Here is a 57,671-nt window from a genome sequence, read left to right on the forward strand (position 1 = left end):
TCCAATTAAAAGGGTTATGAAATCCTGCGAATTAGGGAGCATTCGAGAGATATTCGTATTAAACTGAGGGAGTTAAAAAAGAAAAAAACGCTTAATACGTATTTGAAAAAAAAGTCGACAAAAAAAGAAGCTCCATATGGAGTCTTCATTTTGGTTGCCTAGAGTGATGGCGGTTTTAACAGATAGACGTTTTGAAATTGTTTCAAAGTATTATATGTAACTTAATTGATAATGATAATTCCAAATAGTGGTAAATACCACTGTGTATTGTACAAAATTACTGTTGTTTGTATTGTGGTTCCTCGGCTTGAATTTCTTGAAGGCGTGGTTCAAGGCTATCTAGAACTGTTTGTGTTTGTTGTGCTGCTTGTTGATAAAGTTGCTTTGCGTTTTGGTTGTCAGTTGCTAAAGCAAAGGTTTCGAAGCTTGCCTGAGCACTTTTTAAACTTGCTAAAGCTGTTTGAACGTCTTTTCCAACTGTCATTGTTTGAATCCTTCTTTCGTATGAATTTGAAATACGAAAGTATTATGTGGAATTTTAAATTAACTTATGTAATGGACTTGTTAATAAACATAAATAAAAAAGCGCCTGAATGACGCTTCGGTAGAAAATAGCGGTGTAAATGTTTAATTTAACTTTGGGGGATATTGCATATTATGAAGGGTTGTCTTTAAATGCAATGGACAAACGGCGGAGTTCTTTTAAATAAATATTTTAATGAACAATACGGACATATTGTGAAGAAATGTACTTAAGCAACGGGTGCGATGCTTTAAGAGGCGTCGTCTTTTTGTTGTTCCACTAACGGACAGGTTAATGCTAGAAGGATAATTAATTTTGGCTTGGGAAATTTAATAGGTGCTAATCCAAACCTAAATAATCTTATTAGTATATATTATATTGGGAAAAGACATTTCACTCCTTTGGAAGGCACAATTATTGGTGCAAGAGTTGAGGATCAGGGCTGTCATTATGGCAGCCCTTTCTTATTCGACTAACGGGGCAGGATAGTTGAAAAGCGGTGTTTAACTTGTTTCAGCAATCGGTCCAGATTGATGAGTAACGCTTAGCAAGATGAATGGATATTCATGGTAAGGTAAATGAGGTTTGTGAAGAAATTGCTCAATCGAAGGTTTCGTTTGAAAATAAGAATGTTTGTAATTTGCTTTACCTCAAAAAAAGTTCATAAAAAGACACCTCCTACCGAGCCGATAAGAGGTGTTTTATAAAGTCACAAATTAAGAGTTTTGGTTATTATTTTGCTGGGATTGTTGGTTTTGACGACTTACCTCTTGTGCATTTGTTTCGCTAGCAAATTCTGTTCCGAATTGACCAGCTCCAGCTTGTCCACCTTGAGCATTTTGTTGTCTAACCTGTTGGGCGTTAGTTCCAGCTTGAGTTTTGTTTGGTTGTTGATTGTTAGTCATAATAAATCACCTCCACGACAATAATGTGTCCTGAACATAATTTTATTATCCAAAAAAGTTTTAAATTGCTTTACAGCATTTTTCACTTCACTATGAGTGGCTTTAGCAAAATAACTGAGGAACTATTTTTGAAGCTTACTCTTGTTTTTCAATATTCCGCAATCTGGCGCTTTTCTTTAATAAGATGGCGCTTTGTATATAGCAACACATTTAAGGGATTGGAGTTTATTAATGTGTAAAAAAAGATTGTGAAGGATTCTACTTAAACTAAAGGGTGCAAGAGTTTAATAAGGGGTAGCTGCGGCTACCCTTTTCCTGTTCCACTAACGGTGCAGGTTTGTTGAATAAAAAAAGAAAATACTATGTAGAAAAGGTTCCCATAATCAGGGCCTCTTTTGAAAATGCATTAATGAAATTAAATTAAATGAAGAACAGAGCAACTGACATATGTGGTGACAGTGCTGCGAATTGAGATTACTCAGATCTGGGAGACGCCTCCGTCGACAGGGAACTCAGCTCCAGTGGTGTAGGTGGCGTCGAATGCTAGGAATACTACGGCTTTAGCTACCTCGACCGGATCGCCGTAACGCAACATCGGATTCTCCTGGGTCATCTGTGTCTTGATCTGTTCGGCAGCTTCCTTCGGCATTGACCTCTCCAAGATACCTGTGTCAATAGGGCCAGGACTGATTGCGTTGACGCGAATATTTCGAGATAATAACTCTCGTGCCAGACTGCGGGTCATGGAGCGTAACGCCGCTTTACTGGCTGCGTACGTACTGATCATAGGGGTACCCAACACGTTGGAGACTGAGGTGGTAAGTACTACACCGCTTCCTGCGCTCAGTATCGGAGCGAGTTTTTGTACGGTGAAGTACGGTCCTTTGGCATTGATTGTAAATACCTCGTCGTAAGCTTCTTCGGTCACTGACTCGAAGGGAGCAAAGCGCCCCGAGACACCAGCGTTAACGAACAGGGCATCTATTGTTCCAAACTCAGCCTTCACCCGTTCGGCCAACGCGGCGATATCCTTCGACGATGCGGCATCGCTCAAGACTGCGATTGCGTTGTTGCCGAGTTGTTCACTAGCAGAGTCGAGCGTCGTCTGAGTACGCCCTGTGATCAGAACGCGTGCTCCTTCATCCACCAGCAGTTTTGCCGTCGACAGGCCGAATCCGCTACTACCTCCCGTAATCACAATTTTCTTTCCAGAGAATTTCCCATTTCCGAATTGCTCCATATTAATCGTCCTCCCACTGTATAATCCCCAATTGAATGATTGTAAGATTCCCTAAAACTTTGGGGTTTTCTTAATAAATGATTTCTGATAAGGATTTAAACAATTTAGTAACTTTTCACAGTTGATGATTACTTAATTAAGTTTTTCGTTGCATGGTACATTTTCTCGACGTATTCGTCGATTTCATCCCGTGACATACGTAAGCGATTCACAGAGGTACCATAACCGATTTCGTTTTTACCCTCTTCTAATTCTTTGAAAATACCATCTGCGAATGCATCTAATGGTTCTCCAGGCAGACCTGCACCGTTTAAAAAATCTGTATTCACCGCTGGCGGAGCAACTTCAATGACTTCTATTGATGTGTCAGAAAGTTGGTGTCTGAGACTCATTGTAAAGGAATGAAGCGCTGCTTTCGTTGCTGAATAGATAGGTGCAATTACAAATGGAGTAAAAGCTAACCCAGATGTCACATTAATAATAGTTGCCTCTTCTTTAGTTGCAAAAAATGGAGCGAATAACATAGAGAGTTGGAACGGTGCTTCTAGATTTGTTGAGATTTCTTTACTGAAATAACCCCAATCGTTCTTTGAATCAGCCTTTAACACGTTAAAACTTCGTTGGATTCCTGCGTTGTTAATTAAAACATTCACATCCGGATAGTTGGATGTTACCCAGTCAAACAATGCTACACGTTCAGATTCAATAGTCAAATCACTTATACGAGTAATTAGGTTTGGGAGTTTTTCTTTCGCGTTTTGGAGTACCTTTTCACGTCGTCCACAGACAATGACTGTATTCCCAGCCTTTATAAAACGTTCCGCGAAAGCCAATCCTATTCCAGTGCTTCCGCCTGTTATCAATATTGTATTTCCTGAAAGTTTCATTATAGTTCCTCTTTTCCCTTTTTTACTATTTCCTTCAGTACTCACCCTGTTTTCTTTCCTGAATTTGTTTTGTATAGCGTTCAATTTTGAAGTCAATTCCTTTTAGGGATTCTGTCATTAATGAAATTTCATTTAGCACGTTTTGTTTGTGTTGCATCATCATTTCAAGTCTTTTTTCAACGGTAGTGTCACCTTCAATAACCCAGTCCATATATTGCTTAATACTGCTAATCGGCATATTCGTGTTTTTTAAACACAGCACTATTTCAAAGAGCGCCATTTGATAATCTGAAAATAACCGCCTGCCTGCTTCATCTCGCTGGATAAATGGTAGCAAGCCTTTTTTTTCATAATAACGTAACGTTGATTGTGGTAAATTGAATTTGGCTGCGGCTTCGCTAATTGAACAGTAATTCATCTGGAGACCTCCAAAATCTTCATCTTTCGTCGACAGGACTATCATACGACTTAAACCGAGGTTTAAGTCAATAAAAAAACTGAAAAAATTTATTCAAAAATTCCTAGAAAACATAACAAAGATTGTGAAAAGGTGTACTTAAAACCTAGAACCTCTAAATAAAAAAAGACCCCTGGAACCAAGTGATAAATCCGAGGGCACATCTGATCAAGTCAAGCTTCCGCAAGGGCAGAGAGGATTTCCTGCGTTGTGCGAGTGCGCCCAATGCGTGGAAAAATATAATTTTTCACGTGATCGTGCTCCGCTTGAGAAAACCCGGTCATTGCATCGATAGCAAAAATCTGCTGATACCCGTGCATAAACGCCTCCCGAGTCGTATCCACACCAATCCCGGTGGCGATGCCGCATAAGACGATAGTGTCGATTCCTCGGCGGCGCAGTTGCAGGTCGAGCTCCGTTCCGTAAAAAGCTCCCCATTGTTTCTTGGTGATGACGTGATCCGTTTCGGCTACTTTCAATTCCGGGACAATTTGATCCCATTCTTCTGGCAAATATAGTGGTGGGGCAGGTGAATCCAGCTTCGGCTTCGGGATATCCTTCATATCTTTGCTCGATACTCGGATTAGTGCAACCATCGAGCCGTGCTCACGGAAGGCATCTGCCAAGGCGGCTCCGTTAGAAACAACCTGCTCGGCGGAATAAGGGGCATATTGGCTGCCTAGCCATTTTTGCAAATCAATGACAACCAACGCTGTTTTTTGCAAATCCAACAATTTTTCCATTTTCATATTTCTCCTCGTTGTCTATATTTGACCTTTAGTTATAAATAATAAACACAAGGTCATTTATTTTATAGAGTACAAGCATATTCTTGTCGAATTTACGGAGCTCCCCATACAACAGGATCCCAAGTTCCAACCGCTAAGACACCAGTTTAGAGGGCGGCTCATCCGATGGCATAGAGACTGCTTGCTGGAAGTGTACGGCGAAGAAATCTATCCGTATCTGTGGGATATGGTTTCCATCTATCGAGCGATTTTGAAGGAGTATCTATTTTGGCTTGTTTATGAGGAAAAATCGTTATCGCTCGAGGAAACGGCAAATTTCATTTTGGACAAACTCAATGTGCTCTCTAAGCATATGAGGGATTCCAATCGAAAGCCTCTTCTGAAACAAGCTTCTTTCGATAGGTATTTAAGCTGGGGGCTCGAGGACCGCCAAATAGAGAAGGAACAAATCCTTACTGAGCTGTTTCTGAAGATGGATTTGGTCCTTGAGACTCTTCCGTCCAGTGCCAAATATCGTTCGGAGCTAAAAGAAATTTGCCATTTTATCCAGACGGAGGTTAGAAAGGCGGAACCAAATCTCCCTTTGGTACAAGCTTCGCTATACTATTTGGAAAGGGAGAAGGAGTTTAAAAGTTTGGTCGTCCAGTTGAGGAATATTGTTCATTCGGGATTTTAGGTTTTTCCCGCTTTTCGGTCTACCTAAAGGGGCAATACCAACAGTTTTAAGGAATACGAGTAGTGTTAAATAATACAATTTTGAACTGGTGGTTCTTCAACTGATATGAACGAAACTGTCAACCCACCACACCCAAAATGTTTTTATTTGGTGTTTTATTCAGCATGAATAGAGTTATTCCTTGTTCAACTTATAGAACAACAATCCTTTCAGATTTAGCTTGTCAAGGACGTACTTTCCCTTGATAAGCTAAATCCGAAATGGATACAATGCAAAAAGTTGAACTGGAAAACCTTAAAAACTTGGCACGAAGGCAAAAACGCTGACGATGGTATACAAACTGATATTCGTGGGTTGGGTACCACATTTCACTCCATCCGTCACGGAGCTGCCTCGGACTAACGGCGCACGTTCAGTCATGGACCTAGTGCATAGTTGAAGATGAGGGTTCTCCTTCACGGGGATTTGCCTTCGAGCCAAATCTTCAATTTCAAATTACAAAGTTAAGACTTCATACTAAAAACTTCATTTATTTCTCACTTTCAATATAGTTAAGCAACATTCAATTTACTAACTTGTTTATCCTCAATAAAACAAGCCCGCCTAGACCATTTGGATACTAGCTTCATTAACCCCAGCCATTTAGGCTGGGGCATTTTTATTAAAGTCGTTTTTACTTCACTATGTGGGTCTATTGTGTAATATTTCTTATTAAAGTAACGGGTGATTTAACACAATAAGGAATAAAATTTAAAAGCCTAAAATATGCAAGTTTTTATACACTACTTGCGTATTTTGGCTCTTTTTACATTCATAAAAGATACTGCCGTTTATAGCATTTTTTAATTGCCTAATACATTTATATGGTCATAACTATGCCTAAATATTTGTCCTTTCTGCTTTAAATTTCGGAAAAACACATCAATATGAACCCCTTTATAGTCGTGGATGTTTTCATATGCCAACGATTATAATTGAACTGATAGTTCTTATAACTGAAACTTTATTTTAAGAAAATCGTCATAAATAAAAACGCCCAAAAAAAGCGAGTGGATACCTAATGAAAACTAGAAGTAAGCTGGTTCGAATGTGGAAAGTGCTATCGATGGCCTTTGTGATTTTCCTGCAAATCTATTGGTATAAGATTGGCCGCAAACCGAAAGCGGAGTGGGAAAAACTTTGGGGGAAAATAGGGGAACGATTTCGCATAACACTGTTTGAATTAGAAGGCTTGCTCATCAAAATTGGCCAGCTACTAAGCACCCGTGCCGATTTGCTGCCACAACCCTTCATTCGGCAAATTGAAGATCTGACAGATAAAGTACCTCCATCTGAATGGAATGACATTCAGAAAATACTTGAAACCGAATGGGGAAGGTCGCTTCAGCAACATTTCCAAACCATTGAAAAAACAGCCATTGCCTCCGCATCAATTGGAGAAGTATATCAGGGAGTACTAAAAGATGGAACAAAGGTGGCGATTAAAATAAAGCGCCCCCATATCGATTCAATTGTCCAAACAGATTTCCGGATTTTAAGTATCATTATTTGGTTTGCCGCTCACCTGGTACCCATTCCAAAAACGTTTATTAATTTTAAAGTTCTCTTTCAGGAACTCAAACAAGTGATTAAACGAGAACTTGATTATGCAAAAGAACTTAATACCATCCTTTATTTTAGTGAGCGGTATAAGGATATGGATATTGTCCAAATACCGTCTGTGTATGCTGAACTTAGTACCCCCAATGTCCTGGTGATGGAATGGGTGGAAGGAATACGGCTGACAGATTCAGATGCGATAAATCAATTACCTGTAAGCCGGGAGGAGTTGGCACAAAGGCTAATGAAAGTTTTTCTTCCACAATGGCTGGAGCCAGGGACGTTCCATGCAGACCCGCATCCAGGAAATGTGCTGTTATCTAAGGAAGGAAAAATCATTTTACTGGACTTTGGAATGATTGGGGAGATCACCAAAAAAGATGCCACCTATTTTCGAGGGTTAATTGAAAGCTTTCTTTCAAAAAATTTTCCGAAAGCGGTGGATTGCTTATTTCATCTAGGCTTTTTGCTTCCGGAGGCGGATTCCAGAACAATTGAACGGTTATTAGCTGAATTCATGTCGTTCCAAACCGCTCAATTAAAAGAAATGGACCTGATGGCTTTAAAATTAGAAATGAATGATATGATTCAAGCCCTGCCCATTCAAGTTCCAACCAGGTTTGTCTTTTTAGGCCGGTCTTTCGTAACGATTGAAGGGATTATCCGCAATCTAGCTCCTGAGGCGGAACTCATGGATTTAGGAAAACCTGTATTCATCAAGTGGTTAACGAAACAGGGAAACAAATGGTCATTTATCTGGCAATGGCTTCAATCCCAGCCTATCTTTAAGCTGGCTCATTCTGTCAGCGTTTTTTTAAGTACACCACAAAAATTAGAAGAGTTAAAGGAAGTCGAACAAAGGAGACAGTTCCAATTTACCATCTATGAAAATACGAAAAATAGGTTGTTTGCTGGTATATTACTGGGAGTTATAGGGATTGCCGGAGGATGCTATGTATCTAACGCTCTTATTCTTAACTTGTCCATCGGAGTAACCGCAGTCACGGTATTTGGGTATTTGATCAACAGCTATAAACAGAAAAAATGGATGAAGTTTATGCATGAGAAACGGAGAAAATAGATAAATACACCATCAGACATCGCTCGTCCAAAACCAATAAATTCGATCTTTATTAAGCAATTGCTATTGTATTACTTGCAGTAAAAACTTTTGCAATCTTTTCTTCATTGAGCTTTTTCCACCCAACAGAATGGATGCTTATGAGTTAAAAAAGGCTCATAGGGGACGTTTTCCATGCAGATATCAGATGATTAGAGAATCGTTCCTTCATTGAATCAACGATTTTGAGGATGTCAAAAATCTAGAAAAACAAAATTTAATGTGGAAGCAGTATTAGTCCCTATTCATCAAACTATTACTGCACGCGGCCTAGTAATAGGGGCATATTCAAAAGCAATTGATTAGCTTTCAATATAGTTTTCTGGGATTTGAAGGTAATCATCTCACCTGTGCGCTCATAGCAAAGGACCTGTTGAATGACAATAAAGATTTTAATTACAATAAAGTTTTTTAAAAACGCCAATTAGGCAATTCCACAATCGGGCGCAATTCGGAAGCATGAATTGTCCTCTTTCTTTATGTTAAGGACCATTTAATGAAATAAAAAACTCAAGCATGATTGAATATTCATGTTGACATCAGTATGGAGTTTGAAGGTATCTTCTTAAACTATAGGATGCAGGATAGTTACAAAGAGGGAAATTATTAATAACCCTCGAATACTATAAATATCTTTTAAAAATAACTTCGAGTCAGTGAGGAGCTTCTATTATGGCAGAAATAATCAAAATTAGAGGTACTGTGTTCATCGGCGGTATGCTTTATCTACCAGCAATTCAAGATTCTGCAGGCATGATTTACGAATATCAGGGGGATGCAAGGGAATTCACTCCGTATGCGGTAAACACTGGGCGTTGCCGTGTAGAGCAGGAGGTCGTTATTGACTTCATTAAGCAACGAATTACATCTTTCTCCGATACGGGTATTACTGTCCTCAAAATGACAACCCCAGACGGCTTAGTCGAGTACAAACAAGGAAAAGCGTCTACAGTCGGTATTCGAGTTGAAGACGAAGTGTGGAGCGAGGAAACGGTATCATTAACTATGCGAGCGAGTGCAAACAATCCGCTTCGTCCTGATGAGCCGACGGTAGACTACTCTCTGCAGATAAACGCTCATAAGGATGGCTCCGTGAAAGTGAAGGGAAGTCATGATGGGTTTCCGTGTTACGAGTTCTATAAACAATTGGATTTTGGGGATTTTCAACTCCTGCACGCCCATGACTTTCGAAAGACGGGCGATACGCCAGCGGCAATGGCTGGAGATATGGAGTATCATTTTGAAGCATGAGAATCAGTGAATTTCGCCTTCAAGTTGGTCGTATAAAAAGTGCAGGTCATTCAATTAGCTAACGGGTGCTTAGTTTAAGAAGATTGACTATCATAACGGTGGTGCTTTTCTTAAATAAGAAAAGCCCTCTCTGGAGAGAAGGGCTTTTAACAAGGTCTAATAAAGATGCAATAGATTTTCTTGTTCAACTAAAGACTGCTTCGCCTAATTTACAATACCTGTTTCTATCTCTGTATTGGTCGTTTTTTAACAACTTTATCTTTAAAACATGTTTTTCTCAGCTGAATCAACAGTGTGTTTCAGCAACATGGCAATGGTAACAGGGCCTACACCACCGGGCACAGGTGTTATCGCACCTGCAGCCTGATAACAACTCTCATAATCTATATCTCCAATATTTCCTTTGTTATATCCCGCATCTAGGACAACGGAGCCCTCCTTTATCCAACTTCCTTGAATAAATTGGGGCTTACCAACGGCAGCAACCACAATATCTGCTTGTTTTAAAATATCAGGTAAATTAGCCGTTTTAGAATGACAAGTTGTAACCGTAGCATTTTCGTTAAGAAGCAACGCAGAAACAGGCTTACCTAGGATTGGGCTTCTACCAACAACAACGGCATGTTTACCTTCGATTGAAATCTTGTAATATTTTATAATTTCCATAATGGCTGCTGGAGTACATGATGGATAATTTCCAAATCCCAATGCAGTCTGACCGTACCCAGCACTTGTAACACCATCTACATCTTTGCGAATATCGATTGCTTCGAAAGCCATTCGTTCATCAATTTGCGGTGGAACTGGATGTTGTAAAAGGATACCATGTACAGTTGGATCTTCGTTTAATTCTCTAATTGTTTCTAATAATTCGTTTGTCGTTGTTTCTTCAGGCAAATGTACACGAATAGAATTTATACCTAATTTCTTACAAGCATTCCCCTTCATTCTTACGTATGTTTCTGAGGAAGGATTATTACCAACTAAAATCGTGGCAAGGCATGGTGTGACCCCATTGTTTTTTAATGATTCAATTCGTCCTTTTAATTGATCCTTTATATTTTGAGCTACAACATTTCCATCCAAAATGATTTTCTCCATATTTTTCGCCTCCAGGAATGATAATAAAAAAGAGATAAGGACAATATCCTTATCTCTAAAAGGATATTCCTTATCTCTGCCCAGACGACCCGACAATACCAATCACAGCTTCCTTGTGGTCTTTTCCACAGATGTCGTCAGTTACTGTGACTGTTTCATTTATAACAAAAAGATAACATATAAAAGAAAAATGTCAAGATGGCCAAGGGGAGGGTGGTGCTTTCAATTAATAAAAAAATATCTGGAATGAATCGATAAAATCCTATGTAGTTGTGTAATAAGAATAGAGGGAAGGTCAAAGTAATAATTTTTTGATTTAGAATGTTTAGCGTCTAATAATAACCTATTATAATCGTTCAGTAGTTTGTCTAGTTCTTGGCTGCAATAGATCGTTTCTTCATTTTGAAGTCCTTTTGTCATTCCTAAATTAATCATTTCGGCCTTTTTCTCATTTATTGCTGCTTCAAAGTGTTCCAGTCTCATTGCAGATATCACCTCGTGAATTTCAGTAAACTTTTAGTAAAATAATCTAATCTTAATTGAGATGAATTATAGCATTCTTTACCGAATATGGAATAGATTCGATAAAACAAGATAAAAGGAGACAAAAATAGACGAAGAGTGTAGGTTTTCGACACGTGCCATGGGGACGGTTCTTCTGGTTTTAACTAACCACATCAGAAACCATGAGAACCGTATCTGTTGCGTTAAAGCGAACATATGTTCTATAATAGAGCAAGAGGTGATATTATGGAGTTCCTTCTGGATGTTAACTTAACGATCGATGGTTCAGGTGTTTCTTCTAGTGGATATTTTTATGCACGGAATAAAAGCGAAATTCCAAAGGTAGCCTATCAATTCATACAAGACAAAAAATGGGAAAGCGGATTTCGTAAAACAGTCATTAAAAAAGTGATTGTGAACGGGTCAGAAGATATCACTCAGGTAGTAAAAGAAATAGAAAGCCGGCCAATTCCTACATTGGATGATATCTATTGGTAAAAGACAATCATGTAGATCTATGGGAGGATCCAAGGGGACGGTTCTCCCGGTCGTAACCAGCCATGGTCACGATTCCATAAAAGTAAGCAATCGGCTTTTTAAAGAGTGTGTTTTGTTTTATTACTTGGGTAATCGATTAAATGTTATTGAACGTAAGATCAAGGTTACTAAAATAGATATCTAACCAAGAAAGATGCAAATTTAACGAACATAAAGAAATCCGTCATCATATTTTAAATAATCTAATTTAATTTAAAGGGTGGTCATTAATGCCCGCATTTACTGGTAATGTGACAATAAATAGTATAGGAGGGCAAGGGATCGTCGAGTTTGGGGATACACTTTTTATTTCTCCTAAATTTGCAACCAAAACTAACGCCGGTGCAGCTTCTGGTAATACGGGGGGACAAATCTTTATATGTAGTGGAATTAGTCCAATTAATGTTGCACAAACAAATTTAGTGGACCAACCTATAGTTAAAGATAACTAAAGAATTAAGAAAATGTGGATAAAACTGTGGTACAAGGATATTTATTGAAATAGTAAAAAAGTAGAATGTATAACCAGAAAAACGAAACCTTTTTAATTTTCAATCGTATATAATGTTTAGAAACTAAATAATTAATAGTTTTATTGGAGGAGCCTGTCACCAGGGGATAATTATGTCCTGGTGACAGGCTTTTTGTGTATTTTTTACCTTTCTACAAAAGATAATCATTGGAGGTGGTATTCATATGTTAATACTTCAATTAGCAATTATTTTAATCGCAGCAAAAATAGCCGGGAGCTTAAGTGTGAGATTGGGGCAACCCTCAGTTCTTGGCAAACTCCTCATAGGAATTGTGCTCGGACCTTCAGTTTTAGGACTTATTCACGAGACTGAAACTTTAACGGAATTTAGTCAAATAGGTGTTATATTGCTTATGTTTATTGCTGGACTTGAAACAGATATTGATGAATTTAAAAGAACGGGAAAGGCATCAACATTTGTCGGTTTTGGCGGTATTATTGTTCCATTATTCCTGGGTTATTTTGCTGGATTGATGATAAATCTTACATCTATACAATCAATGTTCTTAGGTTTATTGCTATCTGCTACAAGTGTCAGTATCTCTGTTCAAGCACTTAAAGAAATGAACAAATTACAGACCCGTGAAGGTACTACTATTTTAGGTGCTGCTGTAATAGATGATGTCGTTGTTATTATCGCTTTGGCATTCCTTATGAGTTTTGCTGGTGGCGATGTTAATTTAACAATGGTTGTATTGATGAAGGCATTATTCTTTGCAGGAGCAATTCTTGTAGGTTGGAAAGTAGTTCCTTGGTTCTTGAATAAATTTTCTTCATTAAAAGTAACAGAAACCGTCATTTCATCTGCATTAATTACTTGTTTTGTTTTTGCTTATCTGGCAGAATACACAGGAGTTGCTGCAATAATCGGGGCATATATAGCGGGCGTGGCAATAAGTGTAACAAATTTTAAACACGAGGTAACTGAGAAAGTTGAGACCATTAGTTATTCGATATTTGTTCCTGTATTCTTTACATCCATTGGTGTTACTGCCCAATTTTCTGGTATCAGTGAAAATTTAGGAATAATTGTATCTTTAAGTATATTAGCGATACTAACAAAATTAATTGGAGCTTCAATTGGAGCAAAATTATCTGGGTTTAATTGGAATAGCTCTTTAGGGATTGGTTCTGCAATGGTATCTAGGGGAGAAGTAGCACTCATTATTGCTGCAATTGGCTTAGAAAATGGTTTGTTAACTCAAGATATGTTTGCGGTTATTATCGTTGTGGTATTAATTACAACAATTGTTACTCCACCAATGATGAAGTGGTTCTTCAAATCAAAGCAGGCAACTACACAAGTTAATTAGACGATAATCGATACGGTAGCAAAAATTGCTGCCGTCTTTTATTGCATATGAATAATGTCTTTCAATTCAAACACCTTTTTTGTTAATCTTTTTTATTAGGACCTATTAAGCTAAAGGGCTGATTACTGGAAGGTTTGGTCAATTGAATATAAAAAATCAACGGTTAGAATACTTACCAAAAATAAATATTAACTTAATATTCAAAATATTAAATCTCGATAGGGTTAAAGTAAGATAAAAATAAAAAGGACAATCATGTAAAATGACCGTTCTTTTACTTATTTTAACTGCAGTAATAGTAATAAAAAATCGGAATTTCTTTTTTAAGTTAGAATATCACGAAAAATGATATAGTTTTGATATTGATCCTTAAATTGTAACTTTAACAAAGGTGACTAAAAGAAATTCGGAATTTAGTTGAATGATTTTCGAATGTTAAAATCAAAATAAATAGGGATTAGGTGCTTAAACACAGACCAATGGTACTTTTTTGCGTTATATAGGACGCACAATAACACGAGAATATGCGATAATATCAAGTGTTTTCTACTTCGGTAGAAAGCTCTTTTTTTCTTTATTAATACGTTTATCAGGCTAATGGTCATTATTGGACGTTTGAAGATTTAGGGCTTTTATCTTTGTATTTCTTTTTTATAAGAGCCACAAACAAAAGAAAAAGCGGAAGCATGATTTCCATAAAGGGAAAATAAAAAGAACCAGCCGTAGTAAAGAATTGCCCCATCTGTTGAAAATTTGGAGCTACCCATATACTGAATATAACTTGAAGAAATCCAATTGGAAGTACTAACGATTTGTAATCAGACACATTCAACCAATGAGCTACCCCAAGTACAAGCGCGTAATAAATAAGCGAAAACTTAATAAACATACCAGTAATCCAAACTGCTATGACAATCGATTCAACATGCTCGAAAAAATGAGCAAGGCTGATATACCTAAAAACATTCATTACTGGATATACCAAATCCGTGGTAGTCCCGCCAAATACAAAAATGGTAGTCAAATTTGTAATCACCATGGTCAGTGTGATAGCCATTACTGAAAACATCCCCCATTTTCCTCCCTTTTCTTCCTTCAAAAAGGGCAGCAAAAAAGACATGTAAATAAAATCACCAAACCACTCAATTGGAAAAAAAGCACCTTTTAAAGAGGGTTTAATCCCATTTCCCATGACAGGAAGCATGTTACGTGGTTCCATATCAGGAAGAACCATCAACCCCATCAGCAGAAGAGGAAGCATGAACAATGGAAGAAAAACCAGTCCTGCGCGGGCAATCACTTCCACTCCTCCTTTTACAGCAAATGCACTAACTAGTGCCATACCAACAATCACCAATATGATTGGGGTTTTTGGAAGGACGGAGGTGATGATGAACTCGGCATACTCACGTATAACGAAACCGTTGTTATGAAGAAAAAAAAACAAGTAGTAAATCCCGAGTGTTTTCCCAATTAAACGCCCCAAAATATTCTCACTGTACTGAATAATATTCTTTCCGGGAAAATGCTTGTGCAATTGAAGAAAAACAAGGACTATCAGTAAGCCAATAGGACAGGCCCATATCGGGGCTATCCAAAGATCCTGCTTTGCATATGTTGCTGTAATAGAAGGAACTGTAAGAATTGCTGTAGCTAGGATGCCAGGATACATTATCACGCCCATCTGAAAAGCAGAAATTTTCCCTTTTTCAATCATTTTCTTTTCTCCTTTTTTCTATCACTTTTTACCACACTACACTTTTCCTTTGTTATTCTCATAAAAAACATGTAGAAAATCTCTTACATCGATAATATTCTTTATATGTTATGGATTAGTAGGAGCAGGATGTCTTTTTTTTCCTCATCTTTTTCTGGATGATTGCGATCAGAAGGAGCAACATCGGAATGAATGTCATTATAGTTGGTATATAAAAAGGGGAGATTGTCCTTAAAAACTGGCCCAATTCTTGCCCATTGGGAGTTGCCCAAATACAAACTAGACTTACAAGAAAACCAATCGGAAACACAATCGGCCGGTAGTCGGAAAGATTTAACCATTGTGCTGTTCCCAGAACAAGTACATAATAGAACACCGAAATTTTGATGAACGCCCCCATCACCCAAATAATGACCACGACTGCCTCAAGATGTTCAAAAAAACTAGCAACACTAATGTATCGGAAAGCAAAAAGCACTGGGAAGGCATAACTTGTTACTGATTCACCATACAAGAGAAGGCAAACGATATTGGTAATAACTAGATGTAACATAATAACAATCACTGAGATTATTCCCCATTTTCCCCCTTTTTCACGATCCGTTAAAAAGGGAAGAAACATTGAGATAAGGGAGACTTCGCTAAACCAACCTTGCGGAATTACAGCACCCAGGATTGAGGGCATCATACCATGCACCATGATTGGAACGATATTCTCTAGTTTTAAGTCAGGAATCAGTAAAATAAACAGTAACGGCGGAGCCATAAATATTGGAACAAACACTTGAGCAGCTCTTCCCAACACTTCCAAACCACTGAGTACTGTAAAAGCACAGACCAAAATCATCCCCCCCATGATTACGCTCATCGGGGTTCTCGGCAAAAAAGCAGCAATAATGAAATCCGCATACTCCCTGGTTATAATGCCACTTGAATGCAATAAAAAGAACAGATAGATAAGCCCAATGATTTTTCCTGGAATCCGTCCGATAATATCCCCACTGTACTGAATAATCGATTTTGCTGGATAGTGCTTATGCAATTGATACACGATAAACAAACTAAAAAATCCAACGAGTGAACCCACAATTGGCGAAATCCACATATCACGACCCGCGACCCTGGTGGTAACGGATGGAACCACAAGAACAGCAGTTGCTGTGACTGTGGGTACTATCATAAGAGCCATTTGAAAGGCAGAAATTTTTCCTTTCTCAATCATGCTGTTTTCTCCTTTTTAACATCCCATGATCTTACTATTTCTCAATCAACTTACCAAGCGGTTTAAAAAGTTTTTCAATCATCTGTGTAGGCCCTGGCATGTCTGGAAAGAACACAAGGAGGGTGGCAAGCAACCATCCCATCGCCGTTAAGGTTACAAAGGCCGCTTTTTCCTTTTTTTGATTTTGCTTCATTTTTGGCCATTCATATAATATGAGTAGTACCACACCTACTGTTATTGCAAACACAATCCATATCATTTCTTTTCTACCTCATTTTCTGGAACACCCGCTGGTGTTGTAGTCAAACCAGGTCGGCGTATATGCGTTTTAATGGCTATTTTTACTTCTACCTGCGGAAGGACCTTATCCCAATGATCTTTGACTTTCTCCCATTCTTTTGGGTATTTACGGTGAAACGCATCTGCAAAACCAAACGCATCTACATTCATCCCGTTCTTTACTTGTTTAAGGGATAGGTTCAATCGTTGTTTGATGTCCTTCTCTAACTCCTTTTGTATCCTCTTTGTAATGTCAGTGCTCATAATGTCTAAATGGCTTCCATTTTGCACAATCGTTCCTTCAGATGTGATTTTTGCTAAGATTTTCCATTTTCCATTCTTGATTGTAGGGATGAGCTTTGTCTTTTCACGTATGGGATCTAACGATATCGTTTCTCCTTTTTTGGGGTTTACCGTTACCGCAGTTACTTCGACTTCATTTCGTAACCACAGCAGTCCTCTAGTTGCTTTAATATCAATTTGACCGACCATTTTATCTTTCTTGAAAATAGCCGTCCCGATTATATTAGCAATCGTTTCTTGTTTGTTTTCAGTCATTGTCGGTAATTTGTTAATCAATGGCAGGAGAGCCGCACCTGTATCACCTTTTAACATCTGTTCAAAATCTTTCACGGTAATTCTCATACCAATATGCATCTCAGAAAGCTTTCGAAGCGCTTGTCCCACAAATAGCTCTAAAGGTGGCTGTAATTCAAGAATATTGGCTGCTTTGCCTACACTAACAAACAAATCGGCACGTTCTCGAGGTTCTGGGTGGCGAAGCCAAAAGTCAATTTGCTTATGTACGCCTCCTGCTTTAGCAAGCTTTGTCCCGATTATATAAACTTTACAATGTCCCCAAAAGATTTTACGCGGAAATTCTGTCTGGAGCTTTGACGCGGCATCAGCCATATTTTCTCCAATCGCTGATCTTACCAAGACGGTGGGGCCGCCTCCGCCTCCGCCTGCCCCCGCTCCCTGCTGCCCGCCGCTCACAGCCCGAGGAATCAAAATTTGAATGGTTAGCTTGATGTTTTCCCCTTTTTCTTTGTCAATGGCAGCCCCCAATACCAGTGCCGTGTCATTCACTTCCCTTCTGTCCCAGCAACCGGTAAGCAGGAAACTAGCCGAAAACAAGAGAAGAACGAGGAATAATTTTTTTATGCTTTGAGACAAAAAGTGGTTCATCTTTACACACATCCTTCTCGTTTTTTCTTCACACTACGATTCGTCTCCTTTTCCCGGATTCGGTTTTTGCCCGGGAGCTTGTCGAGATGGATTGTATTCACCAGTTAAATGGGGGCGTTTATTCATCCCCCACCATGGCGCTCGAATCAAGGTATCTTTCAATTCATTCTTCTTCATAGGAGCGATTGGTGAAAGGTATGGTTCCCCAAACGAACGCAACCCGCATAAATGGACGACGATTATTATCACCCCAAGTATTATTCCAAGCAACCCCAGCGAACCGGCAAGCAACATAATAGGAAAACGGAGCATCCGTAACGCAATCCCTTGTGTATAGTGCGGAACCATAAAGGACGAAACGCCTGTAATCGCAACAAAGATAACCATCGGAGCGGAAACTAATCCGGCTTGAACGGCAGCTTGACCGACGATTAAAGCGCCAACAATACTAACAGCAGCCCCGACCTGTTTCGGAAGCCGAACCCCTGCTTCACGCAGCGCTTCAAATGTTATCTCCATCATTAATGCTTCCACAAGTGCCGGAAAGGGGACAGTTTCCCGTGAAGAAAACATACTAATCAGCAAGGCTGTCGGCACCATCTCCTGATGGTAGGTTAGAACCGCAACATATAGAGATGGCAAAAGAAGAGACATCAACATAAACACAAAACGCAACAAGCGGATAGCTGAGCTGATCAGGAAACGCTGATAATAGTCCTCTGGCGACTGCAGTAAGGAAAAAAAGTTAATCGGAGCAATTAAGACAAAGGGAGTACCGTCTACTAAAATCACCACACGCCCCTCCAGGAGATTAGCAGCGGCTACATCCGGTCTCTCTGTATTGATAAGCTGAGGAAAAGGTGAATAGGGATTGTCTTCAATCAGTTCCTCGATATAGCCACTTTCCAATACACTGTCTATGTCGATGCGCTGTAACCGGTTTTCGACTTCCTCAATGAGGGTTTGATCTGCAAGTCCTTTCATGTACGCAATTACAACATGAGTATCCGTATAGCGCCCAATCTTCATCGATTTCATTTTGAGGTCAGGGCTTTTGATTTTACGTCTGAGTAGGGAGGTATTGACGTGCAATGCTTCAACAAAACCTTCCCGTGGCCCCCGCACGACACTCTCTGCCTGTGGTTCTTCAATCGATCGTTTTTCCCATTTGCACAACCCCAAGGCAAGTCCGACCATTTCTTGTTCTACTAAAAGAACGGGAAACCCGACAGAGATATACTCTATGCACTCTGTAAACGTTTTGACTTCTTTCATTTTTGAAATATGTATCTTTTTCTCTATCAATTCACGTGGAAGAACCCTGCCTTCTGTTTCTGCCGCAAGTGGAGCGAGTACATTATCATCAACCTCTTCAAGATTAGATAAGCCCTCAATAAATATAAGAACGGCTCTTGTTTGTCCACCAATCAAAAATGTCCGAAAGACTACATCCATGCAATCCTGATACATGGAGTGAAAGACCTGCAAGTTTTCATCCAGATCGGAAGAAAGCAAACCTTTTTGCCCGTTAAACTGTTGTTGTGTATTGAGTTGTATTTGCTCATGGAACCTTTTTCGATTTTTTCGAAACAACATGGACGCGCCTTCCTTTTGTTCAAGGTTGTATGGAAAATCGTGGTGAAACTTATTTTTATTTTGCGATATATCTAGTGAATCTATCCTGTTTAATTGGAAATTTATTCAACCATTTCAATATAACGTTTATTTATGTTTCTTTAGTACATGTGGAAAACATATGTATCTATAAACCACTCAGCCTCATTTATTTTGTCTAAAGGTAGAGGTCTAGCTATTTCAGGTAGGGTTTGTGATTTGTATAAAAAACATTATTTAGTAAAAAATACAAACGTGAAAATTTCCTATTTTTGAATATCTAAAGGGGAAATAATATGGAAAGCGAGAACCGGCAACGATTGCGCAAAATTTTAAAAAAGATATTTCGTATTTATGGAGTACTATATTTCGTTAGAGGAATAGAATTCTTAGCATATTTACATTGGGATACATACTGGTATGGCTTAAAACTTATGCTATTCGGCTTACTTTATTGGAATCAAGATAAACTATGGTCTCTAGTTGAACAAGAGGGGTATCAAGACAATAAATAATAAGGGGAAGAGGAAAAATAAACATAAGACAATTGGAAAATAAAGGGGAATAAATAGATAATGATCGAAAAAGGGAAAATCTCAGCTCTTCAGATGGGTATGATACTATATATTATCGTATTAGCCACATCTATTTTGTCTCTTCCAGCAGTTGCAGGAAAAGACGCAAAACAAGATCTTTGGCTATCACCGATATGGGCGTCGATTATTGGTTTTTTAGTGGTGTTTATTCTCTTGAAACTGAATACTTATTATCCTAAGCAAAATATCGTTCAGTATAGCGAACATATAATTGGAAAGTTTGCTAGCAAGATCCTTGGTTTTCTTTTTTTGTTTTTCCATCTGTTTTTGAATGGGATTGTCTTACGTGAGTATGCTGAGTTTATTGCAAACTTCCTTCCCAAGACTCCACTACTAGTGGTAATAGCTAGTCTGGTTTTAGTCTGTGCGTCTGTTGCATATGGAGGACTAGAAGTGTTAGCACGTGTGACACAAACTTTTTTTCCATTATTTATTTTTCCCCTCCTGATAATGGGGGTTCTTCTTTTACCCGATATGAAAGTCCAAAATATGCTTCCAATTATGGGCAATGGTATTTTACCTTCTTTACAAGGTGCGATTCCAATTCAATCATGGCTGGGTGACTTTATATATATTAGTTTTTTTCTTCCATTTTTGAAAAATCCAGAAAAGGGACGGAAATGGGGCTTAATTTCTCTTGTAACAGTTGTACTAACGATGGTGTTTACAAATTTAATTACGATTTTTATACTGGATGGTATTATTCAAGAAGAGCTATATCCAGTAATGAATGTTGCTAGGTATATCAGTCTCGGCCAATTTTTTGAGCATCTTGAATCAATTGTAATGGCTATATGGGTTACAGGAATATTTATAAAAATTTCAGCCATTTATTATGTGCTCGTACTTGGGGCAGCTCAGTGCCTAAACGTAAAAGATTATAAGCCATTTGTCTTCCCATTTGGTTTTCTACAAATAATATTTGGTTTTTGGGTAGCAACTAGTTATCAGCAACTAGTTTCTTTTTTATCTAAAAGTGGAATTTTTTACTTTTTTTCTTTTGAAGTTGTAATCCCTCTTTTTCTTTTTCTTATTGCATTTATAAAAAACATAAAAATAAAAAGAACGAATCCTGCCAATATCCAATAACAATCATTATGCTAAATTAGCAACTATACGAAGAACCGAGAAGTACTTAGAAACCAAAATAAATAATGAATAGGGAAGAATTTTAAGAGTAAAAGAAATGATCGCTGCGGCGGTCATTTCTTTTGTTTTACTAACGAGGCAGGGGAGTAGAAAAAGAAAATAGTAAAACACAAGTAATTTTATGTACCTAGCGCTTTATTAGCTTATTTACTTTTTGGTTAATTTTATAAACATAAAGGAAGAGTATTGAAGTATAAATGGTGGTGAGTATTCCAGCTCCAACAGCCATAAAAAAGATGGTAGCAAGTTTTTTCTGGGTAGCTCCCTTAATCAAAATTTTCACCTTATTTATTACCAAACTTTGGATGCTTATGTATGTTAAGGGAAATATTGTTCGATTATTGCTTGTTATAATTTGTTATAATCAAATATATCTAATCATAATATTCTGGGTGTTTTAGGAATTTACTCCATTTAGAAAAGGAAGAATTGATCATGGTAGAAATAAGAACCCCCATTCAAGTTGGAGAAGCAGTTGAAAAAGTTATGAAACTTGCTCGTTTTGGAGAAGTGGAAGAAGTAAAGCTTGAGCAAGCTTTTGGACGGTACTTAAGCGAAGATTTAATAGCCGACCATGATGTCCCTCATTTTGATCGTTCTGGCTATGATGGTTTTGCGATTTGTTCAAAAGATTCACAAACAGCAAGCTGTCACGATCCTGTTGTTTTTGAGGTCATTGAAGAAATCGGTGCTGGTCATGTTGTAACGAAAGAAGTGAAACCGTTTCAAGCAGTCCGTATTATGACAGGTGCACAAATGCCAGATCTCTGTGATACTGTTGTCTTACTTGAGGTAACAAAGGAATTTGAGATTGACGGAAAAAAATACATGTCCATAGAACGGTCTTTTCAACCCGGTGACAATGTATCATTTAAAGGTGAAGATGTAAAAAAAGGAAATGTATTAGTACCGAAAGGCACCTATATTAACCCTGGTGTTCAAGCGTTACTTGCGACATTTGGTTATCATCAAGTTAAAGTTGTAAAAAAACCACGTATTGGCATTTATGCAACAGGAACTGAACTTTTAGATGTTCATGAGGAACTTGAACCTGGGAAAATTCGGAATAGTAATGCCCATATGGTGCATGCACAAATTGAACGTGTTGGTGCTATTCCTTATTCCTTTGGAAAGTTAGCCGACAATTTCGAAGACTGCTATAAAGCTATTTCAAATGCAATCGACCAAGTAGATATATTGATCACAACAGGCGGTGTATCGGTTGGTGACTTCGATTATTTACCTGCCATTTATGAAAAGCTTGGTGCACGTGTAGTATTCAACAAAATTGCTATGCGGCCAGGAAGTGTCACGACCGTTGCTGAATTGAACGGTAAATTATTGTTTGGTCTTTCTGGGAATCCTTCAGCTTGTTATGTTGGCTTTGAACTTTTTGTAAGACCCATAATTAAAACATTATTTGGCTCAAAAACGCCTCATTTAAAAAAAGCAAGAGCCATTTTACAAGCTGATGTTACAACTTCAAATTCATTTGCTCGTTTTGTTCGAAGTTATCTATCTTTTGGCGATATGGGGTTACAAGTCGTTCCAAGTGGATTTGATAAATCAAGTATGGTTTCAACCCTAGCAACAGCAAATGTTTTAATGGTGCTGCCAGGTGGGCCGACAGGTTTCAAAGCGGGTTCCGCAGTTGATGTACTGCTTCTTGAAGATGTTGAAGGCAGCGAGTGGCCGTGGTAAAGAGCTAGAGTAGTTTACAAGTAGTTGGAGAAGAAAAATGTGAGGGAAATTTATTATTACCTTGAACAAAATAAAACCACACAACATAATCTAACATTAGGTGGTACACCATAAAAAGACCATGGCTCCAGAGCACACGGTCTTAAATACAACTTTAGAAGTGTTTGAGTAATCCATCCTCGTCGGCGAAAACAGGATGGATTATTCTTTTTGTTTTTTGCAATTCAATGAAGTTCACCCACTTTTCTTTTTCTTATTAGGTAAATTGTACCGTCTTAATGTGCTCTAAGTTCCGAATCACGATTTCACTTTCAGCCGTGATAAGCGTTATTTTGTTATTCCCAATCTTATGAAGTAAGCCAACTTTTTCATTGTTGTCTCCACCATCTATAACCACTAGCTGATTTTCAAACTTTTTCAATTGTTCATCAAAAGATCTGGATAATGGAGCTGATTTAGTCATAGTGTCCTGTTTTTCGCTCTTTAAGGAATATGGAGTCGTTTTTGGTGGACATGGAATGAGCCATTTCACATGATTCATCGATATAAACAGGGTTTTGTAAACAGGGGACTGAAGGACAAAATAGTCATTCATAATGCTCGTTACATAGCCATAAATGGATTTATTCGCTGACACATAAACCTGGACAAACATCCCTTTCGCATAGGTTAATGCTTTTCGAAAAGAAATCACATCCGTGTCAATTGGTTTTTCTGAAAGAGGTTCATTAGAGGTATATTCTTCATCTAAAATCGTTTCTTTTAACCTTTGAACATGGGTAAAGGGGATATAAAGAAACGAATGGTTTTTAGCATCGTACACGACAATGATGTCCAATCCGCTATCCAGCAGTGTTCCCTTGTGAAATTTCCCACCTGAAAGTTCCACCTCAATATCTTTTCCAATTAAATCAACCAAATCAATTAGCATCTTAAATCTCCTTTTCTTTAAATTATTTTATCGTTGAAGTACGCCGCCAAAAAGCGTTGAAACCCAATAATATAAAACGACTAATGTGAATAACACAGTAGGAGGAATCACAACGATTGTTACTTTTACGTACTCTAACCAACTAATCATGACTTTTCCTTTTCTAAGAATGTGCATCCACATCAACGTGGCCAATGTTCCCATAGGAAGGAGTAACGATCCCATATCGCTGCCAATTACGTTTGCCAGATAGGCAATTTTCAATTCAAGTAAACTTAGATTCATATGAGTTAATGTGAGTGTTCCGATCATCAGAGCGGGGTGATTATTAAAAATATTGGAGAGAACGGATAGTAGCACACCCATCACGATACTTGAATGCAACAGACTTCCGGAAACAATTGGTTCAATGAATCCAATCAACCAGTCCGTTAAACCAATGTTATTGAGACCGTATATGATGGTATACATACAAAAGGCGAACACGATGATGTACCACGGCGTTTTTTTCAGCATATCGGCAGGGGATATTTTTAAATATGCCCATCTCCAGCCTAAGAGGATAAGTGAACCAATGACAGCCATTAGAGGTACAGGAATATTCACAAACGAAGCGACAAAGAGACTTACACGGACAGCAAATACGAACAATAGAACATTTCTCATAAATCTTGAACGATCTTTTTCTGATTTATGCTGAATGGTTTGCTTCAGTGGATGATAAGATTTAAGCGACAAGCCATCTAGATTCGTTGGAATGGTTTTGGGTAAGACTTTGTAAAATCTGAGAAACAAAAGTCCGACCAGCAGGAGCAGCCCTAGCGTTGCGGGTACGAACATCATCGCCGTATGCAAGTACAGACTCATATGGACGATTTTTAAGGCGATTAGGTTTACGATATTGCTAACCCCTATGGGAGCACTCGAAGCGGTAGCGATCAATCCGCCTGATAGCAAATAGGGAATTTTTTGTTTGTTTTTTAAGCCCATGTTATTTAACAACATGACTAGGATAGGGGTTGTGATTAAGATACTTCCATCGTTATTGAAAAAGAGTGTCATAAGAAAGCATAAAAGATTCACATACCAGAATAAGCGAATCCCCGACCCCTTTGCCTTGGCAGCGAGTTTTTCCGCCACCCAATTAAAGAAACCAAAGCTTTCTAATACGATTGCCATGACAATCGTTGCCATAATCGTAATGGCGGCACCACTGATGGTGTCTGCAATGATACCAAGGTCAGTTAATGTAACACTTCCACTTAGCACGACAATAATCGCACCGATTGCTGCAGGAATAGCTTCATTAATGCCTCTTGGTCTCCAAAGAATAAATCCGAGGGTAACCACAAAAGTGATAATGGTTATCCAAACGGTTAAATGAACCATATAAATCTCCTTTCTTTAAGCTGGTAATTCAGGATGTTTCCTGATACGACATTACCTCCATTTGCCCTGATTCCGCTTATGTCCCTCCCTTCCATCTATCCCTCTTGTGTAGTTGTGCTATATCTATATGTATCACGATAGAGACAGGCTTTGGGTTTGTACCCGTTTTTCAATAAAATCAACTAGAGTCTAAATAATATTTGAATAGTGATTACATCTTTCAAGATAGAAAGGATGTTTGAAAGAAGAGTTAATCCTTAGTGAGAATATAAAGGTTAGTACAAATAGCAAAAAAAAAGCGAAGCCAAAGTAAGCTCCGCAAAATACTATATAAACTTATTTAAACAACCACTTTTGGTTTTATGAGAATGGTCTATATTCCAGTTAAATTATGAAGGAGTTTGTGGAGAATTTCACTTAAAGTTTCGGCACGAATTTTTAGAAAAGAACCTCAAAAAGGAACCCTTTAGAAATGTTAGAAGCCTTCTTTTAGTATGTCTCGTATATAATTTTTCCTGTCTGTGAGGTATCGTAATCTCCTAATGAGTTTACTTCTGACTGAAATTGCCGAGAAGAAAGAATCGCTTTTACAGAACTTATTAGTCCTTCGGTTTTAGGGGTTTTTAATATAATCAGGTCATACCGTTCTGTAATTAATGGAACAAAATCGATCCCAACTATTTTAGCCGCTTTTTCAATTCCGACTCCAACATCTGCTATTCCAGTAGAGACCGCTGAAGCAACACTTAAGTGGTTGGTTTCTTCATGTTCATACCCCTTAATGCTTCTAAAGGGAATCTTGTTGATTCTAAGCTGTTCATCAAGAAGAATCCTTGCTCCTGACCCCTTCTCTCTGTTAATGATTTTCACATCATTTCGGTTTAAATCAGCCCAAGAGGTGATGTTTATTGGGTTTCCTTTTTTTACGTATATACCAGCTTTTCTTGAAAGAAGATTGATCAAAATAAAAGGATTACTCACCATAATTTTTTTTACGTACGGCAGGTTATACTCGCCTGTATCCCCATCAAACAAATGCAAGCTAACGATGTCACCTTCTCCATGATACATAGAGATAAGGCTATTTAGACTTCCAGTAAAAGATCTCAATGATTTAAAGGATGAATTTTTCTCAATGTGTTTCCCTAGAATATCTAAAACGATGTCTTGTCCACTAATGACAATGTTTAGTGAATCCTTTGTTCCATTTTTGTGGAGATCCATAACAGGGGGTGTAGGAGAAGGATCCTGATTCGTTTTATGACTTTTTATATAATTATCCAAGTCTTTTGCATCAATTCTCATCTGTCTTCCTACACGAAATACTGGCAGCTCACCTTTTTTTACAAGGTCATAAAGGGTTAATTTCGATACTTTTAAAAGCTGTGAAACCTCTTCAATGGTATAGGAAAGCTCCTTTGACATATATATCCCTCCATCTTTTATTTTAACTTACTTCATTGAATAAAAGTAAATTCTCTATAAAAAAATGGCAAAATGTGATATTTATTCTATTCATTTTAAATATATCTAATTATAATGAGTTATATGTAGTTATAATTAGTTTGAAAGGGAGAGTATGATGAAAAAATTAAACCTTTTATTTTTCACAATGATGCTATTTTTATTAGCCTTATCTGGATGTGCAACAAAAGAAGAAACGAAAAAACCAGAAGAACAGAAACAAGCAGCTTCTGAAAAGAAAGTGGAATTGACGGTTTCGGCTGCAGCAAGTTTGCAGGATGCCTTAACGGATATTAAAGCAGATTTTGAAAAAGAACATCCTAATGTAACGTTAAACTTTAACTTCGGAGCTTCTGGGGCACTTCAGCAGCAAATTTCTCAGGGAGCACCTGTCGATCTGTTCTTTTCTGCTGCTGAGGACAAATTTCAAAAATTAGTACAAGATGGCCTTATTGAAGAGAAAAACGGAACAGATTTAGTAGGTAACGATCTTGTCTTGGTAGTACCAAAGGATTCAAATAAAGGAATTAAAACCTTCGAAGACCTTGGAAAAGCTGATAAGGTAGCACTTGGTACTCCCGAGTCTGTTCCAGCGGGACAATATGGTAAGCAGACCCTGGATAAGTTAAATGTTTGGAAAGCAATTGAAGGAAAAGTGGTATTTGGAAAAGATGTTCGACAAGTGCTTACTTATGTCGAGACGAACAATGTTGACGCAGGTATTGTATATAAGACAGATGCATTAACTTCTCAAAAGGTTGAAATTGTTGCTACTGCAAAGGAAGACGCACACGATCCGATTATCTATCCAGTAGGCGTGATCAAAAGTAGTACCCATACAAAAGAAGCCAAACTATTCTACGATTATCTTCAAAATGACCAATCAATGAAGACGTTAGAAAAGTATGGATTTAAAAAGTTAAAATAGTGAAAAATGGCAACCAGCTTTTGGTCACCTGTCGAACTATCCATTGAGATTGCATCTGTTTCAGTAATATGGGTATTTATTTTAGGCTTGTTTTTTGGAAAGGTATTCGCTCATAAGAAATTTAGAGGGAAGGTTCTTGTTGAGACGATTTTTCTTTTGCCGTTAGTTTTACCTCCTACTGTCGTTGGTTTCTTGTTAATTATTATTTTCGGACGGAATAGTCTAGCAGGCTATTGGATTGAGTGGCTCTTTAATCAGCCTGTGATGTTTACATGGTGGGCGGCTGTAATTGCGTCCACTGTTGTTGCATTCCCCCTTATGTATCAAACTGCGAAGACAGGATTTGAAGCGGTTGATAAGGATATTGAAGATGCAGCTCGTGTAGACGGGGCAAGTGAATTCAAGTTATTCTTGTTCATTTCCATTCCGCTTGCTCTTAGAGCGATTATTTCAGGTACAATTTTAAGTTTTGCCAGAGCTCTAGGTGAGTTTGGAGCCACTTTAATGTTCGCTGGAAACATCCCTGGGAAAACCCAAACGATTCCAACAGCTATTTATGTGGCCATTGATTCAGGCAAAATGGAGTTGGCGTGGTTATGGGTAATGAGTATTATAGCTATTTCATTTTTGATGCTAATAGGTGTACATCTAATTAATTCCTATAAGAAATAGTGTTTTGGTCCTTTACTAGGGGGGATATAAGTTGAAAATTGGTGATGTAGTTGTTTACAATGGGGAAAAATTTATTGTTCAATGGTTATATGAAAGTGGATATTGTGAAGTAAGACAATTTGAAAAATCTAACATAGTACTTGTAGAAGTAACGGAACTTCAGCAGGTTTAAATTCTTTCATTCATAACGATCGCGGGCGATGCTTAAATAAGGCATCGCTTTTTTTAATTCGAACGTTTAATCGTATAATGGGTATCCATGAAAGGAGTATTGAAAATTGAACATTTTAAGGGTGAAAAACATTTAAACTCGGACATTTGTACAAGCTAATCGGAGTTTATTGTCATAGTTTATTACAGTTCTATAACGAAGGAGGGGATAAATTTTGAATAAAAGGAAATCTAGGAATAACTATGGAGAATCTAGCATTTGGATAAATAAAGAGTTGATTAATACCAACCAAAATCGCAGATTTAGAAATCAAAATCAACAATCACCACAACTACAACAACCAAATGATCCTCCTGTAAATGTTTTTGCAGTTTTTACCAGTGGTTCTCTGCCAAGTGATACCAATGGAAGGCAGGAAAGATTTGCTCGAGACATTGCTTCAGCTAATCAGATATGGAGTCAATGTAATATATCCTTTATTCCACAGCCAATTATTGAAGTAGGAGAAACAATAAATGCTACTGGAATATCTACTGTTCCAACACCATTTACACCAGGAGAACCATTGGAAGTATTAATTCGGAACGCTCAACAACAAGTTAGTGATCCGACTGGCATTTGGGTTGTGTATACAAGTGGGGGTGCTTTTTCAGATGGATTCACGATAGGTCATGCCAGCATCATTTTTGACACATTTTTAGTAAACGGTTTACCAGAATACATTCTCTACGGAGCTATTGCATTGACCAACGGGGCTTTAAACACTCCTTTTGCATTTGCACATGAAGCAGGACATGTTTTGTTCACTGAATTAATTGGAAATACATTTGAATCTAATGATCCTACGGGTCCTTATATTGATATGTTTGGATCTGATTCAGGTCACAGTAATATTGAAGGAAACCTCATGGCTCCTATTATTCCTGATGCTCCAACAATTGATCCTTTGCAATGTGAAAAAGCTAATATGAGTGCATTATTTCAAAGTGGAGCATGAACGAGCTCTAATGGGCCATATAGGTCGGTTTATGCCTCTGTACCAATCTTAACAGTATCGTGGTGACGCTTCAGCATTCCCACGATGCTGAAAAAGGACCATCTATATAAGAAGGGATATGCAAAGAAGCATATCCCTAAATGTTATTTAATAATTATTTTCAATGATATATACCGTATAATAATTTACCAACCCAAAACGCAAGTAAAATCCAAATCAGAAGGAATAGTACGGCAACAAACCAGTTTTTTGGTTTACCATTTTTCCTAATTTCTTCAGCCTTTTCTCTGTTTTCTTTAATAATGTAAGGTGGTATTAGTTTTAGTGCCAGTGAAATGCCCAGCGGAACAATAATGAGGTCGTCGAGATAACCCAATACAGGAATGAAGTCAGGGATCAAATCGATAGGACTAAAAGCATAAGCAACTACACAAATAGCAACCAATTTAGCGAACCAAGGTACTCTATTATCTTTGTATGATAAATAAAGAACAAATAAATTTTGTTTTAGTTTTCTTGCGTAGCTTTTTAATTTTGTTAAAGTATTTTCTTGTTCCATCTAACTCCCCCTTATTAGTAATGATTATAAAGTAAGATAGGAGCGAGTTGAAACAATTTTTGGGTTAGTGATGGCTCAAATAAGGGTGCAGTTCAGTTCAATAAAGGAATACCCCTTCAAAATATAGAATTTATGTATATGCACTATTTTAGGGGGGACTATACGCCCTCAGTACTTTATTATGCGTTCGGTACATTAATGCCAGATAAAAAAGCCCTAAAAACAAGGGCTTTTTTATTTGGAAAAAATTAAGTTGGATGCTTCTTTTTAATAAAAGGCAGTTGCACCAATGATAATTAACAAAATAAACAAGACAACGATTAAAGCAAAACCGCCGCCATAACCAAAGCCGCCACCGTAACCGAAACCACCACAGCCACAGCCGCCAAATCCTCCATAACCGAACATAAATTTCCCCTCCTTTTAGCGATTATTATTTAATTAATAACCGCCAAATCCTCCGCCCATAAAGGACGCTCCTATAATAATAAGAAGGATAAACAATACAACTACTAATGCGAAACCACCGCCAGCTCCTACACCGTCCATTTAATAACCTCCTTTAACATCTATTCAATACAAAATATGATGAAATCTAAAAGGTGTCAGGGCTTTTTTGAAATACAAAAGCCCAATCTTTACTATTCATTACAAGGGACTGCATAATGTAGCGAAAAAAGGGCTCCTTAACGCTAAGAGTGCTTAGTTAAATTAAAAATATGAAATTGCTTTTTATTTGTTAAAAAAATACCCCCTGATAAGGGGGTAAAGAATCTAGAATCCAAATGGCGATGGACAACATGGATTAACTGGTACACCGCACATTGTGTGTGTTTCACAGCATTCATTTACACATGATTCTGTGTGTGGAAAATAATGTTGATGATTAATATTAAGCTTGTTAACTGTTGTTGTATGAGATGGATGTAAATGTGTTACTACTTTATTAAATATATTTGTTTTAACATATTGCTGCCCCGGTGAAACTAAAGGCGGATCATACTGAGCTGGAAACACTTGAGGCGGACAGTATTGAGGTGGGCATGGTGGTGGTGGGCAATATTGTGCAGGAGCAATTTGACCAGGCATTATATTTGGTGGAATGTTTGATGGAATATTAGAAGGAAAACCACCATATCCAATATTTCTTTTCATCATTAAATGACCTCCATCTGAAATTGTCTTGGTACATCATTAGTCTATTCAAATTCAGCTTCTGTGGACTAGTTGAGTACCTATTTTACAATTAGAAATGAATTAAAAAATGATGCACACTTTTACCTTGTTAATCATTGTTGGAGCAAAACAGTCGTTTATTTAAAAAGTGCAATAAAAAAAAGCCCTTGTCAGGGGCTTTTTTGTTTGAGGTTACTTTTCTCTATATCTAAACAAAGGATATGGTTATATCGGCTACACTCTATCGTATGCATATAGCTAAGTTATATAATCCATGGTTAAGCCTGATTTTGAGGGATATTTATTAATTATCTATATCCGTATTGAAAGATGATCAAATGCTGACCAGGGGACGGTTCTCATGGCTTTTTTGAATCATGGGAAACGTCCCTGTGGGCTTTTCAGTAAAAAAACCTCTTCTTATTTATTGACGTCACTATCAAATCGCAATATCATAATAGTGAGAAAGTTGAAAATATAGTGATTGTAATAAAGAGAAGCATCTTCTTAATGGTGAAATTACCCATTTCATAGAATTTAAGAATACCTAGCTTTTCCATTGAAATATAAGAACTTTTTGCCGTTCTTATATTTTATGGAAGCTGGGTTTTTTTATTTTATCAGGCAAGGAGGAATGATTGGTGGAAGCGAAAAAGATTACCATCATTGGTGCAGGGACCATGGGCAGGGGAATTGCACAGCTGTTAGCGCAGTTTGATGTAAGCGTTCACGTGATTGAGCAAAATATCTCGGTGCTTTCGGCGGCAAAGGAAAAAATTCAGGAGCAGTTTGCTGTCTTTAAGGAATTTCATTTTATTACCGAGGCCGAAATCGATAAGGCTCTTGGCCGTATTTCTGTTTCGGATCGGCTTGAGGACGCAAAAGATTCTTGGATGGTGATTGAAGCCATTCCTGAAGTACTAGAATTAAAGCAATCTCTCTTTCAGAAGCTTGAAGCGATTTGCGGGAGAGACACCATTTTCGCAACGAACACATCGGGAATATCAATAAACAAAATTAGTGAGAATCTAAAAAGACGGGATCGCTTTATAGGAACACACTTTTTTATGCCGGCGGCGATTATTCCGTTAGTGGAAGTCATCCGCGGGGAGGAAACGACGGATGAAGTTTGTGAAGTGGTGATGGAATTTTTCAAGGCGATTGGCAAAGAGCCGGTGTTAATCCGAAAAGACATCCCTGGATTTATTGGAAACCGGATTCAACACGCCATGGCAAGAGAGGCAATATCCCTGCTGGAAGAAGGAATTTCCAGTGCGGAGGAAATTGATAAAGTCGTCCGCTGGAGCCTGGGGGTCCGGCTGTTGTTTACCGGGCCGCTGGAGCAGCGTGACTTGAATGGACTGGATGTCCATCATGATATTGCCTCCTATCTTTATAAGGATTTGGAGAATCGAACAGAACCATCTCGCCTGCTTTCCGAAAAAGTAGCCAACGGCGAATTAGGATTGAAGACGGGGAAAGGTTTTTATGATTGGTCCACTCATAATCAAGTGGAATCCATCGAAAGTAAAAATAGTCAGCTGCTAACATTAATCCAATTTTTAAAAAGAGGAGTACAGTAATCATGAAAATTGTAGATTTATCAGTATTGTTATATGACGGATTGGTGTCTTTTCCATCCCACCCCAAAGTGGTGATGATGGATCATATTACTCACGATTTTTCAAAACCAAGATACACCGCCCCATGTGAAGGGTATGCCAGTAAAATTTTTATGATGTCAGACCATAGTGGCACCCATATGGATGCTCCGTATCATTTCTTTAAGGATGGCTTAACGATTGAACAGATTCCCATTGATGCGACGATGGGAGAGGCAGTTGTGATTGATGTTTCTGATAAAGAGCCAAGTGAACCGGTTACCCGTGAAATGGTAGAAATGGTCGTGGAAAGGGATCAGCTTACTATTAAAGAGAATAGTATTATTCTGTTCCGGTGCTGGCCGGGTGAATGGAACGGGGAAGGATTCCATGAATGTAAATCTCTTGCGCCATCGGTAGGTGAGTGGGTGGTAGAGAAGAAACTAAAAGCGATCGGCGTTGATTTGCCGAATGCCGATATCAATGAAAATATGAAACGGGATGTCCATTTGGCGCTTCTTAGCCGCAATATCTTGATTATGGAGAATATCGTTCATCTTGATAAGCTATCGAAAAAGCATTTTTATTTTATCGGGACACCTTTAAATCTAAAAGGGTTAACAGGCTCTCCAATCCGGGCACTTGCTGTTGAGGAATGGTAAAAAATCTTGAGGGGAAGGTGTGGAAAAATGAAAGCGGTTGTCAAAGCTTCGAGAGAGCATGGAGTCGAGGTAAAAGAGGTAGAATGTCCTATATTAAAAGAAAATGAAGTGCTTGTGAAGGTAGAGGCAGTCAGCATTTGCGGAAGCGACCTTCATATGTATGAGGGTATGCAGGCGTATGAGTGGGTACCGACTCCTGTGATTCTCGGTCATGAATTTGCCGGAACGGTTGTCGGAGTGAATAATCAAGATCATGAGCAGCTGCTAGGGAGCCGTGTCATCATCAATCCATATGTTGCATGTGGCGAGTGTACCAATTGTCAAAAGGGAAGAACCAATCTTTGTGACCACGGAAAAGGTGCGATGGACAAGGTTCCGGCTAAATCGCTGCAATATGGATTCCGGCAGAATGGCGGAATGGCAGAGTATGCGGCCATTCATTATAAGAATGTATTACCGATTCCGGATACCATGCCGATCGAGGTGGCGGGCATGCTGGAGGCACTTGGCATTGGTGTCCGGGCGCTGGAGCGGGCAGAGATTTTACCTGGGGATACCGCTGTGGTGATTGGGCCAGGGCCGATCGGTCTATCTTTAATTGCTTCCCTATCAAATTATGGATTAAAAAAGCTGATTGTCACGGGCCTTACTGTCGATGAAGACCGGCTCCAGCTGGCTAAGGAACTAGGGGCAACGGATATTGTTTATGCGGATTCAGAGAACGATGTCGAGGTGGTTTCGAGACTGACCAGTGGCGAGGGAGTCAATCATGTGTTTGAAACAAGCGGCTTCCACCAATCGCTCGTATCAGGCGTTAGAATGTGTACAAAGGGCGGTGAACTGCTCTTAGTTGGTATTTCAGCGAAGGAAACGGTTCTTCCATCCAATGAAATTGTCCGCGGTGAAGTAACGGTAAAAGGGGTTTACGGTGTAACGGAACAAACCTTAAAGCGGACCATTTCAATGGCAGCTTCAGGGAAATTCCCGTATTTGAAGCTGGTTTCACATGTCCTTCCACTTGAGGCGGCAGTGGAGGGGTTTGAGGCCGGTGTCAAAAAGGAAAGTGTAAAAGTAATCTTAAAGCCGAGATAATTCGACATATTCCAAGGCGCCTACCCATGCATCCTAGACCATTGAATGGGTTTACAAACTCTAGTAAAATAATAATAAAAAGGGTAGGAGGATCAGGTTTTGAATACACAACACGATATGAATACGGTACTAGTAACTGCCTATGCTAAGGCACCAACAGGAAGTGCAATGTTCGAGATTTATAAGCATGCTGGGATTGTCCTTGAAATTGATCCGAGTAACCATACGATTGTGAATGTGGAGTTTACCTTTGTGACTGAACTGGCTAAGGATTTTATCAAGCGGCTTATTGTCGGGTACAAGTTATCGAATGGAGTCGACGAGCTTGTTCACCGGATTGAATCCCATTATTTTGCTCCGTCAACGAATTCTGTTATTGTGGCCTTGAAGGCAGCGCATAAAAGGTATTTTGAAAAAATAAGTCAGTTAGAAAATAAAAAATAGTTTGACATTTTTCGCGAGTAGGATTATATTTTTTTTATAAATGAGTAACGAAGAAAAGCATCTTCTTAATGATGGAATCACCCATTCCACGTTAAATTAAGAATACCTAGCTTTTCCAAGAGATGATAAGGAAACCGTTCTGTTTTCTTATTCCTTTTGGCGGCTGGGTATTTTTTGTTTTTCGAAAAAGCGGAGGTGGGCAGCATTCATTAGTGATAAATGTAAGCGTTAACGAAGGGGAATATTAATTTAAGGGGGCGTAACTGTGGAGAAAATTACTGGATTTTTTACCAATCTCATGAGGAAATATCTGCCGGATCCGTTTGTGTTTGCAATCGGATTGACCATCTTAACGATTATCTTAGCCATGCTGGTTGAAGGACAGGGGTTCATTGCCGCTACAACGAGCTGGGGTTCAGGCTTCTGGAATCTATTAATGTTCACCACCCAGATGGCGGTTATTCTGGCCATGGGTTATGTGCTGGCACAGGCACCGATTATTGACCGGTTTTTAAACAAGATCGTGTCGCTTGTCCATACACCGAGAACCGCCATTATTGTCGCGACACTTGTCGGTGGAATTGGGAGTTATCTAAACTGGGGATTTGGTTTAGTCATCGGCGGGATTATCGCCAAAAAATTCGCACTAAAGATCAAAGGGATTCATTATCCGCTCATCATCGCTGCCGCCTATAGCGGGTTCACATTGTATGGATTAGGTTTATCAGCGAGTATTCCGGTGTTAATCTCAACGGCCGGACATCCAATGGAAAAGGCGATGGGTGTAGTGCCATTGGCAGACACTATTTTTTCAGCACCAATGTTAATTACTAGTTTAATTGTTATTATCACGTTACCGCTTTTAAATTCCTGGCTCCATCCAAAAAGGAAAGAGAACATAATTGAATTCAGTCCTGATGTTTCCGCTAAGGAACAAGTGGCGGCAGCTTCTGCCGAGGTTCTACTTGAGGATAAAACGATTGCTACGAAACTAAACAATAGCCGTGTGCTATCCCTTGTTATTGGTGTTCTTGGTATTGTCTATGTGGTGTCTTATTTTACCAAAGGCGGAAAATTGGATCTCAACATGATTAACTTCATTATTCTTTTCCTTGGGATCATTCTGTTGGGAACGCCTGCTAAATATGTGGCAAGTTTAAATGATGGAATCAAAACGATTTCTGGTATCATTCTTCAATATCCTTTCTACGCTGGGATTATGGCCATCATGGCCGGCTCTGGATTAGTGGATACGATTGCTCATTGGTTCGTTCAATTTTCAACCGCTCATACCCTGCCGTTATGGGGATTGATCAGCTCTTTCTTTATTAACTTCTTTGCACCGTCCGGCGGCGGACACTGGGTTGTCCAAGGGCCGTTCATGATTGACGCCGCAAAGGAATTAGGGGCATCTATCAGCCAGACATCGATGTCGGTTATGCTCGGGAATGCCTGGAACGACCTGGTTCAGCCGTTCTGGATTTTACCGGCCCTTGCGTTATCTGGCCTGAAGTTAAAGGATGTAATGGGCTATACCGTTGTCATGATGTTCTGGATTGGGATTGTATACGCCGGTGCCCTTCTTATTTGGGGGTATATGGGTTAAACACCGTATAGTAGCTGAGAAAGATATGATATAATAATAGAAAATTCTGATCAGAGAAACTGATTGTGATGATGGAAAGTTGAAATCTACATGGTGAAAACGCTAAACCCGTTTTCTTAAAATGAGATGGCCCAGTCTTTCCAAAAGAATCGCGTTTATTGCGTGTTCTTTTGGGATGGCTGGGTTTTTTGTTTTCATTAAAGGGAGGATGATGATCATGCAAAAAGTGAAGCAAGTAGAAGAAGTCATTCAAAAAATCCAATCGGGTGACACGATTATGGTCGGCGGATTCGGACTTGTCGGAGCCCCGTTAACGTTAGTTGATGAGCTGACGCGGCACGATGTCAACCAGTTAAGTGTCATCAGCAATAACCTCGGCGAACCTGGCCGGGGTCTTGGGATCTTATTGCGCCAAGGAAAGATTAAAAAGGCAATCGGTTCATATTTTACAAGTAATCGTGAAGTTGGCGACTTTTACAACCAAGGGAAGCTGGAAATTCAACTGATGCCGCAAGGGACGATGTCCGAATCGATTCGGGCCGGCGGAGCCGGGATTGGCGGCTATTATACAAAAACAAGCGCAGGTACCCAGTTGGCAAAAGGAAAAGAAGTGCGGGAAATCAATGGGGAGCTTTATGTGTTCGAGTTTCCGTTAAAAGCCAACGTCGCTTTGGTGAAGGCTGCGAAAGCCGATACGCTAGGCAACTTAGTGTATTACAAGACAGCTCGAAATTTTAATCCATTAATGGCAACAGCCGCTGATTATGTAATTGCGGAAGTAGATGAGATTGTCGAGGCCGGCGAGCTGTCACCGGAAGAGATTGTGACCTCACATCTATTCGTGGATGCCATCGTGGAAAGTAAATTAATTTTACAAAAAGAAGGAGTGGTATCCAAATGAGTAAAGAGATTCAGGAACTTATCGCAAAACGGGCAGCGGCTGAATTAGAGCCGAACTCGATTGTCAACTTGGGGATTGGGATTCCCACTCTTGTGGCGAAATATGTTAATTCCAATTCGGTTAATTTTCATACAGAAAATGGCATGCTCGGTGTGTCTGAATTAACGAGCGAGGAAGACTTTGACCCCAGCTTAGTGAATGCCGGCAAGCTTCCGATTTCGGAAAGTATTGGAGCATCCTATTTTAATAGCGCGGAGTCGTTTGCGATGATCCGCGGCGGGCATGTCAATGTCGCGATTCTCGGTGCGCTGCAGGTGGATCAAGATGGATTGATTGCGAACTGGGCGGTTCCAGGGAAAAACATTATGGGTGTCGGCGGTGCGATGGATCTGCTTAGCGGAGCTGAGAAAGTCATCGTCACAACCAACCATATGGCGAAAAACGGGGATGCAAAAATCGTCCGCAAATGTACGTACCCGATCACCTCGCTGAGAAAGGTAGATATGATCATTACTGAGCTTGCGGTATTTGAGTTCGCCCGCGATCGTTTGGTTTTGAAAGAGCTGATGCCGGGAGTCAGTTTAGAAGAGGTTCAGGCAAAGACCGAAGCAGACTTTGAAATTTTGTCTGCGATTGAAGGAGTGGGGATCAATGGATAATCGAGTCTTTGTAGTGAGTGCCCAAAGAACGGCAGTAGGAAAAATCGGAGGAACCTTGAAGGATGTGCAGCCGGATGATCTGCTCGTTCCTTTGTTTGAAGATTTAAAAGCGAAGAATCTTGTTCCTGTTGAGATGATTGACGAAGTCATTATTGGCCAGGCGAAACAAAGCCAGGATCAGTCCAATATTGCTCGGAAGGCGCTGCTAAAAGCAAATTTACCGGAAACACTGCCGGGCTACACGGTTCACCGTCAATGCGGGTCCGGGATGCAGGCCATTCATAATGCGTATATGGCGATTCGCTCGGGAGCGGGCCAGGTCTATGTGGTCGGCGGTGTGGAAAGTATGAGCTGCGCGCCTTATTATCTCCGCAATGGCAGGTATGGATTTCTGTCTGGAAATGCAGAAATCCTCGATCCGAATAAGGAAAGCCAGCCTGGTTCACAGCCGGAAGAAAAATACGGACGCCTTGTGATGGGATTGACGGCCGAAAATTTAGCGGAAGGCTATGCAATCTCCCGAGAAGAGCAGGATGCCTTTGCGTACGAGAGCCAGCTGAAGGCAGAGGAGGCCATCGAAAAGGGCGAGTTTGAGGATGAAATTGTCCCTGTTTCCATTTTTCGAAAAAAGGGAGAGCCATTGATTTTCTCGGTTGACGAACATCCACGGAAGACGAGTCAAGAAAAACTGGCAGCGTTAAAACCTGCTTTTAAAAAGGATGGAACGGTAACAGCCGGGAATTCCTCTGGTTTAAATGACGGGGCCTCCTTACTGATGGTCGTTTCCGGTGAAATTGTCGAGAAATACCAGCTTCAGCCATTAGTAGAAATTATGGGGCTCGGCGTTTCGGGGGTACAGCCAGACCGTATGGGTATTGGCCCGGTTGAAGCCACCAAACGAGCGCTGAGAAATGCAAATATCAGTCTGAATGACCTGGATTTGGTAGAATTAAATGAAGCCTTTGCTGCTCAGGCACTAGCTTGTGTGAAAGAGTTGGAATTACCCCTGGAAAAAGTCAACGTCAACGGCGGCGCGATCGCACTCGGACATCCGATCGGCAACAGCGGAGCTAGAATCAGCGTCACACTCATCCATGCGATGAGAAAAAGAAAAGCAACTTGGGGACTTGGTACCTTATGTATCGCTGGGGGCCAGGGGATTGCGACCTTGTTCCGGGCGGTTAAGTAGTTTTAGTTTCAGGCTGGAGGTTTTGGCGGGGCGGAATTCCAGCTGAATTGAGGACAAATATTACGTTAGGGGTTGAAAATATGACTTCAGATTTCAATGGGTTAGAATTTTTCGAGCAAGTGTACGGTCAGGTGCCGGATTGGGTAGCGAAGATGCATCATTTTGCACCCAAGGCGCTAGAATATTATACAAAATTAAGAGGCGAAATTTTAGTAGACGGGGCTCTTTCGAAAAAGGAAAAGGAATTGATCTTAGTGGGAATTAATGCGGCGCGCCGCTATGAGCGAAGCATGATTTACCATACAAAGGGGGCCATTGATTCAGGTGCTTCCATTGAGGAGATTGCGGATGTTTTGGCTACATGTATTATTTCAAGAGGAATTCCTGCGTGGTTTACTGGTGTGAAGGCCATTGAGTACGCGATTTCTTATACAGGAAAGGGAGAACTCAGCCAAGCAAGTCCTGTCGATGAGGAATCATTTTTCACCGCGATATCTGACTATCACCAATACTATGAAAAAGAAGCCGGCGGAGAGCTCCCAAACTGGGTGAAAGTTTTAAATCAATTTAACCCTGCCGCTTTAGAACGTTATACAGATTTGAGAAGAACCGTTTTAAAAGACAATGTAGTTTCCCGGAAGTTAAAGGAGTTAGTTTTAGTGGGAATTAATGTTGCAGAAATGTATCCTAGAGGGATTGAACTTCATGTTCAGGGGGCCAGAAAGTGCGGGGCAACAGAAGCGGAAATTGCGGATGTATCCTTAGTCGCCCTACTGACTGCAGGTATTCCGGCTTGGTTTGAAGGCAGCGACTTATTGAAAGTCGAATAGGAAATTTAAGATGGAAATGAGGTAGCAGTATGGATTTTATCGATGTTAATGGTGTTCGCTTGCATTACCGTTTTGATGGGGCTGATCATCTGCCTGTTCTGGTTCTATCCAATTCACTAGGTACTGATCTTTCGATGTGGAATCCTCAGATTGAGGAATTATCCCGGCACTTTCGAGTGCTCCGGTATGACACCCGTGGACATGGTGCCTCTGGAGTAACACCTGGTCCCTATACAATTGAGCAGCTTGGCCAGGATGTAGTCGGATTGTTGGATGGATTAGGGATTGAACAATTCCATTTTGCTGGGGTTTCAATGGGGGGAATGACCGGGATGTGGCTGGCACTGCATGTCCCAGAACGGATCGAGACACTTGCACTATGTAATACAGCAGCTTTCATCGGACCGCGTGAGATTTGGGATACAAGAATTGCGGCTGTTCGTAACGGAGGTATGGAATCCATTACGGACGGCGTTATCGCAAGATGGTTTAGAGAACCTTATCTAAAGCAAGGATCAAATGAAGTGGAGCTGGTGAAAAAGGTATTGTTGGCAACGTCTCCTGAAGGATACATGGCTGCATGCACAGCAGTCCGTGATATGGATCAGCGAGATACAGTCAAGAATATCAAGGTTCCGACATTGGTGATCTCAGGCAGTGATGATTTGGCAACTCCTCCTCATGATGGTCAGTATTTAGCAGAGCAAATCGATGGGGCCCGTTATGTTGAGCTGGAAGGAGCTCACCTGTCCAATATTGAAGCTGTAGGGGAATTTACGAAGGAACTGTTGGAGTTTTTACGGTGACAGGCACCTACAGAGATAATATTTTTGGGAATTGATAGAAGAAAACAGGAAAACCACCCTGGCGCCGTCACAGGCCAGAGGGGTATTTTCAGTAGAATTGATGTGGAGAAGTACTAGTAGTACTTCTTTTTTTATATATCAAAGATTTTAAAAATGACTTAATAAAGTTTTTATGTAGTAGTATTGATGTTAACAATTAAAACTTTCTTTATTGGAAAAGGAGGGGCTCTACTATACCGTTTTTAGACGAACCCTATCCAAATAGATGATCTTTTTAATCTGTCGTTTGCAATGATTGGGTGATTAGCAGTATTAATGAATGGGAAAACTATGAGAATGCAGACAGTAAAAAAATCTATGGAGGTAAAAGTGAAACGTATAGCGGTTTATTGTGGTTCAAGTCTCGGTGCTTCAGAAGCATATAAAACTGGAGCGATTCAATTGGGAAAAGAGTTGGCTAAACGGAACATCACGATGGTTTATGGCGGTTCGAGCATTGGCTTGATGGGTGCAGTGGCTGATGCTGTACTTCAAGAAGACGGGCATGTAATTGGTGTTATTCCTAAAGTATTGGAAGAACGTGAAATATCTCATAAAGGTTTAACTGAGCTGTATACGGTTGAAACGATGCATGAGAGGAAAGCAAAAATGGCAGAACTGGCAGACGGATTTATTGTGCTGCCCGGCGGGGCCGGAACACTTGAAGAGTTTTTTGAAGTGTTTACATGGGGTCAGATCGGCTTGCATCAAAAGCCATGCGGCATTCTAAATATTCATCATTATTACGACCCTTTAAGCAGTCTGATTGACCATATGATCGAACAGAAATTTTTACAGGAGAAATTCCGTTCTATGGCGATATTCGATGAACAGCCAGATGTTTTGCTTGATCAGTTTTCCAAATATGTACCGCCATCGATTAAAACCTTCAAATAGGGGAGAAGTGTTCGCGCACTTCTCTTTTTTTATGATTCGATGTTTTTTGCGGCAACTTAAGGGGAAGATTCCTGTAGTTAAGCGTGTTTAAGGCACTTTTAATCAAACGTTTGTTTAAATGAAAAAAATTTGCCCTTTAATCAGAATAGAATCCTTATGTAATAGGCTTGGCTGCATATTTAATCAAATGATTGATTAGTTTTGAGATAGTGTAATTTGTAGAGAATTGTCAGTTTAATATAATGGGATATCCCGAGATTTTTACAATTAATCCAATAAAAAAAGAGCTAGCAAGCTCTTGCTTTTGTTCGTATTAGCCCCACCTTCGCTAAATACGGTGATGTTCACATTAACCATCCAACCCAGTATAATTATACAATAAAACGTTTACATATTCAATATTTATTCATAGTCTAATATTTTCCATATTAAGAGACCATGGGGACGGTTCTAGTGGTTGACATTTACCTGATATAAAAACATGAGAAGCGTCCCTGCGGAACTCTATGAGGACAAAACTCAGTCAGGAAAACCGAAAACTGTCCTCATGGAGCGTTCATGAGGACAAAACTCAGTCAGGGCAAACCAAAACTGTCTTCATAGAGCGTTCATGAGGACAAAACCTGGAGTGGTAAACCGAAAACTGTCCTCATAGAGCGTTCATGAGGACAAAACCTGGAGTGGTAAACCGAAAACTGTCCTCATAGAGCGTTCATGAGGACAAGACCTGGAGTGGTAAACCGAAAACTGTCTTCATAGAGCGTTCATGAGGACTAAACCTGGAGTGGTAAACCGAAAACTGTCTTCATAGAGCGTTCATGAGGACAAAACCAAGACTGGCATATCGAAAACTGTCTTCATAGAGCGTTCATGAGGACAAAACCAAGAGTGGTAAACCGAAAAATGTCCTCATGAGTATTCATGAGGACAAAACAAAACCCAGTCAGGCAAACCAAGAACCGTCCCCGCGGAATAATGCATTTTCAAATAACAGCAGGTAATTTTACTAATGTTGTAGAAATTAAAGCCAGATGATAGGTTCTACAACGATGAGGAAATCGAATCATACAAGGGTGGGAGCAAAATGTTAATAAAACCAAAAAAATTGCAGCCGGGAGATTGTGTTGCAACCGTAAGTCCGTCATGGGGAGGAGCAGGTGACCCAGAACTTAGATGGCGATATGAGCAAGGTGTAAAGAGATTAGAAGAAGTTTTTGGATTGAAAGTGATCCCAATGCCGAATAGTTTAAAAGGTAGTGACTATCTATATAATAATCCACAAGCTCGTGCGGAAGATTTGATGACAGCGTTTAAGGATGAAAATATTAAAGGAATCATTGCCAATATTGGCGGTGATGATAGTATTCGCTTGCTTCCTTTTATTGATTTTGATGTAATACGTAAAAACCCGAAAATTTTCATGGGTTACTCTGATGTGACCATTTCCCATTTATTTTGTCATAAAGCAGGTATTTCTTCTTTTTACGGTCCCGCCATTTTAACTGATTTTGCCGAAAACGTTGAGATGGATGCGTATACGGTTGAAATGGTAAATCGAACGCTCTTTTCAAATGAGATCATTGGTGAAATTCAACCGGCCAAAGAATGGACAAGTGAGCGGTTAGAATGGGTAGAAGAGAATAAGAACCTGCGCCGGACAATGCGGCAAAATACCGGAAACGAGGTACTTCAAGGCTCAGGTGTCGTACAAGGACATTTGATTGGCGGCTGTCTGGAAGTGCTAGAGTTTTCGAAAGGAACCGATCTTTGGCCTCATCAGGAATATTGGAATGATAGTATTCTTTTCTTTGAAACATCTGAAGAGAAGCCGGAACCACAATTAATTAAGTATTGGCTGCGAAATTATGCTGTACAAGGCATTTTACAAAAAGCGAATGGAATCATTTTTGGAAAACCGCAAGACGAGAAGTACTACGATGAATATAAGGAAGTCATTCAAAAAGTCATGCAGGAATTTCATTTGGAGGATTTGCCGATTCTTTATAATATGAATTTTGGCCACACCGAACCGAAATTCATTTTGCCATATGGAGCAAGGGCAGAAATTAATTGTGATAAGAGGACTTTCACGATTTTAGAAAGTGGAGTGGAATAGAAACCAAGGGGAAGGATCTCATGGCTTTTTTTGAGCTGTGAGAACCGTCCCTTTGTTGTTCTACTGAACTGTAACTGAAGTACCTGCTGGGGCACTGGTACCTGTCTCGTTTGATGCTGTAACAGAAATGATATAAGTTTGACCTGGTTGAGGCCCACTTAATGTTGCTTGTGTTTCTGAGGTTGGCGCCAATCTATACGTACTGCCATTCACCGTAAACGAAACGGTAAATGTGACATTTTGAGTAAGGTCATTATTGTTGATCCAGCTAATCACGATATTATTCGAGTTTTTATCAAAGTAAGCTTGTAAATTGCTTGGACTGATTGGTGCTGCTGCTGCTTTTTCTTCAACGGTTATGGAAGCAGAAGCTGGATCACTTTTTATCTCATCAGAAATGGCAACGATTGTAAATGTATATGATTTTCCTTTCTCCGGGCTTTGAAGTGCGACTTGCCTATCACTTGTGGATGTTAACTTTGTTGTATTTCCATCCACTGTATAAGAAACATCAAAGGTTGGTTCTGAACTAGTTTCAGAAGCGTAATTCCATGATAATTGAATGCTATCTGAAGCTGCATCATATTTTGCTTGAACATTGGTTGGTTTATTAGTCTTAGGTGGTTGTGGCTTTTCTCCGCCTTTTACATAGTATTCCTTGCCTAATTTTCCAACACTACTTGGTTGCGTAAATCCTTCCGTGCTTGTAGCTGCTTTTGACATAATCGCTTTAAATGCTAATTTCGAGAAGTTGGCGCTTTTGCTTCCTAAATAGTCATCCTTAGAAGTAGTTTGTGTGTAGCCTGTCCAAATTGCACCTGTGTACTGCGGCGTATATCCTACAAACCAGGCATCTCTTGTCGCATCATTAGGTAAACCATATTTCGTTATTGCAGATTGATCGAAGCTGGTTGTTCCGGTTTTTCCGGCTATATCAAGACGAGGAACATTTGCCATAGTTCCTGTACCTGAATCCACAACTGTACGTAACATGTCTGTGATGAGGAAGGCCGTAGAATCTTCCATTACTTTCTTCTTACTTGAAGCTAAACTCATTTCCGTTCCATCTTGATAAATGATTTTAGAAACAGTAAATGGTTTTGCATAGTAACCGCCATTCCCAAATGCGGTATACGCTCCCGTCATATTAAGAGGAGATGCTGCATCAATCGCGCCAATCGCATTTGATTCATTTGCTTTTTGGGCTTCTGTAATCGGAAAACCAAGGCTATTGGCAAAATTAGTGGCATAGTCTGCTCCTACTTCCTGATAGGTTTTTAATGCAGGAATATTACGTGACCATTTCAGATGATCTCTAATCGATTTATCTCCTGCATAGGTATGACTTGCATTTCGAATAGGGGCTCCATTAGAGTATTGATACTTTTCATCTTTTATTATGTGTCCAGTAGACCATTTGAATTTTTCAATGGCTGGTCCGTAGTCAAGAATGGGTTTAATCGTAGAACCAGGATGACGTTTAATCTTTGTTGCATAGTTAAATTTGCCAGTGCTATAATTTCTTCCTCCGCCAATGGCTTTAATGGCTCCAGTCTGGGTCTCTGCAATGACAATCGCTGTTTGCAGCTTATCATTATCCGGAAAGCTGAGATAATCATTTGTTGAAAGAACATCTTCCGTTACTTGCTGAATTTTGGGGTCAATGGTTGTATAAATTTCCAATCCATCTTCAAAAATATTTGCACCTGTTTTTTCTTGTACTTCTGTAATGGCGGTATCAACAAAGGCTTGATATTTATTTGCTGGTGCTTGTTGAATATTTAATGTACCTTTTATTGGTGTCCTTTGTGCTTTCTCCATTTCTGATTTGGAAATATATCCATGTCTATTCATATAATAAAGAACCATATTTCTGCGTTTTTGTGCTGCGTCAAGATTACTTTCTACCGTTGGTGTATAGTTATTTGGACTTTGTGGAATCCCGGCCAGGAGTGCAGCTTGTTCCAGTGTTAATTTATTTAACTCATCAGGACCAAGACCATAAAATCTTTCAGCCGCCTTTGCGATACCATAAACATCATTGCCATATAAATTTTTGTTAAAATACATTTCCAAAATTTGATCTTTCGAGAACCTTCTTTCTAATTGAATGGCTAAATACCATTCCTGCACCTTTCTTGTAGGGGTTTTTTCTATTGTTAGAAAAGAATTTTTTACAACTTGCTGCGTAATCGTACTGCCACCTTGGGAAGTACCAGTCGTAATATTCGTCCAAATGGCGACGAGTGTACGTTTCACATCAATTCCATGATGCTGATAAAAACGGGCATCTTCTGTTGCCAAAACAGCATTTTTTAAGACATCGGGTATTTGCTTAATCGTAATTTCATCCCGTTTTTCTTTACCGATTTCGGCAATGACGGTTTTCTCATCACTAGCATAAAACTTGGAAGATAAAGGATCTTTTAATAGCGTTTCGTTAAATTTCGGAGCGTCTTTTATAATCCATGCCAAAGCTCCGGCTCCTGCCAGAAACAAAACTATTCCTAATGTAAGACAAATATATAAGAACTTTTTCCAAAATCCTTTTCTTGGCTTCTTGTTCTCTTTCTTTTTGGAAGAACCTTGCTGCTGTTCTTGTATGCTTTTTCTTCGCTCTGTCCGAGAATTATACTCTTCTGACATGTTCCTTTCTCCTGCCTTTCAAGACCATGGGGACGGTTATTGTGGCCCCATTTGAACCAGATGAACCGTCCCCGTGGATTTCCGTGGTGTTCCTTGTTGTTTATTCAGGAAAATATAAGTTTTATTATTCCCATACCAATACGATTTATGGGCGTCAAGTTGGCTGAATGATTAGTCTTATCCTCAGAAAATAAAAAAAGCCTCCTGTACCGACAATAGAAAGGAAGCAAACTTAGATGCATTTTAATTTGAACCAAGAGAACCGTCCCGCAGAATTTTTTCTAATGGCATTCCAAATAATGGACATAAAGCCAAATCATATAGTATTTTTATTTTGTACCACGAAATATTCTGGGAGGGATCAAACATGGAATACCGTCGTTTAGGAAAAACAGGACTAAAAGTGAGTGAAATAAGTTTAGGCAGCTGGCTTACATATGGTGGGTACGTAGAGGAACAAAATGCTGCGGCTTCTATCGATAAGGCCTATGATCTAGGGATAAACTTTTTTGACACTGCCAATGTTTATATGCGCGGAGAGGCAGAAATTGTAGTCGGAAAAGCACTTAAGAAGTACGTGCGTGATTCCTACGTTTTAGCCACAAAGGTATTCTGGCCAATGGGTGATGGGCCAAACGACCGGGGGTTATCCCGAAAACACGTCATGGAACAATGTCATGCGAGCCTAAAGCGCCTGAACACAGATTATGTGGACATTTATTATTGTCATCGTTTTGACCAGGAAACGCCGCTGGATGAAACATTGCGGGCATTGGATGACCTTGTTCGCCAAGGAAAGGTATTATATATCGGGGTTAGTGAATGGACAGCTGAACAAATTACAGAAGCGGTTCATCTTGCAGACAAAAAGCTCCTTGACCGAATTGTCGTGAATCAGCCGCAATACAGCATGCTTCAACGCTATATTGAAAAGGACGTCATCCCAGTAAGTGAAAAACATGGCATTGGCCAAGTTGTTTGGTCTCCTCTTGCCCAAGGTGTTTTGACTGGTAAATATCAGAAGGGTGCTCAGGTTCCTGCAGGAAGTCGTGCATCACAGGAAAAATACAGTAACCTTTTTGGATTACTTACTGATGAGAATCTCGATAAAGTGGAACTATTAAAAGAAGTCGCCAAAGAAAATGACATGTCACTTGTCACCCTGGCACTAGCGTGGATTTTACGACAACAAAATGTATCCAGTGCTCTTGTAGGGGCAAGCCGTCCTGAACAACTAGAAGAAAATATAAAAGCGGCGGGCGTAAAGTTAAATGCTGAAACCCTCGCTCGAATTGAGGATATTTTAAGATAAAGTAATAAATTTTTTTAAAAAATCTCCTGCAAAAGTTAAGTTTTTCTTAAGAATAAAAAGCTATTATTAAGACAAGCTTTTTCAAGACCCCCTTATATATTATATCTGGATGCCCTCGAGGATTGTTTTCGAACAGTCTTGAGGGCTATTTTTTTTGGAGGGGGCCTATAGTGACAAAGCTCCTGTTAGTTGATCATAACCTCATAAAAAGCCACGAGAACCGTCTCTGTGGCTTTAAATCGCATATGATTCATATGATTTCAGAAGATAGCGTTCAATAAACTCAGCTAATCCATCATTTTCGTGGTGTCCGGTAACAAAATCAGCTGCTGCTTTAACCTTTTCGCTAGCGTTCCCCATTGCCACACCAGTACCAGCATGATGAAGCATCTCTATATCATTGGGTCCGTCTCCAATGGTTACCACTTCTTTTGGGCTAATTCGGAGTTCGGTAAGTAAGCTTTTTATAGCAGACCATTTGGAAACATTAGGAGCAAGCAGCTCAAACCCGTCATTCCAATCGACGACTTCTGTTTCCTCTTTAAACAAAGCGGAAATTTTCAGACTTGGTGTACCTGTTCGAACACTATATTTAAGCACATCTTGATAATTTGCCTGTCTTAAATCTCCAATATACTGTGGCGGAATCTGCCCAACTTTTGTCCAATAATCGATTTCTTCATTTGTTTCCTTACAATAAACCCCGTCTGCTGTGTGGATAATAACATTCCAAGGATTTTCAGCCGTCAGATGGTGAAATCGTTCATCGTTCAATCGGACGATTTTCTTTTGCAATACTCTTCCTGTCTCTGCATCGTGAATAGCAGCACCATTTAAACAGATCATCGGTGTTCGTAATCCAATTTCTTTATGATAAGGAGCGGTTACTTCATAATGTCGGCCAGTGGCTAGAAAAACCTTCACTCCCTGATTAATGAGTTTATAAATTGCTTCCTTATTTCGGTGGGAAATAGTGTTCGAGGCTTTTAGTAGTGTACCATCCATATCAATAAATATTGCACGCACATTCATTTATTTTGCCTCCTCATTTGTTGATAAACCAATCATATCATCTGAATATTAATGGCTAGTAAACTGAGTGTATAGTTTAAATGAAGTTTATTATTCTCATGACTGTCACTTCACGAATTATAAGGATATATTGCGGTGAACCGTATCACAAGTGATGGTAAACAATAAGGTGGAAGTAATAATAGACATAAAAATTTTAGGACAAATAAAAAATCAAATAAAACAATAGAATTTTGGTTTCATCGTACAAAAGTAGTCCTAACTAATATTTGATTACAAACTGTTTATTTTTTTGTTGTTTAAACTTATGAAGAAAGAGTTATGATGAATATATATTCTTAATCAATTTTAATTTAATTTAATTTATTTTATAATTAAGAAGAGAAAAGGTAAGACCTTTGTATTCTATACAAAGTCTAAGAAGGTGGTAAAAAATGAATTCATTATTAAATATTATTCAAAAAGTTCAGTCCAAGGAAGATTACCTTTTAGTATCCAAGGATTTACCTGAAAAGTTAATAATTAAGTTATTAAAATGGTACGATGGAAATGTTTATAATAATACAAATGAAAGAGTAAACGATGCATTAAATATTCTAACATGGTGTTACAACACATCAGATTTAGATTATTTACCTAGAAATATGAGAGATAAGCGCTTTGAAACAGCTGCTGAAGACTTCAAAATATCTCACGAGAAGTTAGTAAAGCTATTTAAAACCCATACAAAAGTGTTATTTCCTAACCAAAAAGAGACAAAGATAATTGCTTTTGAAGGTATAGATGGTAGTGGAAAAACAGTACAAATGTCTTTATTTGAGGAAAAACTTAAGAGTTCTGGTAATGAAGTAATAATAAAATCGTTTCCTGTCTATGAAAGTTTTTTTGGAAAGAATATTGGGCAATTTCTTTCAGGAAACGAAGAAGTTAATGCAAATAATATTGACCCAAAATCAATGTCTTTATGGTATGCTCTAGATAGATGGAAGAATTTTGAAAGTTTCAATTACACTGGTTATGACTATTTGCTATTAAATCGATTTACACTTTCAAGTGCTGTGTATCAAACTTCTAGAGTAAAACCGGAGCTGCGACATGAATTTGTACAATGGATATTTGATTTAGAACACTCCCAATTAGGACTACCGTCGCCGGATTTATATATAGTATTTGACCTTAATGCTGAAACTTCTAAAAAAAATATTTCTAATAAAGGGTACCGAGATTATGTAGGGGAAAAAGCAGACGTTTATGAAGACTCTACAGATATAATGAGTAATGCAAGAAAAATCTATCAAGAGTTAGCATTAAAATATAATAATATTGTTATTATAAATTGCTTGGATTCAAACAATAAAATGAAGACACCTGAAGAGATTAACCAAATTGTTATGAAGGTGATAGAAGATGACCAGTATTAAATATGACTCAACGTCTAATGATTTTTACGTTTCAAATAGTGATGAAGTATCAACTTTACCACAAATAATTTGGCATATTACGGACAGGTGTTTTTTATCCTGTCCTTATTGTTTTGCCACAAAAACAGGTAGAGAAACTCCTTTAGATAAGTTAAGTGATTTTATGGAAGTATTTAAACAACTCGGAGTTCAAAAAGTAGATATTGCAGGTGGAGACCCACTTACCTATTCTAATTTGGCTGTAATTTGCAATGCGCTTTCTGAGTTAGGCATTCAAATGACATTAACAACAAGTGGCGTTGGGAAAAGTGATGTTAAAGAATGGTTAATTAATAATGCAGAAAAGTTCAGTTGGATTTTAGTATCGATTGATGCCCCAACTTCCGACCAACATGATTTATTAAGAGGCAAGGTAGGAACATTTGAACAACTAAATAATCTAATAGAGGATCTTAAGAAAAGAAAATATACAAATATTAGGATAAATACAGTGGTAACTAAAATATTTCATGAGCAGGAATTTGTCGAACGGTTTGTAGATTTAATACAGAAAATTCAACCTCAAGAATGGTGCCTAATTCAGCCACATCCAGCTAATAAAAAGGAAAAATATGATGAATATGCAACAAATAAAATAGAATTTGATAGTATTGTAGATGATATTAGACAAAAAATGACACAAAAATATTCCAATAATGTAAATATTACGGTAAGATATAATCATAATTATTCGAAATATTGGGTTTTATATCCTAATGGGAAATTAAAACAGCACACGGAACATAGTGAAGATAGATTCGACTTTGATTTTATACCTGAAAATGTCGATGATATTAAAAACTATGTTAAAGAATATGGTGTGTGGCTGCCAATGAAGAAAGAGGGAAGATAACATGATAAACTCCGAAAAAATATTGGTTAAAAATGTTGAGGACAATGAGTTTGTTTCAGATTTATTAAAAGGATTAGAACAGGCTCTACGTACTGAAACAAATTCTATAGAATTGCAAAAAAAGGTTCAACCAAATGCGAAAGGCGAGATAATAACTGCTTTAGTTATAAGTTTGGCAGCTAATTTAATCTATGATGCTCTTAAGTCATTAATTAAAATGTATAAAAATCGTGAAGATTACGACTCTAGTAAAAAAATTACAATAAAAGATAATGAATATTCTCTTGAAGAGATTGAGAAAAAAGTAGAATAGTAGGTTAAGTTAAATGAATCATTTAATCTCAGTTGGAATTAAAAAGTGCCAAGATGAGTCATTTGGGGAAATAAAATGTGCTTATAATGATGCTTACTTAGTTTATGAAACTTTTAAAAACGTTCTCAATACAGATTTTTCAGATAAAAATAGTGTTTGTTTGAAAGGACCAACTGACTCCGAGTTCTTATCTGTGGTAAAAATGTTTAAAAGAAACCTCAGTCATTCAGATAATTTAATAATCTATTTTAGCGGACATGGTGAATTAATAAATAACGAAAGTTTAGCATTACTATTTAGTAATGCAGATAGCTATGGCGAAGGAAAATATAGATTACAACAATTAAAAGACATATTAAACCAAGTAAATTTCCAAACGATTCTGATACTTGACTGTTGTTATTCTGGAGCTGCACTCAACATTGCTAGTAATGCAAATATATTTAGTAATGAAAAAATATCAGTAATAACTTCTAGTAGTCCTTTTGGAAGGGCATCATTTGATGATAATGGGAGCATCTTTACAAGAGGATTATGTAATGTACTAAATAATATTAGTGAAGAAGGTAAACCTTTATCTTTACGTATAATAGCGGAGGAAATGGAAGGTTCCGGAAATCGTTGTTATGTAAATACCCCAAACGGACATCCAAATATTGTGCTAAAGAATTCTACTATTCTCATAGAAGATAATAGAGATTTCCAAAGACGATTCTTACTAAGAATTAATGAATCAGATATTACCACAAGGGAAATGCATTGGTATTATTTGATGGATTTACCAGAAGTAACAAAATTAGAGGTATTAAGAAATAATTTTGAAAAGAATGTAAGTGAACCCCATTGGTTAGTAAGGAGAGCAATAGGTAGTTTAATTAGTGAAATAAGAAACTTTAAATATAAAGAAAATATGGTTCTCGGTTTGCTTCGCTCAAGTGACTGGATGGCTCAATGTATTGGTCTAATAGGCGCCCGGAAGGAATTGAGTCACGAGTCAATAAGGCATGAAGTAAAAAATATTCTTTCAAGTCAAACGCAAGTTGATGCAATATGGTTAGCAAATCTATATTTTTCAGACAGCGAGTTTCGAGATATTGATTTTGCGTTATCTTCATCACTTGTAAAGACGCCTTGGGGTATTCTTGATATATGGGTGCGATACGCAGAAAAAATGGAGAAACCTGTTCTTTTAGAAAAGATTAAAAGTACAGTGGATAATTCATTATTAAAACCTCTATTTCTTCATCAGTACTTTGAGGACGGTATTATAGAGGATGAAAAATTAGTAGAACAAGTCAAAAAAAGTAAACTAATACCCATACTTTATGAGCTAAAGAAAAGAGGAGAAACAAAATCTACAAAACAAAAATGGTTATTTTCTTCTTTATACGGTAACTGGAGAGATCAAGTAGATTTAAAATTACGTGACTTTTTTGATAATTTTCACGAGGAAGAAATACGTACAGATTTAGAATTAGCAGCAAATCTACCCCTAGTGGAAATGAGAATGGCAATATTTCAATACATGACAATTTATAATGACTTACTTCAAGATTATTATAATGAATTAAAATGGGGAGTAAGTGATCCTCACCCATGGGTTAGAAGAACAGCTATACGTGCATTAAAGGCTTATCCTGATATAGTAAAGGAAGCTTTCCACGAAGAAATTAATGGTCAACTTTATCCTGGTAAATTAGATTTTATTTTAGAGGCTATATCACTTGGTTTTAATTGCGATGATTATATAGCAAAACATAAGCTAAATAGAAATGAGACACGCAGTATAGAATGGGCTACTCATAATATCTTGAAAGAAAAAAGAATTATGGTCTAATTTTATTTATACTTCAATATTCATTTTTAAAAAGCTAATTCTAAATCACTAAACAATTGATTTTTGGAACCTCGTTTTTAATTCATACTCCATGACTGTTATACCTTGAAGAGCTAACGTTATACCATCTAAATTAATAATATTGTTGAACCAAGAGCTCATGATGGTACTACCATCATGGGCTTTTGTTTTAATACTCCATTTTCAGAAAAACTTTTACCGAAAGAGAGATAGAAGTATTAGAGGTACTTTCGAATGGAGCTACTAATCGTAAAATTGCCAGAAAACTTTTCCTAACAGAAGGAACGGTTAAAAACTATATTTCTAGTATTTATTCCAAATTAGAAGTGACTGGAAGACATAAAGCTGTATTTAAGGCAAAGGAAGAAGGAATAATTAACCCTTAGAGTATAAGTGCAGGAAAAAATTTCAAAACAATAAAGCTGCCTAAAAAATCATTTTGAAAAACGATCTTTTAGACAGCCTTTTGGATTTATTTATGCGGCTTAGCTCGTAGGCCCATTGTCAACGTTGGCTTCGATGCTGCCTTGGATGCTTGTCGAAACCGAAGATAAGAAATTGTAACCAGTCAAAGATTCAATCGTGTCGACACTTACCCTGTAGTTGCCCCAAGGTTGACTGGAAGCTGTTTGATCATTCGGCAACATCACAGCGATTACTCTTGTCGAAGTGGATACACGGCTAATATCATTATTTCCCGCAGGCAATACGACGATTACCTTCCATACTTTTGCCGGCACGACAACTCCATTCCCTACTGTCGTTCTATATCCATTTGACCCGGTACCCCCACTTCCGTAACCTCCGGAAATAATATATAATTCGTTTCCAGCTGAAACAAGTTTACGGGAATATGACTCTAAATTTTCCCATGTAATCTGGTTGTTATTTGGAGCTTGAGGGAGCATATTGGTCATTAGAAACGTAGCTGAATTGTTGGCAACAGAAGATGTACGGTCTCCAGATGGAGTCATGTGCCCTCTGTCAAATCCGCTTCCAGTAAATTCAGTAGCAGTAACCTGATACCATCCCGACGGCAATGTGGTATCTGCACGGAAATCATCCTGACGCGGAGTGCTTCCAATATCAGAGGAACCTAAATGCCAGCTAACCCAGTTAGGCTCGTGGTTGCTATTGTTGTACGATAGTGTATATTGCGGCTTAGTCATTAAATAATTATTGGAATTGGTTGTAACAGCAGTAGCGCCACTTGGATTCCCCAGCCCCATATTATCATCATCAACACCTGTTTGTGTTGTAGGTTCAGCTGGTGAAGATGAATTCTGAGGAGCCAAGCTGCTTGTAATCACCAAGTCGTTTGCATTATTGTTTGTGTCCCAACCATTACCTTGCCCCTGAACGGTTCCGCCGTTATTGTCTTTACGTTCTGCACTTGTAGTAGCAGATAAAGTACCTACTGGAGAGGTTTCTGAATTATTGGCAGAACCGTAGCCTACAAAATCGACAACATTGGAATCTGTTGAACCCGACACCGAGGTGGTGACTTTTGCCAATGCAACCTTTCCACTGGTTGCACTTAAGTTAATCGTATCTGTAACATTAGCAGTCGGCAAATCAACCGTTCCGCCGCCGCCGCTAGCCTGTTTAATTAAATAGTATTGATGTGCACCAATACTGCCTGTTAAATTTGTAATGCTATTGAACGTACCGGTTGAAGAGGCATATTGAACAGACCATCCAGACAAGCTAACACTAGAATTTGTAGGATTGTAGAGTTCAATATAATCATTTTTATAGGATGAGCCGCTATTGCCTCCACCACCATAAACTTCACTGATGACAACATTCGTTCCCACAGCAGCTTGTGCAGGCTTAATATCTAAATTTGCTATGGCACCTACAAACACGAGGCACGTAGAAACAAGAATGGCTGCTTTTTTCATTATATTTCCTTTGCCCTTTTTAGATGCTTTTTGTACTCCGCTTTCGTGCATAAAGAGATAACCTCCTATTGATTTTAGGAAAATGATATTGATAGAAAAATAGAAAATATAATTACAGGAAATTAGAAAAAGATGAGGTAGACTAAATACCTCAGTTATCTGTCTATGAATATAAAAGTCCTAAAATAATTCTCCAACACATCCTTAAACTAATTTAATTTAGCCTAATTCGTTCAATCACAGTTATGTGTTGTGCACCTCCTTGCTAAAATTTACAATAGCACAGGGCTTTTCGGAAAAATATTAATTTTCTGTAAAATAATTCTACTTCTTCATGATTTCTCCTCTTGATTTTGATAAGTTTTTTGCACTGATTTTAAGGTAGGGGCCAATCTATTTAAATGTCGGCTGGAAGACGGATGTCGAAATGAAAAAAGCAGATAAGCAAACCTTCATCCAAATTCCGTATACGACCTTCATTGAAATGATTCGCTACAAAGCCGAACGAAAAGGAATTCAAGTTATAGATCGAGAAGAAAGCTATACATCCAAGTCCAGCTTTTTGCATCATGACCCGATTCCAATTTACGGTGAAGATCATGAAATGAATTTTAGTGGGTATCAGTGACATTGGGGACCGTCCTTGTGGCTTTTTCAACTAAATAAAGACCCATTTCTTATGAATAAGTATAAATGGGAAAAATAACATTCGGACAAAGGGAATATATAATGAAATTAGCAGAGGGGGTGTGTTAATTTGGAAAATAAAAAAGTCTTTAATGATATAATCTCTGATTATGCAATAGCTCGACCAGGTTACCCAACTGAGTTGTTTAGGGATATCATCGATTATTCAAAAATAAAGAATGAGGCAAAGGTACTTGAAATAGGTTCAGGACCAGGTCAAGCTACAGAGTACTTTGTGAAAAATCGATATTCAATTACAGGATTAGAGCTCGGAGAAAAACAAGTAGACTATTTATTAGAAAAATACTCTGAATATCAAAATTTCAATGCTTTATGTACGTCCTTTGAGAATTACAATGGTGGACAGGATACTTATGATTTAATTATTTCAGCTACAGCATTCCATTGGATAAAGCCCGAAGTTGGATACCCCAAAGCATACAACCTGTTAAAAAGAAATGGAGTAATGGCCGTTTTCTGGCATTTGGCATCTATCATTGAGCCCAAAACTGAGATGCTGAATCAAATAAGAAATATATATCGAAAATATGCTCCAGAGCTTGATGACTATATAAGTTTAGATGAAGCTGAAGATTTGCATAATCTAAGAATTTCGCAAATACAAGTCCATAATTTATTCAATAATCCAGTGTCTAAGATTTATAGATGGGATGATGAATATACTACACAAAGATATATAAGATTGATGAATTCTTACTCCGGCTTTCATGATATAGATAAAGATAAGCAGAAGGCTATTTTAGATAGTGCTGCAGATTATATTGACAGTAACGGAGGTAAAATAGTTGTCCCGCAAGAAGTAAGATTATATATGGCAAAAAAGTGATTCCAAAGTTATAAAAAGAGCCAAAATACGCAGGTAGAGCCTAAAAACTTAGGCTCTTTTCTTTTTTTTAAAATAGAGACGTTAAGAAAATCTTAAGATTTACATCATGTTTTTGATAAGATTTGCTTGATATGATTCTTTTTGTAGTCATACTAAAGGGTGATAGAAATGTAACCGCCATAGTTGGGAGTGAATATCCATGAATTTGTTGATTTGTGATGATGATAAGGAAATCGTCGATGCGATCGGAATTTATTTGGAAAATGAAGGATATCAAATATTTAAGGCGTTTAATGGTTTGGAAGCGATAGATATCATCAAAGATCATGAGATTCATCTTATTATCATGGATATTATGATGCCAATGATGGATGGGTTAAGGGCTACGATGAAAATTAGAGAAGAAAATAATATACCATTGATTATGCTCTCTGCTAAATCGGAGGATTCGGACAAAATTATCGGATTGAATTTAGGGGCAGATGACTACATAGCAAAACCGTTTAATCCCCTGGAGCTGATTGCAAGGGTAAAGTCCCAGTTGAGAAGATATACCACATTGGGAAGTCTTGAAAAGAAGAAGAATGTCTTTCGGACAGGGGGACTGATCATAGATGATGAAAGTAAAATCATCTCGGTCGATGGGGAAGAGGTCCATCTTACACCGGTGCAATATAAGATTTTGAAATTGCTGACGGAAAACGTCGGAAGAGTCTTTTCAATTGAGGATATCTATGAAAGGGTATGGAATGAAACGGCGTTTAGTCCG

General features: G+C 38.5%; 57 protein-coding genes and 1 riboswitch (1 of these 58 running past the window's edge). Of the genes, 34 read left to right on the top strand and 23 right to left on the bottom strand.

Going from position 1 to position 57,671, the window contains the following annotated elements; all coding sequences use genetic code 11:
• Positions 1-277: 277 nt before the first annotated feature.
• The 6 genes from AC59HZ_RS26390 to AC59HZ_RS26415 form a co-directional block, all read right to left on the bottom strand.
• Positions 278-484, bottom strand: a complete 207-nt coding sequence (locus tag AC59HZ_RS26390; RefSeq protein WP_496548739.1) for a DUF1657 domain-containing protein — start codon at positions 482-484, stop codon at positions 278-280.
• 755 nt (positions 485-1,239) lie between these two features.
• Positions 1,240-1,428 carry a gamma-type small acid-soluble spore protein gene (locus tag AC59HZ_RS26395; protein WP_496548740.1) on the bottom strand — a complete coding sequence of 63 codons (189 nt, stop codon included), beginning with the start codon at positions 1,426-1,428 and terminating at the stop codon, positions 1,240-1,242.
• A 478-nt stretch (positions 1,429-1,906) separates the two neighbouring features.
• A complete protein-coding gene (locus AC59HZ_RS26400; protein ID WP_496548741.1) occupies positions 1,907-2,668 on the bottom strand; it encodes an SDR family oxidoreductase in 762 nt (253 codons plus the stop codon).
• Between the two features lie 128 nt (positions 2,669-2,796).
• Complete coding sequence (locus AC59HZ_RS26405) at positions 2,797-3,555, bottom strand: SDR family oxidoreductase (RefSeq protein ID WP_496548742.1); 759 nt, start codon at positions 3,553-3,555, stop codon at positions 2,797-2,799.
• A gap of 34 nt (positions 3,556-3,589) precedes the next feature.
• On the bottom strand, positions 3,590-3,973 hold the full coding sequence (locus AC59HZ_RS26410) for a MerR family transcriptional regulator (RefSeq protein ID WP_496548743.1): 384 nt from the start codon (positions 3,971-3,973) through the stop codon (positions 3,590-3,592).
• Positions 3,974-4,185: 212 nt separating this feature from the next.
• On the bottom strand, positions 4,186-4,755 hold the full coding sequence (locus tag AC59HZ_RS26415) for a hydrolase (RefSeq protein WP_496548744.1): 570 nt from the start codon (positions 4,753-4,755) through the stop codon (positions 4,186-4,188).
• Positions 4,756-4,942: 187 nt separating this feature from the next.
• Between AC59HZ_RS26415 and AC59HZ_RS26420 the strand changes: the two genes are divergently transcribed.
• From AC59HZ_RS26420 to AC59HZ_RS26430, 3 genes are all read left to right on the top strand, one after another.
• Positions 4,943-5,437, top strand: a complete 495-nt coding sequence (locus tag AC59HZ_RS26420) for a hypothetical protein (RefSeq protein ID WP_496548745.1) — start codon at positions 4,943-4,945, stop codon at positions 5,435-5,437.
• 1,060 nt (positions 5,438-6,497) lie between these two features.
• The gene (locus tag AC59HZ_RS26425) at positions 6,498-8,117 is read left to right on the top strand and encodes an ABC1 kinase family protein (protein ID WP_496548746.1); all 1,620 of its coding nucleotides are present in this window, start codon (positions 6,498-6,500) and stop codon (positions 8,115-8,117) included.
• A 711-nt stretch (positions 8,118-8,828) separates the two neighbouring features.
• A complete protein-coding gene (locus tag AC59HZ_RS26430; protein WP_496548747.1) occupies positions 8,829-9,407 on the top strand; it encodes a DUF3238 domain-containing protein in 579 nt (192 codons plus the stop codon).
• A 261-nt stretch (positions 9,408-9,668) separates the two neighbouring features.
• Here AC59HZ_RS26430 and AC59HZ_RS26435 read toward each other — a convergent pair whose 3' ends face one another.
• On the bottom strand, positions 9,669-10,508 hold the full coding sequence (locus tag AC59HZ_RS26435; RefSeq protein WP_496548867.1) for a bifunctional 5,10-methylenetetrahydrofolate dehydrogenase/5,10-methenyltetrahydrofolate cyclohydrolase: 840 nt from the start codon (positions 10,506-10,508) through the stop codon (positions 9,669-9,671).
• A gap of 71 nt (positions 10,509-10,579) precedes the next feature.
• A riboswitch (ZMP/ZTP riboswitch) is annotated at positions 10,580-10,663 on the bottom strand.
• A gap of 67 nt (positions 10,664-10,730) precedes the next feature.
• Positions 10,731-10,991, bottom strand: coding sequence for a Spo0E family sporulation regulatory protein-aspartic acid phosphatase (locus tag AC59HZ_RS26440; protein ID WP_496548748.1), 261 nt, complete (start codon positions 10,989-10,991; stop codon positions 10,731-10,733).
• Between the two features lie 267 nt (positions 10,992-11,258).
• Here AC59HZ_RS26440 and AC59HZ_RS26445 point away from each other — a divergent pair, with 267 nt between their 5' ends.
• The 3 genes from AC59HZ_RS26445 (at position 11,259) to AC59HZ_RS26455 (ending at position 13,394) form a co-directional block, all read left to right on the top strand.
• Entirely contained in the window at positions 11,259-11,510 is a 252-nt protein-coding gene (locus AC59HZ_RS26445; RefSeq protein ID WP_430067222.1) for a hypothetical protein, read from the top strand.
• 269 nt (positions 11,511-11,779) lie between these two features.
• Complete coding sequence (locus tag AC59HZ_RS26450) at positions 11,780-12,001, top strand: spore germination protein (protein WP_496548749.1); 222 nt, start codon at positions 11,780-11,782, stop codon at positions 11,999-12,001.
• Positions 12,002-12,245: 244 nt separating this feature from the next.
• Positions 12,246-13,394: a cation:proton antiporter gene (locus tag AC59HZ_RS26455; RefSeq protein ID WP_496548750.1), complete on the top strand. Its 1,149-nt coding sequence runs from the start codon at positions 12,246-12,248 to the stop codon at positions 13,392-13,394.
• A 604-nt stretch (positions 13,395-13,998) separates the two neighbouring features.
• Here AC59HZ_RS26455 and AC59HZ_RS26460 read toward each other — a convergent pair.
• The 5 genes from AC59HZ_RS26460 to AC59HZ_RS26480 form a co-directional block, all read right to left on the bottom strand.
• Positions 13,999-15,111 carry a GerAB/ArcD/ProY family transporter gene (locus AC59HZ_RS26460; RefSeq protein WP_496548751.1) on the bottom strand — a complete coding sequence of 371 codons (1,113 nt, stop codon included), beginning with the start codon at positions 15,109-15,111 and terminating at the stop codon, positions 13,999-14,001.
• Between the two features lie 115 nt (positions 15,112-15,226).
• Positions 15,227-16,333 carry a GerAB/ArcD/ProY family transporter gene (locus AC59HZ_RS26465; RefSeq protein ID WP_496548752.1) on the bottom strand — a complete coding sequence of 369 codons (1,107 nt, stop codon included), beginning with the start codon at positions 16,331-16,333 and terminating at the stop codon, positions 15,227-15,229.
• Positions 16,334-16,367: 34 nt separating this feature from the next.
• Complete coding sequence (locus AC59HZ_RS26470; RefSeq protein WP_496548753.1) at positions 16,368-16,592, bottom strand: hypothetical protein; 225 nt, start codon at positions 16,590-16,592, stop codon at positions 16,368-16,370.
• Positions 16,589-17,812 carry a Ger(x)C family spore germination protein gene (locus AC59HZ_RS26475; protein ID WP_496548754.1) on the bottom strand — a complete coding sequence of 408 codons (1,224 nt, stop codon included), beginning with the start codon at positions 17,810-17,812 and terminating at the stop codon, positions 16,589-16,591. The genes AC59HZ_RS26470 and AC59HZ_RS26475 overlap by 4 nt, the downstream gene beginning before the upstream one ends.
• A gap of 21 nt (positions 17,813-17,833) precedes the next feature.
• Positions 17,834-19,396, bottom strand: a complete 1,563-nt coding sequence (locus AC59HZ_RS26480) for a spore germination protein (protein WP_496548755.1) — start codon at positions 19,394-19,396, stop codon at positions 17,834-17,836.
• Positions 19,397-19,989: 593 nt separating this feature from the next.
• Here AC59HZ_RS26480 and AC59HZ_RS26485 point away from each other — a divergent pair.
• Both AC59HZ_RS26485 and AC59HZ_RS26490 read left to right on the top strand, forming a co-directional pair.
• Positions 19,990-21,099 (top strand): GerAB/ArcD/ProY family transporter, encoded by a 1,110-nt coding sequence (locus AC59HZ_RS26485; protein ID WP_496548756.1) that lies wholly within the window; start codon positions 19,990-19,992, stop codon positions 21,097-21,099.
• A 495-nt stretch (positions 21,100-21,594) separates the two neighbouring features.
• Positions 21,595-22,860, top strand: a complete 1,266-nt coding sequence (locus AC59HZ_RS26490; protein ID WP_496548757.1) for a molybdopterin molybdotransferase MoeA — start codon at positions 21,595-21,597, stop codon at positions 22,858-22,860.
• A gap of 256 nt (positions 22,861-23,116) precedes the next feature.
• Here AC59HZ_RS26490 and AC59HZ_RS26495 read toward each other — a convergent pair whose 3' ends face one another.
• The 3 genes from AC59HZ_RS26495 to AC59HZ_RS26505 form a co-directional block, all read right to left on the bottom strand.
• Positions 23,117-23,791, bottom strand: a complete 675-nt coding sequence (locus AC59HZ_RS26495; RefSeq protein WP_496548758.1) for a YwrJ family protein — start codon at positions 23,789-23,791, stop codon at positions 23,117-23,119.
• 27 nt (positions 23,792-23,818) lie between these two features.
• Positions 23,819-25,180, bottom strand: a complete 1,362-nt coding sequence (locus tag AC59HZ_RS26500) for an arsenic transporter (RefSeq protein WP_496548759.1) — start codon at positions 25,178-25,180, stop codon at positions 23,819-23,821.
• A 489-nt stretch (positions 25,181-25,669) separates the two neighbouring features.
• Positions 25,670-26,605, bottom strand: coding sequence for a helix-turn-helix transcriptional regulator (locus AC59HZ_RS26505; RefSeq protein ID WP_496548760.1), 936 nt, complete (start codon positions 26,603-26,605; stop codon positions 25,670-25,672).
• A 154-nt stretch (positions 26,606-26,759) separates the two neighbouring features.
• Here AC59HZ_RS26505 and modA point away from each other — a divergent pair, with 154 nt between their 5' ends.
• The 4 genes from modA (at position 26,760) to AC59HZ_RS26525 (ending at position 29,413) form a co-directional block, all read left to right on the top strand.
• Positions 26,760-27,572 (top strand): molybdate ABC transporter substrate-binding protein, encoded by an 813-nt coding sequence (gene modA / locus AC59HZ_RS26510; RefSeq protein ID WP_496548761.1) that lies wholly within the window; start codon positions 26,760-26,762, stop codon positions 27,570-27,572.
• 6 nt (positions 27,573-27,578) lie between these two features.
• Positions 27,579-28,244: a molybdate ABC transporter permease subunit gene (gene modB, locus AC59HZ_RS26515; protein WP_496548762.1), complete on the top strand. Its 666-nt coding sequence runs from the start codon at positions 27,579-27,581 to the stop codon at positions 28,242-28,244.
• Between the two features lie 31 nt (positions 28,245-28,275).
• The gene (locus AC59HZ_RS26520) at positions 28,276-28,416 is read left to right on the top strand and encodes a hypothetical protein (protein WP_496548763.1); all 141 of its coding nucleotides are present in this window, start codon (positions 28,276-28,278) and stop codon (positions 28,414-28,416) included.
• A 214-nt stretch (positions 28,417-28,630) separates the two neighbouring features.
• Positions 28,631-29,413, top strand: a complete 783-nt coding sequence (locus tag AC59HZ_RS26525; RefSeq protein ID WP_496548764.1) for a hypothetical protein — start codon at positions 28,631-28,633, stop codon at positions 29,411-29,413.
• Between the two features lie 160 nt (positions 29,414-29,573).
• Here AC59HZ_RS26525 and AC59HZ_RS26530 read toward each other — a convergent pair whose 3' ends face one another.
• The 4 genes from AC59HZ_RS26530 to AC59HZ_RS26545 form a co-directional block, all read right to left on the bottom strand.
• On the bottom strand, positions 29,574-29,972 hold the full coding sequence (locus AC59HZ_RS26530) for a YkvA family protein (protein ID WP_496548765.1): 399 nt from the start codon (positions 29,970-29,972) through the stop codon (positions 29,574-29,576).
• Positions 29,973-30,239: 267 nt separating this feature from the next.
• On the bottom strand, positions 30,240-30,380 hold the full coding sequence (locus AC59HZ_RS26535; protein WP_496548766.1) for a YjcZ family sporulation protein: 141 nt from the start codon (positions 30,378-30,380) through the stop codon (positions 30,240-30,242).
• Positions 30,381-30,413: 33 nt separating this feature from the next.
• Positions 30,414-30,521: a YjcZ family sporulation protein gene (locus AC59HZ_RS26540; RefSeq protein ID WP_496548767.1), complete on the bottom strand. Its 108-nt coding sequence runs from the start codon at positions 30,519-30,521 to the stop codon at positions 30,414-30,416.
• Between the two features lie 225 nt (positions 30,522-30,746).
• Positions 30,747-31,130, bottom strand: coding sequence for a CotD family spore coat protein (locus tag AC59HZ_RS26545; protein ID WP_496548768.1), 384 nt, complete (start codon positions 31,128-31,130; stop codon positions 30,747-30,749).
• A gap of 659 nt (positions 31,131-31,789) precedes the next feature.
• Between AC59HZ_RS26545 and AC59HZ_RS26550 the strand changes: the two genes are divergently transcribed.
• The 12 genes from AC59HZ_RS26550 (at position 31,790) to AC59HZ_RS26605 (ending at position 43,990) form a co-directional block, all read left to right on the top strand.
• A complete protein-coding gene (locus tag AC59HZ_RS26550) occupies positions 31,790-32,731 on the top strand; it encodes a 3-hydroxyacyl-CoA dehydrogenase NAD-binding domain-containing protein (RefSeq protein ID WP_496548769.1) in 942 nt (313 codons plus the stop codon).
• A gap of 2 nt (positions 32,732-32,733) precedes the next feature.
• Entirely contained in the window at positions 32,734-33,411 is a 678-nt protein-coding gene (locus AC59HZ_RS26555; protein WP_496548770.1) for a cyclase family protein, read from the top strand.
• A gap of 27 nt (positions 33,412-33,438) precedes the next feature.
• Positions 33,439-34,503: a zinc-dependent alcohol dehydrogenase gene (locus AC59HZ_RS26560; RefSeq protein WP_496548771.1), complete on the top strand. Its 1,065-nt coding sequence runs from the start codon at positions 33,439-33,441 to the stop codon at positions 34,501-34,503.
• 99 nt (positions 34,504-34,602) lie between these two features.
• Complete coding sequence (locus tag AC59HZ_RS26565) at positions 34,603-34,947, top strand: DUF3870 domain-containing protein (RefSeq protein WP_496548772.1); 345 nt, start codon at positions 34,603-34,605, stop codon at positions 34,945-34,947.
• 265 nt (positions 34,948-35,212) lie between these two features.
• Positions 35,213-36,553, top strand: coding sequence for a short-chain fatty acid transporter (locus tag AC59HZ_RS26570; RefSeq protein WP_496548773.1), 1,341 nt, complete (start codon positions 35,213-35,215; stop codon positions 36,551-36,553).
• 217 nt (positions 36,554-36,770) lie between these two features.
• A complete protein-coding gene (locus AC59HZ_RS26575; RefSeq protein ID WP_496548774.1) occupies positions 36,771-37,454 on the top strand; it encodes a CoA transferase subunit A in 684 nt (227 codons plus the stop codon).
• A complete protein-coding gene (locus tag AC59HZ_RS26580) occupies positions 37,451-38,113 on the top strand; it encodes a 3-oxoacid CoA-transferase subunit B (RefSeq protein WP_496548775.1) in 663 nt (220 codons plus the stop codon). The genes AC59HZ_RS26575 and AC59HZ_RS26580 overlap by 4 nt, the downstream gene beginning before the upstream one ends.
• Complete coding sequence (locus tag AC59HZ_RS26585; protein ID WP_496548776.1) at positions 38,106-39,302, top strand: thiolase family protein; 1,197 nt, start codon at positions 38,106-38,108, stop codon at positions 39,300-39,302. The genes AC59HZ_RS26580 and AC59HZ_RS26585 overlap by 8 nt, the downstream gene beginning before the upstream one ends.
• An 80-nt stretch (positions 39,303-39,382) precedes the next feature.
• Positions 39,383-40,132, top strand: coding sequence for a carboxymuconolactone decarboxylase family protein (locus tag AC59HZ_RS26590; RefSeq protein WP_496548777.1), 750 nt, complete (start codon positions 39,383-39,385; stop codon positions 40,130-40,132).
• Positions 40,133-40,161: 29 nt separating this feature from the next.
• The gene (gene pcaD / locus AC59HZ_RS26595) at positions 40,162-40,938 is read left to right on the top strand and encodes a 3-oxoadipate enol-lactonase (protein WP_496548778.1); all 777 of its coding nucleotides are present in this window, start codon (positions 40,162-40,164) and stop codon (positions 40,936-40,938) included.
• 369 nt (positions 40,939-41,307) lie between these two features.
• Positions 41,308-41,874, top strand: coding sequence for an LOG family protein (locus tag AC59HZ_RS26600; RefSeq protein WP_496548779.1), 567 nt, complete (start codon positions 41,308-41,310; stop codon positions 41,872-41,874).
• 1,084 nt (positions 41,875-42,958) lie between these two features.
• Positions 42,959-43,990 carry a S66 family peptidase gene (locus tag AC59HZ_RS26605; protein WP_496548780.1) on the top strand — a complete coding sequence of 344 codons (1,032 nt, stop codon included), beginning with the start codon at positions 42,959-42,961 and terminating at the stop codon, positions 43,988-43,990.
• A 60-nt stretch (positions 43,991-44,050) separates the two neighbouring features.
• Here AC59HZ_RS26605 and AC59HZ_RS26610 read toward each other — a convergent pair whose 3' ends face one another.
• A complete protein-coding gene (locus AC59HZ_RS26610) occupies positions 44,051-46,636 on the bottom strand; it encodes a PBP1A family penicillin-binding protein (RefSeq protein WP_496548781.1) in 2,586 nt (861 codons plus the stop codon).
• Positions 46,637-46,677: 41 nt separating this feature from the next.
• Between AC59HZ_RS26610 and AC59HZ_RS26615 the strand changes: the two genes are divergently transcribed.
• Both AC59HZ_RS26615 and AC59HZ_RS26620 read left to right on the top strand, forming a co-directional pair.
• Positions 46,678-46,803, top strand: coding sequence for a hypothetical protein (locus AC59HZ_RS26615; RefSeq protein WP_496548782.1), 126 nt, complete (start codon positions 46,678-46,680; stop codon positions 46,801-46,803).
• A gap of 200 nt (positions 46,804-47,003) precedes the next feature.
• A complete protein-coding gene (locus AC59HZ_RS26620) occupies positions 47,004-47,948 on the top strand; it encodes an aldo/keto reductase family protein (RefSeq protein WP_496548783.1) in 945 nt (314 codons plus the stop codon).
• 234 nt (positions 47,949-48,182) lie between these two features.
• Here AC59HZ_RS26620 and AC59HZ_RS26625 read toward each other — a convergent pair whose 3' ends face one another.
• The gene (locus AC59HZ_RS26625) at positions 48,183-48,980 is read right to left on the bottom strand and encodes an HAD family hydrolase (protein WP_496548784.1); all 798 of its coding nucleotides are present in this window, start codon (positions 48,978-48,980) and stop codon (positions 48,183-48,185) included.
• Between the two features lie 434 nt (positions 48,981-49,414).
• Between AC59HZ_RS26625 and AC59HZ_RS26630 the strand changes: the two genes are divergently transcribed.
• From AC59HZ_RS26630 to AC59HZ_RS26650, 5 genes are all read left to right on the top strand, one after another.
• Positions 49,415-50,401 carry a dTMP kinase gene (locus tag AC59HZ_RS26630; RefSeq protein ID WP_496548785.1) on the top strand — a complete coding sequence of 329 codons (987 nt, stop codon included), beginning with the start codon at positions 49,415-49,417 and terminating at the stop codon, positions 50,399-50,401.
• Positions 50,388-51,293, top strand: a complete 906-nt coding sequence (locus tag AC59HZ_RS26635; RefSeq protein ID WP_496548786.1) for a radical SAM protein — start codon at positions 50,388-50,390, stop codon at positions 51,291-51,293. Before AC59HZ_RS26630 ends, AC59HZ_RS26635 begins: the two co-directional genes overlap by 14 nt.
• Before the next feature lies 1 nt (position 51,294).
• Positions 51,295-51,606: a hypothetical protein gene (locus AC59HZ_RS26640; protein ID WP_496548787.1), complete on the top strand. Its 312-nt coding sequence runs from the start codon at positions 51,295-51,297 to the stop codon at positions 51,604-51,606.
• Positions 51,607-51,619: 13 nt separating this feature from the next.
• On the top strand, positions 51,620-53,443 hold the full coding sequence (locus AC59HZ_RS26645; protein ID WP_496548788.1) for a caspase family protein: 1,824 nt from the start codon (positions 51,620-51,622) through the stop codon (positions 53,441-53,443).
• Positions 53,444-53,643: 200 nt separating this feature from the next.
• Positions 53,644-53,850 carry a response regulator transcription factor gene (locus AC59HZ_RS26650; RefSeq protein WP_496548868.1) on the top strand — a complete coding sequence of 69 codons (207 nt, stop codon included), beginning with the start codon at positions 53,644-53,646 and terminating at the stop codon, positions 53,848-53,850.
• A 99-nt stretch (positions 53,851-53,949) separates the two neighbouring features.
• On the opposite strand, the gene AC59HZ_RS26655 is transcribed toward AC59HZ_RS26650, so the two are convergent.
• Positions 53,950-55,419: a DNA/RNA non-specific endonuclease gene (locus AC59HZ_RS26655; RefSeq protein ID WP_496548789.1), complete on the bottom strand. Its 1,470-nt coding sequence runs from the start codon at positions 55,417-55,419 to the stop codon at positions 53,950-53,952.
• Between the two features lie 340 nt (positions 55,420-55,759).
• On the opposite strand from AC59HZ_RS26655, the gene AC59HZ_RS26660 reads away from it, so the two are divergent.
• The 3 genes from AC59HZ_RS26660 to AC59HZ_RS26670 form a co-directional block, all read left to right on the top strand.
• Positions 55,760-55,996 (top strand): IS200/IS605 family accessory protein TnpB-related protein, encoded by a 237-nt coding sequence (locus AC59HZ_RS26660; protein ID WP_496548869.1) that lies wholly within the window; start codon positions 55,760-55,762, stop codon positions 55,994-55,996.
• Positions 55,997-56,125: 129 nt separating this feature from the next.
• On the top strand, positions 56,126-56,902 hold the full coding sequence (locus AC59HZ_RS26665; RefSeq protein WP_496548790.1) for a class I SAM-dependent methyltransferase: 777 nt from the start codon (positions 56,126-56,128) through the stop codon (positions 56,900-56,902).
• 199 nt (positions 56,903-57,101) lie between these two features.
• Positions 57,102-57,671, top strand: the 5' portion of a protein-coding gene (locus AC59HZ_RS26670; protein WP_496548791.1) for a response regulator transcription factor. It continues 117 nt past the right edge of the window; the window shows 570 of its 687 coding nt (coding positions 1-570); the start codon lies at positions 57,102-57,104; its stop codon lies off the right edge, out of view.

The sequence above is a fragment of the Neobacillus sp. DZ-9 genome (assembly GCF_059587065.1).

Coding starts and splice junctions, on each gene's coding strand:
- AC59HZ_RS26390 (WP_496548739.1), bottom strand. CDS start 484: ATGACAGTTGGAAAAGACGTTCAAACAGCTTTAGCAAGTTTAAAAAGT.
- AC59HZ_RS26395 (WP_496548740.1), bottom strand. CDS start 1,428: ATGACTAACAATCAACAACCAAACAAAACTCAAGCTGGAACTAACGCC.
- AC59HZ_RS26400 (WP_496548741.1), bottom strand. CDS start 2,668: ATGGAGCAATTCGGAAATGGGAAATTCTCTGGAAAGAAAATTGTGATT.
- AC59HZ_RS26405 (WP_496548742.1), bottom strand. CDS start 3,555: ATGAAACTTTCAGGAAATACAATATTGATAACAGGCGGAAGCACTGGA.
- AC59HZ_RS26410 (WP_496548743.1), bottom strand. CDS start 3,973: ATGAATTACTGTTCAATTAGCGAAGCCGCAGCCAAATTCAATTTACCA.
- AC59HZ_RS26415 (WP_496548744.1), bottom strand. CDS start 4,755: ATGGAAAAATTGTTGGATTTGCAAAAAACAGCGTTGGTTGTCATTGAT.
- AC59HZ_RS26425 (WP_496548746.1), top strand. CDS start 6,498: ATGAAAACTAGAAGTAAGCTGGTTCGAATGTGGAAAGTGCTATCGATG.
- AC59HZ_RS26430 (WP_496548747.1), top strand. CDS start 8,829: ATGGCAGAAATAATCAAAATTAGAGGTACTGTGTTCATCGGCGGTATG.
- AC59HZ_RS26435 (WP_496548867.1), bottom strand. CDS start 10,508: ATGGAGAAAATCATTTTGGATGGAAATGTTGTAGCTCAAAATATAAAG.
- AC59HZ_RS26440 (WP_496548748.1), bottom strand. CDS start 10,991: ATGAGACTGGAACACTTTGAAGCAGCAATAAATGAGAAAAAGGCCGAA.
- AC59HZ_RS26445 (WP_430067222.1), top strand. CDS start 11,259: ATGGAGTTCCTTCTGGATGTTAACTTAACGATCGATGGTTCAGGTGTT.
- AC59HZ_RS26450 (WP_496548749.1), top strand. CDS start 11,780: ATGCCCGCATTTACTGGTAATGTGACAATAAATAGTATAGGAGGGCAA.
- AC59HZ_RS26455 (WP_496548750.1), top strand. CDS start 12,246: ATGTTAATACTTCAATTAGCAATTATTTTAATCGCAGCAAAAATAGCC.
- AC59HZ_RS26460 (WP_496548751.1), bottom strand. CDS start 15,111: ATGATTGAAAAAGGGAAAATTTCTGCTTTTCAGATGGGCGTGATAATG.
- AC59HZ_RS26465 (WP_496548752.1), bottom strand. CDS start 16,333: ATGATTGAGAAAGGAAAAATTTCTGCCTTTCAAATGGCTCTTATGATA.
- AC59HZ_RS26470 (WP_496548753.1), bottom strand. CDS start 16,592: ATGATATGGATTGTGTTTGCAATAACAGTAGGTGTGGTACTACTCATA.
- AC59HZ_RS26475 (WP_496548754.1), bottom strand. CDS start 17,812: ATGTGTGTAAAGATGAACCACTTTTTGTCTCAAAGCATAAAAAAATTA.
- AC59HZ_RS26480 (WP_496548755.1), bottom strand. CDS start 19,396: ATGTTGTTTCGAAAAAATCGAAAAAGGTTCCATGAGCAAATACAACTC.
- AC59HZ_RS26485 (WP_496548756.1), top strand. CDS start 19,990: ATGATCGAAAAAGGGAAAATCTCAGCTCTTCAGATGGGTATGATACTA.
- AC59HZ_RS26490 (WP_496548757.1), top strand. CDS start 21,595: ATGGTAGAAATAAGAACCCCCATTCAAGTTGGAGAAGCAGTTGAAAAA.
- AC59HZ_RS26495 (WP_496548758.1), bottom strand. CDS start 23,791: ATGCTAATTGATTTGGTTGATTTAATTGGAAAAGATATTGAGGTGGAA.
- AC59HZ_RS26500 (WP_496548759.1), bottom strand. CDS start 25,180: ATGGTTCATTTAACCGTTTGGATAACCATTATCACTTTTGTGGTTACC.
- AC59HZ_RS26505 (WP_496548760.1), bottom strand. CDS start 26,605: ATGTCAAAGGAGCTTTCCTATACCATTGAAGAGGTTTCACAGCTTTTA.
- modA (WP_496548761.1), top strand. CDS start 26,760: ATGATGAAAAAATTAAACCTTTTATTTTTCACAATGATGCTATTTTTA.
- modB (WP_496548762.1), top strand. CDS start 27,579: ATGGCAACCAGCTTTTGGTCACCTGTCGAACTATCCATTGAGATTGCA.
- AC59HZ_RS26530 (WP_496548765.1), bottom strand. CDS start 29,972: ATGGAACAAGAAAATACTTTAACAAAATTAAAAAGCTACGCAAGAAAA.
- AC59HZ_RS26535 (WP_496548766.1), bottom strand. CDS start 30,380: ATGTTCGGTTATGGAGGATTTGGCGGCTGTGGCTGTGGTGGTTTCGGT.
- AC59HZ_RS26540 (WP_496548767.1), bottom strand. CDS start 30,521: ATGGACGGTGTAGGAGCTGGCGGTGGTTTCGCATTAGTAGTTGTATTG.
- AC59HZ_RS26545 (WP_496548768.1), bottom strand. CDS start 31,130: ATGATGAAAAGAAATATTGGATATGGTGGTTTTCCTTCTAATATTCCA.
- AC59HZ_RS26555 (WP_496548770.1), top strand. CDS start 32,734: ATGAAAATTGTAGATTTATCAGTATTGTTATATGACGGATTGGTGTCT.
- AC59HZ_RS26560 (WP_496548771.1), top strand. CDS start 33,439: ATGAAAGCGGTTGTCAAAGCTTCGAGAGAGCATGGAGTCGAGGTAAAA.
- AC59HZ_RS26575 (WP_496548774.1), top strand. CDS start 36,771: ATGCAAAAAGTGAAGCAAGTAGAAGAAGTCATTCAAAAAATCCAATCG.
- AC59HZ_RS26580 (WP_496548775.1), top strand. CDS start 37,451: ATGAGTAAAGAGATTCAGGAACTTATCGCAAAACGGGCAGCGGCTGAA.
- AC59HZ_RS26585 (WP_496548776.1), top strand. CDS start 38,106: ATGGATAATCGAGTCTTTGTAGTGAGTGCCCAAAGAACGGCAGTAGGA.
- AC59HZ_RS26590 (WP_496548777.1), top strand. CDS start 39,383: ATGACTTCAGATTTCAATGGGTTAGAATTTTTCGAGCAAGTGTACGGT.
- pcaD (WP_496548778.1), top strand. CDS start 40,162: ATGGATTTTATCGATGTTAATGGTGTTCGCTTGCATTACCGTTTTGAT.
- AC59HZ_RS26605 (WP_496548780.1), top strand. CDS start 42,959: ATGTTAATAAAACCAAAAAAATTGCAGCCGGGAGATTGTGTTGCAACC.
- AC59HZ_RS26610 (WP_496548781.1), bottom strand. CDS start 46,636: ATGTCAGAAGAGTATAATTCTCGGACAGAGCGAAGAAAAAGCATACAA.
- AC59HZ_RS26620 (WP_496548783.1), top strand. CDS start 47,004: ATGGAATACCGTCGTTTAGGAAAAACAGGACTAAAAGTGAGTGAAATA.
- AC59HZ_RS26625 (WP_496548784.1), bottom strand. CDS start 48,980: ATGAATGTGCGTGCAATATTTATTGATATGGATGGTACACTACTAAAA.
- AC59HZ_RS26630 (WP_496548785.1), top strand. CDS start 49,415: ATGAATTCATTATTAAATATTATTCAAAAAGTTCAGTCCAAGGAAGAT.
- AC59HZ_RS26635 (WP_496548786.1), top strand. CDS start 50,388: ATGACCAGTATTAAATATGACTCAACGTCTAATGATTTTTACGTTTCA.
- AC59HZ_RS26640 (WP_496548787.1), top strand. CDS start 51,295: ATGATAAACTCCGAAAAAATATTGGTTAAAAATGTTGAGGACAATGAG.
- AC59HZ_RS26645 (WP_496548788.1), top strand. CDS start 51,620: ATGAATCATTTAATCTCAGTTGGAATTAAAAAGTGCCAAGATGAGTCA.
- AC59HZ_RS26655 (WP_496548789.1), bottom strand. CDS start 55,419: ATGCACGAAAGCGGAGTACAAAAAGCATCTAAAAAGGGCAAAGGAAAT.